The sequence below is a fragment of the bacterium genome, assembly GCA_035527515.1.
GTDB lineage: Bacteria > B130-G9 > B130-G9 > B130-G9 > B130-G9 > B130-G9.
On the sequence record DATLAJ010000081.1, the window covers coordinates 1 to 42,605 of the forward strand.

Sequence of the window (42,605 nt, forward strand, 5' to 3'; positions counted from 1 at the left end):
AAACAAGAGGACACTGGCCGGTGTTTTCGATCCGGTGCCTCACGTTGCGGCCTATATCGAGTGAGGCGCCGGGGCTGATGGCTGTTTCCTGATTACCCACGGTGGCCAAACCCTCGCCCAAAACTACGAACCAGTGCTCCGATCTATGGCGGTGCAGTTGAAGGCTTATGCGTTCGCCGGGGGTAACCTCAATGCGCTTGACCTTGAATCCGGCCTCCCCATGCAGCACCTCGAACCCCCCCCACGGGCGGACTTCTTTCTCGGCCTTACCCATCGTTATAGCCACTTAGTTAATATCCGTAGCCTCACTTTGACCGGCGGAAACTGCCACCAGTTGAGCGCCTTGTCAACCCAGCCCATCAAATCCCCAAAGACCTCATCGAGCTGGTAATGGGTCTGGTCTCGAACGTGAACTAAGTAGATAACGCCAGCCAAGGCGGTGTCGTGCCACACTGATGCTCATCAATCCACCGCTTCTTGAGAGTGTGAACCAAATTGCATCCAGGGCAATGGCCGTGCTATGTATGCAGGAGTTTTCGTATTCTTTGATTAAGGAGTGTTGTGTTGTTGGCTCCGGGGGTTGGTTTTGGTCAAGAACAAAAGTGGAATTAGGATTGACGTGATGCTGTGTTTCGGTTCCCCGAAGGGGGGCCACAATAGTAGCCGTGGGTGCAACCCACGGAACGCGTTCACGTCGGTATCCTCGCGATCTTAAAAGGGGGTCGAACAGCCCGTCCACAAATACCCAAACACATCTATCCCTACACTACTCCATACCCATTGACCATAGCCCCTTCTCACGTTCATCCCCTCGCGGGGATGCAGGAAGAACGCCGTCAGTTGAGCAGGCCCGGGCACGATTACGAAGACTCCTCGTGCTATAATGTTGTCAGGCTGGTTTGTTTCACTTATAGTATTCTGCTTAATTGACGTTTTGGATAAATAAAACTCGCTCTGAAAGAGGTGTTTAGACGTGACGAACCGCCCGCAAAAGATAGTCCTTGTTGAGCCAGCGGCGGAGTTCAATGCTTATCAGTTTGTTCGTATCCCTTTGATCGGTCTGCTTTACGTTGCGACGACGCTAAAGCGAGCAGGCCACGACGTAACAGTCCTATCGGAGGCCACAAAGCCCGTTCTCTCTCGTAAAAATGGGAGACTGGCGCCCGAGCTCATATCAGCCGATGTGGTCGGGGTGTCAACCATGACTCCTACAGCTGACCGTGCTTATGAGATAGCTCGCGCTGTAAAGAAGGCAAGCCCAAATACAAAGATTATACTCGGCGGCATTCATTCCTCACTACTGCCTGACGAGGCGGCTGAGCACGCGGATGTGGTCCTGACGGGAGAGGGGGAGAACGCTGTCCTTGATGCTGTGCGCCCTGACTTCGATGGGCACATAGTCAGAGGGGGATTGATTGAAGACCTCGATACACTGCCGTTTCCCGATTACGAGCTAGAGCCGGACCTACGAAAATCGCTCAAGTATGCGACGATATCCGCGTCGCGAGGGTGTCCTTATGACTGTAGTTTCTGCTGCGTAACCAAGGTGTATGGTAGAAAAGTTAGGTTTAGGTCAGTTGAATCAGTCACGGAAGAGATAGAGCTGAGATACAAACAGGGCTACAGGAACCTCTTCTTCGGCGACGATAATTTCGCTGCCAACAGACAATGGACCAAAAGGCTTCTGACGGAAATATCCCGCAGGCAACTAAATGTGTCCTGGGTGGCACAGTCGCGCGCGGAGATCGCAACGGACCCAGAACTGCTTGACCTCATCTCAGCGACCAATTGCAGGGAGCTGTTCATCGGGTTTGAGGCGGTAACGCAGGACTCGCTGGACAGATACAACAAGCAATTGAGGGTGGAGGAGGTCATCGAATCGGTGAGGCGGCTCAACGAGCACAAGATAAGCATCTGCGGGATGTTCATAATCGGCGCGGACAGCGACAACATCAAGACAACAAAGGAGACATTGCGGTTCTGTAAAACAATGCGCCTGCGCTACGCACAGTTCTCGATTCTGGCGCCGTTCCCGGGGACGCGGGTAGCCAGCGACCTCACGAGCGAGGGCCGGATATTCGATCACGACTTCAGACACTACGACGGCGCACACGTTGTGTTCCGACCGGCCAACTTCTCTCCGCTCAAGTTGCAGCGGGACGTGCTAAAGCTCTGGCGCGACTTCTATTCTCTTGCCAACGGAATTAAGGGGCTTGCCGCAAGGTATTTCCTGAACAGATGGAGAAAGGCTAACAAAGGGTATCTTGCCCAGCTGAGGTCATATACTGCCTCGCTTAAAGGACGCGGTGTCGATACGGAACTCAGGGCGCCCTGAGCGCAGAGACCGCGTAAGGCAATAGCGCAGGTCAACGCGCTAGGTCTCAAAACGGGTGCGCCTCAAGCGCGTCAATTCCCGAACTGCCCGATTGTTGAGGGTTATTTTCCCTCTTGACTTAAGAAAGTCGCCGACTAAAATGCTTGCGCTAGCTAGTGCATTAAAGGTAATAGACCATTTAACATAAAGTGAACTTGTAGAGGTGAGAACCAACACATGAGCCTATTGGGCACCAAGCAAAGAAGAACACTAACAAAACTTATGAAGGGAGAAGGGCAGTCAAGATGAGGAATAGCTTACTAATTAGCCTCACAGTGCTGTTTGTCCTGAGCGGGCTTGCGTTCGCCCAGGAATACAATGAAGTGTTCACTACTGGCTGGATGGCCGCCGACGAGAACGAGGACGGCACTCCAGAGTGGGAGAACATGTTTATGTCTTTTCTGAGGGACATCAATGGGGATGGGCATCCCGACTTTCTCATCGTCAGGAGCAGCGACACCTACTATACAGACCTAACAACAACCGATGTGGCGTTCTATGGGGCTGATTTCAACCCATTCTGGACACTTTCTGGCATCGATGTTGCTCCTCTGTATCTGTCTCATGCCGACATGGATGGCGATGGCAAGACAGAGATAGTCTTTACCGGTCGGAGCGACGAGGATAGCGAGCTGACCCAAGAGTCCATCACATCCTTGGTCGAGGTCTATGAGACTGGGTCCTCGGTAAGCGAGTTCGACTTTGAGACCGCACTAGGCATGGAAATAGTCGGCCTGACGAGTCCGTATCTGAAGTTTGACAACGATGCGAACCCCGATCTTCTGCTTCTCGGCGACTGGTTTAGGTCCTACGACTCGTATCTATACAGGGCGACCGCTGTCAATAACTACGAGCTTCTGTGGAAGTCCGAAGGCAGCAATCAGACCAGAGCCATGCAGCAGGTCGATTACGATTTTGACGGCGACTACGAGGTCCTACTGAGCGAGATCGATGACCCCTATCAGACTTCAGGTGAGCTGAAGCTTTATGACTATGATGCCGGCACAGACCGCATGATCAAGGCCAAGAGCTGGTATTTTGACCAGGTCCTTATCCTGCCAGACCAGGTCTGCGACCTAAACGGAGATGGCTCGCCAGAGATGCTCATAAGAACCCATGACAGCTTGCGGAGCGCCTATAACACCAAGGTCATCAACGGCGACACTCAGGCGGAGCTCTTCAGCTACGGCGAGGACCTGCTTGACGACTCGTCAACCTACGGTGCTATATTCTGGGAAGATGGTCTTGGCGGCCACGACCTAGACATGGACGGCAACCCCGATCTCCTCTATTACAGCATCAAATGGGAAGAGAGAGCGGACGGAGGATTCCAGCCGGCCGAGCGCAGCTGCTACATCGCGGAGTATCAGGGCGGAACGTTTGTGAATCGCTTCACTCATGACCCTGATGAGGAGCTCATGTCTGTCCAGGTCTTCGACCTTGACGGCGATGGCGTTCGGGAACTGTGTCTCTACTACTTCACGTCAGGCACGACCACCTACAGCAATAGGCTGATCGTCCTCGACCCCACGAGCAACTATACGGAGAAGTTCAGAGTAGAGTACACCGACGAGCAGCCTGTTGGCTACACGGCCCCGATCCGCGGCAACGGCGTTGACCTTGACGGCGACGGCGTGGGCGAGTTCATCCTTCAAGTTTACAAGGCTATCGGTACGACTGACCTCCAGTATCGAGTAGAGATCCGCAACGGCGCGACCGGCGCCCTTGAGTGGCAGAAGCAGTTCGGCCGCGGCACATACCTTGCTATCGATTGGGCCCAGGCTGAGACCGCTTACGCAGGTCTTCTCGTTCCTGCAAGCGACTTCAACGGCAACGGCAAGATCGACTTCGGCATTAGCGAGCTCCAGGAAGAGAAGCTCCCGGATAATAAGCTGAAGCTGATCGCCGCCAAACTCGGCATCTACGAGTGCAGCGGTGGGGCGGGTCCCAGCATCTCGGTTGAAACTGACAAAACTGACTACCATGCTGGCGATACAATTCAGCTGAAGATCGGCGGCAGCAACCCTGGCCTGGCCGTAGCAGTTGATATCTATATCGCTATCATCGAGCCTAATGGCTCGATCGACTGCGCACCCAGCTGGCTCCCAGGTATTACAGCTTGGATACCGAGCTTTGTGTTCCCAGGTGACCTGTCCGTAGCACCGTTTACGATAGCGGCGTTCGGCCTGCCGTGCAGTCCGCCTCCTATCAACAGCACCGGAACCTACTGGTTTGCGGGAGCTCTCACCCCGCCGGGCGAGTTCACGCCGTTCATCTCACTGGACATAGCTGAGTTCCATTACACCAACTAGATAACCTCCCAGTGGCAGCGAAAAGCCACCGGGAACTAAACAGAACACCAGAGGCGCCTCCCACACGGGTTGGCGCCTCTTCTTTTTTTCTGTCCGGATGCGATAATCCAGCTGATATGAATACTCTTTTCTGGGCCGATGGCAGCGCACAGATGGGGCTGGGACACCTCTTTAGAACCGCGCTCATCGCGGGCGCCTTGAAGGAGCTGTGCGAGGGAGACTCGACGCTACTCACTAGCTCCCAAGATGATGTGTTAGCGCCGTTCAAGAAAAAGTTCGACTCAATTCAAAAACTCCCAGACAACCCCAGCTACGAGATAATCGTCCCGCTCCTGAGCACATTGATAGAAGATGCAAATATCTCGCTTGTCGTCATCGACAGGCCTCACTATCCACCTGACCTCTGCCATCACCTTAAGCAGTTCAAGGCAAGGCACATCAAGCCCGCAATCGTGGCGTTCGGCGCTGCTGATATGGCGCCTAACTGCGTCGATATGATCATCGACGCCAACCAGAATGAAAGCGAAATGAGCAGGTTCAAAGGCTCGAGCACGACCGCACTACTCGGCCCTCGATTCGCAGCTCTTGCGCCGGTATTTGCTGACGCGAGGGACCGGTTCGTCGTGAGGGATTCACTCGAGCGTCTCGTTATATCTATGGGTGGCAGTGACCCCAATTTCGCAACGTTCACTGCATATAGCGCTGCCCTGAGCTTGAAGAGGCTTACAATCGATGTCGCGCTCGGCCCAGCGTTCCCGGAAGAGAACAGACGCCGCCTTGAGGCGATAGTTGACGCCAATAGGACAACCCTGCACTACGGCGAGAGCCAAGAAAACATCGCAGAGCTCTTCGCCAGGGCCGACGCTTGTATTGTCTCTGGAGGAATAACGATGTTCGAGGCCGCAGCAGTGGGGCTGCCAGTCCTGGTCATCTCCCAGAACGAATCGCAGCTCCGGAATGCCGAGCACCTCGCATTCAGAGGCGCTGTTGTCAATGCGGGCCTGTTTTTGAAAACATCCGCCCAGAATCTTGCCTCAACTCTATCCGCATGGCAGACATCCCGGGATACTCGCCTCGAGCTGTCTAGACGTGCTCGCGAAGCTGTTGACGGCAAGGGCATCCAGCTCATCTGCGCCAGGATTCTTCAGTTGCTGGCCGATAACACCTCGTAACAACGGGATTAGGTGCTCCAAAGCGCCGGCCGGTCTCTGGTCAGTATCTCTAGAGACCGCTGACAAGCAATCACAAGAAGACTCCAAGCGCAATCCGCCCCGAGAGTACAGAGGCTGTCCCAGAAGTCACTTCTCGCCCTGCTCTTCTTATTGCAGATGAGAGTGATGCCGTGAATGTGCAACCCTTTTGAGATTGATGTGCCGTGAGGGTTTGGCGGACAGCCGTTGCTTTTGGCTTCAGAAGGACATAGCAGTCGTGTAGGCTGCCGCTTGCCGCACCCTCCTTATGATTTGCCAACCGGAGACAGGGAGGTGGACCTCGGAGGCTGGGCCATAATTCACCGCCCCTACGACTCCACACCGACTTTTTGGACAGCCTCTACAATCCAGGGGTCAAGCCCTGCGAAAGCGTAGATTGACTTCGCTTGCGCCGCCGGTTAGTGTCTTTTCGCTAATTGGACCTAAACCAAAGAGGTGTCTTTGTCTGAGGAATCACGTGCTCACGGCAGCTTGAGAGTTTTTTTTGCGAATTGCCTGTCGTCGTGGCTGTTTCTAGCGACAGTTGGCATTGTTGTTGTCCTTGACCAGGCGACCAAGCTCTGGATTCGAGCACATCTCATGCTTGGACAACAGGTGTCGATTGTAGATAGTTTTTTGAACTTAATCTATACGATGAACCAGGGGATAGCGTTTGGTTTTTTCTCTAGCAACAGGCACCCTTACAAGAAAGTCTTGCTAACTTTCGGGGCGATCGTTGCTGTTTTTGTGTTCTCCTGGTTCGCAGCCCATTATGGCGGGAAACGACGCTCGATTATGTTTGCGGTCTCGCTGCTCATTGGAGGAACCGTGGGTAACCTCATTGACCGCATGTCCTATGGGGCCGTCATCGACTTCGTGGACTTGCATTACAAGCATCTATATCATTGGCCGGCCTTCAACGTTGCGGACACGGCAGTTACTCTGGCTACTCTGATCCTTCTCGCGAGGATAGTCAGAATGAGTTCCGGCAAGAAGTGCACAGTCGCGCCTACAAAGAGCCCCTCAGACTAAGTTCTTCAGCCACCGGCGGAGCAGGAACTTCCCGAGCGATAGCATGATCGCCCCGACGACCACGGTTACAGCAACCTCGGCTGAGAAATCTGCGATGGCCGTGCCCACAGCCGTCCCGGCGGCCGGAGGATGCTCTGTGTCCGTTACGACCATTATGAAGATCGCACACCCAACGGCGAGGCTGCAAGCAATTATGGTCTCAACCGCGGCGCTCGTCTGTGTATGTTTGAAGAGCCAACCGTGCGTCAGCAGCCTCAGGACCGTGCCAGTGAGAAGGCAGAAGACGTGCCCTCCAACAACGTAGCGAGCCCTGGAGCGCTCCCTGTCGGGCATGGCAAAAACGATGAAGGCTGATGAGCCGAGCGCCGCCACAATCGCTAGCTGGCCCAGCTCGTGCAGTAGAAGGAACATGAAGAAGACAAATATCGTCGCAAGCGCTGTCTGCGAGACATAATGGCAAAGCGTGTTGAGATTGAACTTGGGATCAAACATGTGCGGAACGCGAGGGGGCCGGTCCCGGCTTTGTTCATCTGCCATAGGACTGTATCTCCTTTGGGCCAATCAAATGAGCTGGCGCTGCCGACATATCGGCACAACCAGCCAACGCAGCTACAAGGGCTAAGGTCTCATCGTTTCTTGCTCGAGTAGAACGACTTGTCATTATGGACGTATTCGATGATCTTACCGGCCTGTTGAAGCTCGCGGAGCTTCCCTATAATCACCGGCCTCTTCTCGCTTACGGCGCTCTCTATATCCTCGATCGTGCAAGGACGACGCAAGACAAGCGCCAAGACATCTGCGGTAATATCCCTTCCAGTTGAGACGCCGAAATCTCTATTTGGTTGACCGATTACCGCCGCCCTCGGCCCCAATCCGGCCACGAAATCCTCCAGTTTCTTGTTGGACACCGGCCGCGCCCAGTCCTCTGCCCCGGGCCGCTCCACTGTCCCAACCTGAATCTGTGCTGGGTCGATGCGCATCACGGCGTCCGACAGCGCGGCCAAGTCTTCTTGTGAGTCGTTGAGGCCTTCTACGAGCAGAACCTCGAGCCAGACCTCGCCCGCAAAAGCTCTGACGAACTCCGCGGTCGCCTCGGCAATGTCCTTGACCAACATTCCTTTCACTGGCCGGTTGACTCTCTCAAAAGTGCTCTGCCTGGCTGCGTCGAGCGACGGCACCACCAAGTCCGCGGCTAAGAGCTCGTTGAAGACGTTGCCTTGCGTCAGAATAGAGCCGTTCGTGAGGACCGCGACCCTTGTCTCGGTCTTCTTCTTGACCTCGCGGATGAACTCTCCGCACTGGACGTTCAAAGTCGGCTCGCCACTGCCGCTCAGTGTGATGTAGTCGATACGCCGGCCGCTCTTTATGATTCTCAACACCTCATCGAGGACTGGGGAGAGCGAATCGAAATGTCTGCGCCGGACTGCCTCGTGAACCGTAGTCCGGCCGCACTCGCAGTAGATACAGTCGAAGGTGCAGGTCTTGTATGGCACCATATCGATTCCAAGCGACATTCCTAAGCGCCTCGATGGAACCGGTCCGAATACATACTTCATGATTTCTCCATATCAAGCACGAGAATACTTGTAGATGAGACAATAGCAGATTGTTCTGGCGTCTGTAATTGGCAATCACAGCTTGGCGAGTGCCCGTTCTCCGTAGTAGCACTACGAAGGGTGAATCAGCCCATTTTTCGGACAGGGAACACGAACGGGGTGCCGGTCGATTGGTTTCTGACCACAGTAACCTCCGTCTCGAAAACGCGCTTGATGTTCTGAACCGAGAGAACATCTGAAGGTCTGCCGAGCGCCTCGGCCTTGCCGGACGCCATCATTAGAAGCCGGTCGCAATACCCTGAGGCCAGGTTGAGATCGTGGAGCACAGCTGCGACTGCGAGACCGTGGTCCTTGGCCAGAGACATGAGAACATCGAAGACGCTCGCGACATGTTTGATGTCAAGGTGGCTGGTTGGCTCGTCAAGCAGCAGGACCCTCGGCTGCTGAGCCAATGCCATTGCTATCATAACCCGCTGTCTCTCGCCCCCAGAAAGCTCGCCGAAATACCTATCAGCGAGATGTGCGGTGTCTGTGTCCATCATCGCGCGCCTTGCGACTTGTTCATCGCTTGCCTTTTCGGAGCGAAGAGGTGCGAGGTGCGGCAAGCGTCCCATCAAGACGATCTCGAGTGCTCGATAGGGGAACGTCGTTGGGGCCTGATGCGGCACAAACGCAATAGAGCGAGCGATCGTCCGTGCTTTGAGCGCAGTCAGGCGCTCTCCGTTCAGCGCGATGAGGCCAGAATGAGGTCGCAAAAAGCCGTTCAGTAGCCGCAAGAGAGTAGTCTTGCCTGCCCCATTCGGCCCCACAATCCCAAGTATCTCACCGGCCGCCAGCGAGACATCCAGTGGCCCCAGCGCAAATCCTGACGCTTGGTATAAGAAGCCTAGTCCGGCCGCTGCAATGACCGCCTGTCGCACGGGCCGTTCTGACTCCCCGTGTTCGTTTCCTGACCTTTGACCTGTCCCTGCTGGCCCTTGACTCATTTCACTCTGACCAGACGATCTTCGAGCGTCTTCTAAGAACATAAATGAAGAACGGGGCGCCTATTAGAGCGGTTACAGCGCCGACTGGGACCTCCGCTGGGGACAGAACCCATCTGCCAAAGGAGTCCGCGAAGACGACGAGCGTCCCCCCAACAAGCGCTGAGGCAGGCAGCACGAACCTGTGGTCGGCCGTAACAAGAGTTCGGCACAAATGAGGCGCTACCAGGCCTACAAATCCTATCATTCCGCTTGTCGAGACGGCCGAGCCAACGACGATTGCACAGATCAAGAATATCGCCTGTTTGGCACGTGAAACCTCCACACCTAGCGCAAATGCGGCCTCGTCGCCCAGCGACATCGCGTTCATTTTCTTTGCAAACGTTGAGACCCAGAGGCCGCCCGCCACCATGATAATAAGTGGGACGGCTCGCCATTCACCAGTGCTTTCGAGGTCGCCCATCAGCCACAGCAGCAGTGAGTGGACCCTGTAGGGACTTGCGGCCGAGTAGATCATCATCATGACTGCGGATAGGAACGAGTTTAGGATGACGCCGCAGAGGATCAGCGTGTGTGGGTTTATCGTGCCGTGAACGATTGCTATTCGGTAGATGAAGACCGTCGCAAGCATAGCCCCGAAAAAAGCAATCAACGGCAGGCTCGCGCCTGGCAGGAAAGGAATAGTAATCCCCAGAACAATGGCGATTGAGGCGCCCAGTGCCGCGCCGCTTGAGACGCCCAAGATGAACGGGTCTGCCAGCGGATTGCGGAGGATGCACTGAAAGGCCGTGCCGACAACGCCAAGCGAGGCGCCAACGACAAAACCAGTCATAACGCGTGGGACGCGGATTCTCAGGACTATTGTCTGCTGCACGGCAGACCAATCGGGTGCCCATTGGCCAAACCCAAGGTGGGAAAGGATGATCTTGGCGACTTTCAGAGGAGATATTGGCACAGGTCCGATAGCGCAGCCGACTGCGACCGCAATCGCGGCCAGCAGTGTGTAACCGACCCACCAGGCTGTCCAGGTGAGCCTCCTCCTTCGCAAGAAGGTCTGGCCCTGCGTCGCAGGAAGTTTATTCTCTGGGCTCTTCTGAAACAACATTCCTCACGTGCTTAAGGGGGAGAAGCGACGTGCCCTCCCGCTTCGAGATACATTCATTTGGTAACTACGTTACCGAATCGGTGTTGGTGATACAACCCGTGTAGCCCGCCTCTTGCGGCGAGTGAAGCACCGGCCCGATGACTGCCTCACTGGCGGTCAACGAGGGACGGTAGGGCTATGGGCACCGCGGGTTCTGTTTCTGCGATCTTTGTTAGTGTATGTGTGCAGCTGTGACAGGTGAAGCTTTTAGGACGCCCCTTTTTTCTGCGCAGTTTCTCCTGCGAATTAGAGGCTGTCCAATAAGTCGGTTTCAACGGGGATGACGCAGCGGGGTATGCCGCATGTAGGGGCAGGCCTTGTGTCTGCCCGAATATATAGATGGGCGGAGACAAGCCCCGCCCCTACACAACCTCGGACCCGACTTATTGGACAGCGACTCACACTGAGGCAGCATGCAATTGTTTTGAATTGTCGCGTTGATATGAGAAAGTGTTTGAACGGTAAGAGATATGAGGTCTTTTCTTCAGAGCAGCGTTTGGATAACTTTGTAATAGCCGCAAAGCGACAGATGAGGCCGACCCACACAGTTGAAGTCATGATGGCCTGCGCAGTCTTTTTTTTGGCGCTTGCCGTCGCTCAGCCGTTGCGTGCAGACGTCCTGGCCGAAGGGCGCGCCTCGGGCAGGACCCCCGAGCGCTGCGGTTTGGGGATGACCTATGGGAACACCTACAAGCCGGGCACCGACATTCAGGGGGTGGAGGTGTCGGGATTTATGCTAATAGACCCCAGCACGGTGTGGCCGCACATAGGCCTGGATTCCCTCCGATACAAGGTGGGCTGCAACGCGGGACTTATGGTGAGTCCGAGGGTGCGAGGCATAGTCTCGGCTGGCCTTATCCTGGTTTATTACCTCGGTGACTTTGGCGATCATCATTTCCGTCCGTTTGTCCAGGGTGGGTGCCACATCATTTATGATGACTTTCAGGTCCCCGGGCAGGGCTTGAGGGTGAATTTCAATCCTCAAGGCGGTGTTGGCGCTCAGTTCGACGTCTTTTCAGGCCGAACTTTCTACACGGTTTTCTCGGTCAAACATATCTCCAATGGCAGCATCCGGCCCGAAAACGCTGGCATCAACGCGGTTGCTTTTACGATTGGGCGTCTCTTCTAGGATGCAAGCGCTCCGCGCCCGTCTGTCGATGCCCAATCAGATGAGCGATGGTGTAGCTTTGCAGAACCGCCAAAGCAGCGTTACATCTGCACTGGAGCGACTTCGGGCGAATCTGGACTCGTGCAAGCTCTGTCCGCGGGCGTGCGGTGTGGACCGAGCTTCGGGCGAGCGCGGCTATTGCCGGGCGGGCGCTCGCGCAAAAATCTTCCGGTTCGGGCCACACGTCGGCGAGGAACCTCCGGTCAGCGGCACGAGAGGCTCTGGCACGGTCTTTTTTGCGCATTGCACGATGAGGTGCATCTTTTGCCAGAACTACCGCTTTAGCCAGCAGGACCGGGGCAAGGAGGTGAGCGCCGACGAGCTTCGCGGGATGTTCTTGTCTCTTCAGACGGCTGGATGCCACAATCTGAACCTTGTTACGCCGACCCATTTCCTTCCGCAGATACTCGAAGGGCTGAGTATGGCGCAAGCGGCCGGTTTTGACCTTCCGATCGTCTATAACACGAGCTCATACGAGAATACGGATACCATCGAGTCGCTTGATGGAATGGTTGACGTATATCTTGCCGATGCGCGATATGCCGACGAACATCTGGCTCACGACTATTCGGAGGCAGCGGACTACGTCGCCCGTTCTCGAGAGGCTTTAAGGGCGATGTGGCGTCAGTGTGGGCCTCTCGCGTTGGATGGCGAGGGCATCGCTCAAAAAGGGCTCATAATTAGACATCTGGTCTTGCCGGGTCATTTGAAAGATACGAGTCGCGTTCTGGAGTGGATTGCGAAGAGCATCTCAACTGACGTTGCGGTCAGCCTGATGGGCCAGTATCGCCCAATGCACAGGGCAGTCGGCCACCGGACGCTTGGCCGCCGGCTCTCTCTGGAAGAGTATGACGAGGCGCTCAAGGTCGCGAGTTCGCTCGATTTCGCGACGCTCTTTGTGCAGAGGCCTGATTCAGACTTCCCAGAGAAGTTGCTCGGGGACAAGATGGGCAGCAGCTGGTAGGCATCGCAAGCCGCCAGGTCTGCGCCTATCATCGCGCGTGTTCTCTCTTCTTATCTAGCCGCCCCCGGCCTTTCCCTGCGCTCAATCCCTGAAGCAGAGAACGATGATCATGAATTGGGGATTCATGCGACGAGAAGAAAATCACGACAGAGATGAGCAGCATTGGCTCAACGGCAAGCTCTACATCGTGGCCACCGGTCGCACCGGGACAACAATCGCTAGGAAAACTGGCTTAGCCAACGATAAGTATTGCTGCGGCGTGGAGGGTTTTGTGGTTTGACCTTCCATATATTATTCTTGGAGTGAGATGTACGGGAAGGAGTTATTCGGGGAGCGCGTTTGCCTAGTGCTCGTGCTCATTATTGCCGTTGCTATATCGGCAGCGGGAAGCGACCTCTCAAGCCAGCTGCGAAGTAACAAGGCACAGCTTGATTCGCTCGTGTTGGCCGCGAAGCTCTTGGAGCAACAGCTCGCCCAGGTGGTTACCCGGCTTGAACTGGTCTCGGAGCAATACGTGCTGCCAGAGAACCAGCATCCGGCGGAAGGGTCAATCGACTGGCTAGGCGCGGACCTGTTGACCTCCGAGTTCGTTCAGCTTGTCCTTTGGGTGAACGACAAGGGCGGCGTGTTCCAGGCCTATCCCGAGTCCGCCTTGTCCAGCGAGACGAGGTTCGTCGGTCCCGCAGTTTTTAGGCTGATAAAGCGGTCTGTGCGCAATAAAGCGGCTGTCGCCTCCTCAATCGTCAACATCGGCGATAGCACGGAGGGCTTTTGGGTAACGTTTCCTGTCTTCAAGGATGGCTCGCTCATATACTCCGTAGTTGCGTCGATCAACCTTGACGCCATTCAGCGAATGGTTCCTCTCTCGTTGAGGCAGAAGATATTCGTCCTCGATGACGGTGGGCATACATCCCTGGCGTTGGAACGGCTGCGAGGTGTTCTCGGGTGGGATGCGAGCCTGGTGCTTGGCGGCGACACCGTCTCAGTTGCACCCTCACCGACAGACCTAGTGGCCGCCGGGATGCCGGGCGTGTTGAGGCTCACCCAACCGCCACTCGCAGCTGCGAACGAGCAGAGAGCAGTCCAGCTGATCGTCGCCCCGTTCAAGTTCCTCGACCGCAAGTGCGCCCTGTGTTCATTGAGGCCCTTTGCCGGTTCGCCCGAGCAGTCCTCGGCGAAAGAGTATCCAGCATCCCTGCCGGTAGTTCTCTCTGTCGCGGCGGCCGGGATTGTGCTGCTGTTGCTGCTGCTGGGGTTGGGTGCCTGGCGTTCCCGGATGCGGGCTGCGCCTCGACAAGAGCTGTCGGAGGCCGCCCCAGCTTCTGATTCAGGGATTTGGGCAAAGACGTTTGATGCTGTCCCGTCTGCTATGTTCGTTGCGGATAGTAATGCCCATGTTGTGGCGGCAAATCGCGCCATGTATTCGCTGCTTGGAAAGACGGCGCCTGCCTCGTTATCCGGGGAAAGTGCGGACGCGATTTTCGGGGACGAGTCCACGGGCAAAATGCGTGCTTTTTTCGAGGCAGTTCAGGCTGTGGGCAGCGCGAGGACAAATGTGTTGCCAACGAGTTCTCAAGACGAGATTATTGAGCTTGAGTTGGATGGGCATTTGCTGACGTCTGACGGCGTGAAGAACATCTTGGTGATCTGTAGGAGTAAGGGCACGAGCGTTCAGACAGGCTCAGAGGTGGCAACTCCATCGGCCCTTGAGTTGGAATCCTATCTTGAGACGATCCTCAACGGGCTGAACGAGGCAGTCATGGTTGTTGACGCCAACTATCGCATCAAAAGAGCCAACAAGCAGTTCTTGAAGTTGGTGGAAGAGGACAGCCAGGAGAGCGTTTTGGGTCGGCCGTGCCACGAGGTTCTTTACGGACGAGAAGAGCCGTGCAGCACCGAGGAAATGAGCTGTCCGGTGAGAGATGTCCTAGAGAAAAGCCGGTCGGTTGGCATTGTGCATCATCGGGAATTGGCCGACGGGGCGGACCAGTTCTTGGAGATATTCGCATGTCCCATTGAGGCGCGTGGCGCTGAGCCTGAGATCATGGTCTCTCTCAGGGATATAACCGAGAAGACTCACCTTTCGATGCAGCTTGCTAGGGCGGACAAGCTCAAGGCGTTGGGTGAGATGGCCTCGGGCGTCGCTCATGATTTCAATAATCTTCTGGGCGTCATACTGGGGCGCACGCAGATGTTGATCAGGATGATCGGGGGTCAGGACGCCGGGACAAGGCGCAATCTCGAGATAATCGAGAGGACGGCGCTTGATGGTGCGGAGACAGTTCGCCGCATCCAGGGATTCGCGAAGATAGGCGACACTTCGGCGTTCGTTCCGGTCGATCTCGGCGAGATGATCGAGGACTCACTCGGCATAACGAGGCCTCGGTGGAGGGAGCAGATGCAGGTTAAGGGGGTGGTGATCGAGACCAAGTTCGTGAAATCCAGGGTCCCTCGGGTGGCTGGCAAGCCGTCCGAACTGCGCGAGGTCTTTGTGAACCTGATCAACAATGCGATAGACGCGATGCCTGAGGGTGGGCGCATCACGATCGAGACGGGCACGGACGAGGACAACGTGTATGCGCTCGTGAGCGATAACGGCGAGGGCATACCGGTCAAGATAATGGACAAGGTATTCGACCCATTCTTCACGACGCGAGAACCGACGAACAGTGGGCTTGGGTTGTCAATAGTCTTCGGGATAGTCGAGCGCCACGGGGGCTCGATAACGGTCAACAGCAAGTTGGGCGAGTGGACGGAGTTCAGGATTGAGATTCCTGCCCTGTTGGGCGACTTCAGGGAGGCGGAGCAGCCTCAGAAGGAGGCCCCTCGGCCCAGGCCGGCGCAGAAGAAAGCCCGCGTTCTGGTGATCGATGACGAGGAGGACATAAGGAATCTCCTTGTCGATATGCTGGCTGGGGAGGGGCACGAAGTTGAGATCGCCTCGTCCGGCGAGGAGGGCATCAAAAAATGCGAGAGGGGCAAATACGACTACGTGATAACGGATTTGGGTATGCCTCGGATGAGCGGCTGGGATGTGGCCAAACGCGTCAAGGCCCTCAGGCCTGATGCGAGAGTGATTCTGGCGACTGGCTGGGGGGTGCATTTCGATGAGGAGAAGCTCAAGTCCGCTGGCGTGGAGCGCATCATCACTAAGCCGTTTGAGGTTGACGAGGTCCTTAACTGCATCAATGGCCACCACTGAGACTACCCTTCTGCCCGTGGATTCCGCCTGCCATGGCTGGCTACGACCTGTTCGTTAAGTATCTCATCGAGAGATTGCTTTGCAATATCTTGGCGCAAAGCAACAAAAACAGCGGAGGGTTGCGAGGGGGCGCCTCGCACGTGCGGAGCTTCGGCTTAGACTAGAGATGATTGGGGGAGTGAATCCTTCATGACTGTGACATGCGAGGAAGAAATAGAGGTTGTGTGCCTCTTTGGTGTCAGGGGCGAGGCCTACGGGATGTTCCCGCTGAAGGCGAGACTCTTGTCCAGCGGTTCCTCGAGTGGCGGCCTCGTTTTCAACATCAAGGAGGTAACAGGTCGCTGGGTGAGCAAGGAGGGCGTTTATCACCGCTATCATTACGCCGTAGTTGATGATGCTGAAAATCACGCCGAGATATTCCTCGATACGAGGCACATGAAATGGTTCATAAAGCTTAAAGGAGATTGATGATCCACTAAGGACACTAAGACACACTAAGAAGGATACCTTCGTGTTCCTTCGTGAACTTCGTGGACCCCTCATAACATATTAGTCCACAAAGGAGTGGGGTTAGAACATGGTCGAGTTGGTCTTGAAAGATGAGGTTTTTGCCGTGGTAGGGGCAGCCATTGAGGTTCATCGGGAACTCGGCCACGGCTTTTTGGAGGCCGTTTGCCAGGAGGCGATGGAGATTGAACTGCAAAGCCAAGGGATTCCGTTTGAGGGACAGAAACCGTTGCAGATTCATTACAAAGGGAAACTGCTTGCCAAAGAGTACTTTGCGGATATCGTCTGCTATGGTCAGATAATCTTGGAGCTGAAGGCTGCCGATCGGCTGTCGGACAAAGATAGGGCGCAGATATTGAACTACCTGAAGGTCACCGGGCTTCGCGTTGGTCTTCTCGTCAATTTCGGGAGCCACGGCAAACTGGAGTGGGAGAGATTGGTGAGATGATTTATGGTAGATGAGGTTGTCCACGAAGGACACTAAGACACACTAAGAAAAATACCTTCGTGTACCTTCGTGAACTTCGTGGACCCCTCTCTTATGAATTATGGTTTATGCTATGAAAGATTGCTTTCGGACTATTATACACGTTGACATGGATTGTTTCTTTGCGGCGGTTGAGCAGCGGGACAATCCGAAGCTGCGCGGCAAGCCGGTTATCATCTGCGGCAGCCCCGACAGGCGGAGCGTGGTCGCAACAGCGTCGTATGAGGCTCGGAAGTTCGGGATACAATCGGGCAGCTCCGCGTTTTCGGCGAGGCTCAAATGCCCGAACGCAGCATTTGTCGAGGGCAACCCGGACAAATACCTCTACGCCTCGAGCAGGCTGATTGGGATACTGAAGGACTACACCTCGGAGGTGGAGGTCTTCAGCATCGATGAGGCGTTTTTGGATATATCGGGTTGTGAGCCGCTGTTTGGACCGCCGGAGAGCGTTGCGTGGTCGATGAAGGAGCGGGTCAAGAAGGAGCTCGGCCTGACCTGTTCGGTGGGAATCGCACCGAATAAGCTTGTGGCCAAGATCGCCTCGGGTCTGCACAAGCCGGATGGGCTGACGGTGGTTCTGCCTGGGGAGGAGCAGAGCTTTTTGGGCAAGCTGCCGGTCGGGAAGCTCTGGGGTGTCGGCGAGAAGACCCAGCGGGTTTTGAATCGGCTTGGCGTCAGGACTGTGTTCGATCTCACGCTTGTGCCTAAAGAGATTCTGACAAGTCATTTTGGCGTTATTGGGGAGTGCCTCTACTTTGCCTCGCGCGGGATCGACAATAGCCCAATCATCCCCTACTACAACTCCCATGACGCCAAATCGATGGGCCACGAGCACACTTTCGACCGCGACGTCAACAACCCCAGAGCGATATTCGGCACGCTGCTGTGGCTGTGCGAGAAGTTGGGAAGAAGGCTCCGCAAGGGTAGATACTTCGCTACCAACGTCACCGTCAAGCTGCGTTTTGCCGATTTTACGACGATAACCCGCGCTTTGATGCTCCGCACGCCGACCAATCTGGAGGGAGTGATATTTTCGAATGCCAAACGGCTGCTGCTCGCCTCCTGGAAGGAACGAAGAATGTTGCGGCTGATAGGGGTAACCGGCGGGGGTCTCGTCCGCGCCCCGTGCGTGCAGCTTGAGCTGTTTGGTATAGCCGATAACCAACGTTATAGAAGGATGGTGGAGGCGGCAGATAGGATACGCGATCGGTTCGGCGAAAGGGCTATCCGACATGGGGGCTCGCTTTCCGCTTACGCGGAGTAGGCTATGCGGGCACAGCCGCGTCAAATTCATGAGAGGTTTTAAGCCGTATTATTCAGAGAGTCGGTGCCGATACCCCTGATGCCGCAAGCCGCTTGAGGCGCCGGTCGAACTGGGTCTCGCCGGGGGAACGCACCGCAAAGGAGTGCGCTGGCGCGGCGGGGGCGGACCCTCTTTGGTCAGTGCTTCATTCTTATGAGCATAATCCCGGCCGAGACCGCCTTGCGAATATCCTGCCAGGACCTCATTTTTGTCAGCCTTTCTGCAATAAAGGATGGCCGAAGGTAGAACGCTTTGTATGCCTTCTTGGCCCAGCGGTCCGCATCTTCCACGAAGAATGGGAGCTTCTGGTCGGTGTTTCCGAGCGTGAACTCCCTCCAATAATCGCCCTTTACTAAACCGTGCTGCAAGGCCAGCTCGTAAAGGTGGGTGTGAGGATGGGCGACCGTTGCGGTGAACATCGCCATGTCCGGTTTGAGCGAGATGGCAAAACGGATCGTTTCCTTTATCGTCTGCACCGACTCGGTAGGATAGCCGATCATGAAATAGGCGAAAGCCTCGATGCCGGCCTCTTGGGTCCAACGGAAGGCCGTCCGAATCTGCTCAATCGAGATGCCTTTGCGCATTAGTTTCAACACCGAGGGGACGCCGGACTCGACCCCAAAGCGGAGGCGCGCACATCCTGACTTGGCCATCTTGCTGAGCAGCTCGGGGTCCACCAGATCAACCCTTGTCGGCGTCTCCCACTTTATCTTGATAGCACGACGAATTATCTCGTCGCATATCTCGGTCATCCGCTGCTTGTCCAGCGTCATTACCGTGTCGTAGAACATAACCTCGCGGACGCCGTATTGCTTAACTACGTGCTCTATCTCGTCCACAACGAGCTTGGCCGAACGGAATCTGACCTTATCGTCCCAAGGGAACTTCGCACAGAACCCGCAGTGGAAAGGGCAGCCCCGAGAGCTGATCATTGTTGTCATGGGGTCAAGTGCTACGGCTGAGGAGTACATGTTCTGGTTTATGAGGTCCCTTGCGGGGAATGGGAGAGCATCTATGTCATCTTCCATCGCCGCGGGGTTGAGTAGCACTTTCCCGTTTGACTTGTATGCGAGCCCGCGAACGCCGGAAGGGTCCCTTCCCGAGTCTAGAGCGTCCACAAGCTCCACGATGGCATGCTCGCCCTCGCCAATTATCCCGAAATCGATGCAGTCGTGAGACAGGGTCTCCTGAGGATAGATCGACAGCTGCGGGCCGCCCATTACTACTGGCGCCCCAGATTCTTTCGCTACTTTGGCGGCGAGCAAAGCGCTCTTGAATGTCGGCGTCATCGTTGATATCCCAACGAGATCGGGCTGTTTTGCCTTGATGACCTCCCTTAAGACGCCAGCGCTGAGATTCTCCACGTAGTTATCAAGAATCTCGACGTCATCGTTTCTTTCCTGCCTGAGCATTGAGGCGAGATACATCAGACCTAGCGGAGGGAACTCACCACGGACCTTCTCCATCTCGGTGGCCAGGGCAGTGTTGACCATCTGAGCTTCACGATTATGATTCTGCATGAGAAGTATTCTCAATACGTATCTCCCCTCAATGGGCACGTTAAGGTGTTACTTTGATGCCATTTTTATCCTTGATTATTATGAACAAAGATGGGGAGTTGTCAAATGTGCGTAGGGGAGGAGTTTCCCCAATACTTGGGTAGGGTAGGTTGCGTTATTGGCTATGTAGCGGCGATTTGGACGTTGAGGAAGTGGAATTGGCAAGCTCGGCCGATGTGGCCCTGAAAGTGACCTGACGTGCATAGCCCCGTGTGCAACGCGGGGTCACGGGCTAGCACATTCTATGGGGACAAGGGCAAGCCCCAAACATTACTGACAATCTAAGGTCAAACCCTCCCAACCCCCACCTTGACGCTGAGCATGGCCTTGAGTAAGGTTTAGTAAGTAATTGCTTCTAGGGAAAAGACAAGGGGATGGAACGGGTTTCAGGGAGGGAGGGCGCTGCCTATGCTTACTCATCTTCGCATAAAGAACTTCAAGGCGTGGCAGGACACCGGCGATATCCGCTTGGCGCCGCTGACAGTCTTTTTTGGCACAAATAGCTCTGGCAAGAGCAGCATCAGTCAATTCCTATTGATGCTGAAGCAAACCGCTCAATCGGCAGACCGAAAGAGGGTGCTCGTGCCGAGCGACCGGGACATGCCTATAGACCTCGGAACATACCTTGACATGGTGCACGGTCATGATAAGCCCGAGCATATTTCCTTCGAGCTCGGATGGAATCTCGCCAAAGAGATGCAGCTCAAGGATGTGGTGCATTCGGGGGATGTCTTTTCGGGAAGAACGATGAGATTTGAGGCCGCGCTCGCTCTGGCCGGTGGGAAACGCCAAGATGTTGTCGTTCATCGAATGTGTTATCAACTCGGCAGTTTGCCTGAGAAGGGCCTTGAACTCGGCATGAAGTTGAAGACTCTGAAAAGCCCTGGAAAAGACAAATATGAGCTGGTGAATTCCGGCTATAATCCGGTTCGGAAGGAAGGTAGAGTTTGGCCGTTGCCATCTCCCGTTCACTTCTACGGGTTCCCAGCGGAAGTAATGGCCTATTATCAGAATGCAGGATTCGTGGGGGACCTGGCGTTTGCGCTCGAGCAGCGTTTGCAGCTCATGTCCTATCTAGGGCCCCTTAGAGATTATCCACGACGCCAATACACTTATATGGGCGAGACACCGGAGGATGTCGGCTGGCAAGGAAAACAGTCCATTCCAGCGATTCTGGCGGCGCGCGAGCGATTCATCAGGCCAGGCAAGTATAAGCCCCGGAAGTCTTTTCAGGTTCTCATTGCCAGCTGGCTGGAGAAGATGGGTTTAATTGAGAGCTTTGATGTCAAACCAATTGTGCCTGACGGACGACTGTATGAAGTCGTCGTCAAGACGCCAATGACCGAAGCGCACGTGAACCTTACCGATGTTGGTTTCGGTGTGTCCCAGGTTTTGCCAGTGCTGGTCCAATGTTTCTATGCGCCTCCTGGCTCGATAATCATAATGGAGCAACCAGAGCTTCATCTCCACCCGTCGGTGCAGGCCTCGCTCGCCGACCTGTTCATTGAGGCGATTCAAGCGCGGGAGAACGGCAAGGACCGCAACATTCAGCTTTTGATCGAGAGCCACTCCGAGCATTTCCTGATCCGGCTACAGCGTCGAATTGCTGAGGAAAAGATCTCTCGTGAGAAGGTGGCGATTCACTTCTGCAAACCCACTAGTTCAGGGGCAAAGATGGAAAGCTTGGAGTTGGATCTCTTCGGCAACATTACTAACTGGCCAGAGGATTTCTTTGGGGATCGGTTTGTGGATCTCGCAGAAATGACGAGGGCCGCTGCGACTCGTCGCATGGGTGAAGAGCGATGAGCTTCCCTTTTTCGCTCTGTGTGGTTGATACGAACGTCCTCTACACGGCGAATGGAATGTCAGATTCAACCGACGCTTGCCTGATGCATTGTGTAGATGCCTTGCAGAAAATCAAGGAAAATGGCCGTATTCTCTTGGACTACACATGGCTAATCTTGGGTGAATACGAGGGCAAACTGACGCCTTCCGGTCAACCGGGACCGGGCAAAGAGTTTTTGCAGTGGATATACCAGAACCAAGGCACAGGTCGTTGCGTCTTCGTGTCAATCACCCCCAAAGGGACACCTGCTGATGGGGCCGATTTCGAGGAGTTTCCTCACCATCCAGACCTACAGGACTTCGACGATGACGATCGGAAGTTCGTCGCGGTGTCTGCGGCTCATCCTGAGCGCCCCCCGATTCTACAGGCGACCGACAGCAAGTGGTGTGGTTGGGAGGATGCGCTCAGAGAACGCGGAATCCAAGTGGAGTTCTTGTGCCGAAAGGAGATTGCCCGGAAACACAAGGAAAAGATGGGCAGTGCGTGATGGCCGAGTTTTTCAAATTCCCACACACTCCGCACTTGCTCTGGCTGGGCGATGAGCTGCCCCGTTCGGATAAGGTCCTGGCGCCCGAGGAAGCTGCCGAATTCCTGTCCGGAGAGATACTTGTGGAAGAGAAGGTGGATGGCGGCAGTATCGGCTTATCTTTGGACCCACAAGGTAACATTCGTGCCCAGAATCGCGGGACTTACTTGGGCCATAGGAGTCATCATCAGTTCGATCCCTTATGGCCCTGGATTGATACACACCGGATTGCACTGAGAAATGGACTCGCCCCCGACCTGATCCTCTTTGGTGAATGGTGCTACGCCCAGCATTCGATCCACTACGATCGGCTGCCCGACTGGTTTCTTGCGTTCGACGTTTACGACAGGAACGTGGGCGAGTTCTGGTGTGTTAGCCGCAGGAACGAGCTAGTCGATTCGTTGGGCTTAGAGCGTGTCCCCGCACTGACCGAAGGTGCATTTGCATTGCCCCAACTCGTCGGACTACTGGGTGAATCCAAGCTAACTAGTGGCCCAATGGAAGGGATCTATTTGCGGAGAGAAGAGGGCGGACGCCTCATCGCCCGCGCAAAAATCGTCCGTGCCGAGTTCACTCAGAACATCTGCGAGCATTGGTCTAAAAACACATTCCGGAGGAATGCTCTTCGCCAAGCCACCGCCATGGTCTCTGGATGATTCGGCTGTGTTTGGCGCAAGGTATCGCCGAAACCTTGCCTTTATCCGTTCTACCGGAACTGCGGCCTCTGGCCCAGCAGTTCCTATCCTGGTTGACACAGCGGGCATGTTCATTTAGATTGCACGAGCATTTTTCTAACACTATGTGGGATGCGGTTTGAGATTTCTGAAATATACCTTTGTGTTCGCGATTCTTCTCTGGGCGCTCTCGCCCCTCATGTCCGCTGCACAAGACGAGTCGCAGTCGTGGCGGAGATGTCCGCCGGGCATGGTTGCAGCCGACAGGTTCTGCATAGACGAGTATGAATACCCGAACAAGTTAGGTGTGCGGCCGCGGAACCTTGTTTTATATGTAGAGGCGGTTCAGATATGCCTTTCTCAGGGCAAGCGGCTTTGCACGACTGACGAGTGGTCTCGGGCATGTTCAGGCCCTCAGAAGTTCAAGCATCCATACGGGAATGAGTTCAGGGAAGGGGCGTGTAACCTGGGCAGGACTCGCGCTACGGAGACCTGGACGTGGTATGGGCTCCGCAGGAGAGACAAGGAGATTGTGCTGTCCCAACCGGCGCTTACTGGCCGATACAAGGCTTGTGTCAGCGGATACGGCGCTTACGATATGCTCGGCAACTACTGGGAATGGACGGATGCAGGCAACACCAAACATACGATTCTGATGGGAGGGTCTTGGTCAACGCCTGCCGAGAAAGTCTCGTGTCTGAATAAGACGGAGACCGCCACCAAGTTCTACAGGATTCGGAACGTTAGCTTTCGTTGCTGCTGCGATTTGTTGCCCAGTTCTAAAACTGGTCCCGATGTTCAAAAACCGTCTGAATGACCTCTCCGCAAAGGAGTGGATCAAGTTCCAGAAAAGTTGGTTCGAGCTGAATCCACCTCGCCGGCCTAAGGAGGTCTTGGTTCATCCGGCGAAGTTCCCTGAGGAGCTCGTGTCGGGGTTCATCCGTTTCTTCACCAAATCAGGCCAGACGGTTCTTGACCCGATGGTTGGAACGGGCTCCACGCTTCTTGCCTGTATCTCGACAGGCAGAAAGGGCATAGGCGTTGAGCTCAATCCCAAATACGTAGCCATCGCAAGGGAACGGATCGCCGACGCGCTCAACACGGAGCGAAAGGGCCAGGATGGCATGACCCCTCCGACAGGTCGGACAAGTCTGACAAGTCCGATGATTATCGAAGGCGACGCGAGGCGCCTGGACGAGCTTGACCTGCCGGAGATTGACTACTGCATAACAAGTCCGCCTTATTGGGATATGTTGAGAGCTAAAGGGGCTGGGACGCAGAAGAGAAGGCAGGAGGCTGGGCTTGACGTGTTCTATTCGTCGGACAAGAGAGACCTGGGGAATATAGCGGAATACGACAGATTCGTTGATGAACTGGTCGTAGTATTCTCCAAGGTTCACGCAGTCATGCGTGTCGGCGCATATTTGACGGTTGTCGTTAAAAATGTTAAGAAGAAGGGCAGAGTTTATCCTCTCGCATGGGATATTGGGAAACGTTTAGGTGAGGTGTTTGCTCTAAAGGATGAGAGGATATGGTGCCAGGGCGACCAGAGATTGGCGCCTTATGGCATTGGCAATGCGTGGGTGAGCAATACGTTTCACCATTACTGTCTCAATTTCAGGAAGGAATAGCTAGCTAAGGTGCCGATCTGGGGTTTGAATGTGGTTTGGGTTGGTGCGGCCGTGGCAGATTGCTACCAGCGCTGCGACGGGGAAGATAGCTGAGATGGAAAGAACACTGACGATAGTGAAGCCGGACTCGGTCGCCGGTAACGTCGCTGGCGAGGTTTTTACACACTTTGAGCGGGCGGGGTTCAGGATCGTGGCCGCCAAGATGGTCTGGTTGACCAAGCGAGATGCGGAGGCGTTCTACTACGTTCATAAGGGCAAGCCGTTCTATGATAGCTTGTGCGATTTCATGTCGAGCGGGCCGTGCGTTGTGGCGGTCTTAGCGGGCCAGAATGCGATCGCCAAAGTTCGGGAGATCATGGGAGCGACTGACCCGGCGAAAGCGGAGAAGGGCACGATTCGGAGCGAGCTGGGGACGTCGATTCAGGAGAATGCCGTGCATGGCTCGGATTCAGATGCTTCGGCCGAGTTTGAGATTGGGTTCTTTTTTTCTAGGTTAGAGATTATGCAAACAGAAAGGAAAGGTTAGCGTGGCGGTACCAAAACGTAGGACATCACATAGAAGAAGGCGGATGAGGTCTTCCCAAAAGGCTCTTCGTTCGCCATCCATTGTGAGCTGCCCGAACTGTAAAACTCCTAAGCTTCCTCACATAGTCTGTCCCAAGTGTGGTTATTTTGGCGGGGAGCAGGTGCTTGAGATCGCCGAGAAGTAGCCTATGACAGGAGCCCCTATCGCCCTGGACGCTATGGGGGGTGATTATGCCCCACAGGAGGCGGTTAAGGGCGCCATTCGCGCCTCGCGGGACTTCGGGATTGACGTGGTCTTGGTGGGCGACGGACCGAGGCTCAAGGCGCAGTTGGCCGATCTGGGTGAGAAGGAGAGCGAGAGGATGAGGGTCTGTCACGCTCCCGAGGTTGTGTCGATGACGGATGCGCCCTCGGTTGTCATTCGCGGCAAGAGGCGCTCTTCAATCCGCGTGGCCTCGAATCTTGTGAAGAGGGGGGAGGCGGCCGCGGTGGTGAGCGCGGGCAATACCGGTGCGACGATGGCGGCTGCCCGTTGCGAGTTTGGTCTTGCCAAGGGTGTGGAAAGGCCGGCGATTGCGCAGGTTTTCCCTAACCGGAAGCATGGGACAGTGGTTCTGGACCTGGGCGCGAACGTCGATTGCAAGATTGGCTACCTTGTGCAGTTCGGAGTGATGGGGAGCATCTATGCGAGCATAGTGTTCCAGAAGAGGAGTCCGAAGGTTGGGCTTTTGAGCATTGGGTCGGAGGACACCAAGGGGAACGAGTTCAGCCGGAGTGTGCTTCTGGCGATGCGGGAGGAGCCCGCAATCAATTTTGTTGGGAACATCGAGGGTCGGGACGTTTTCAAGGGCGATGTTGACGTTGTGGTCTGCGATGGGTTCGTTGGGAACATCGTGCTGAAGATAACGGAGGGCGTGGCCGCGATGGTCGTGGGCATGATGCAGGACTCGCTCTCGTCCAACGTGTTGAGCAAAGCGGGCGCTGTGTTGGTGAGGCCCTCGTTCAGGCGGCTCAAGAAGCGGATGGACTATGCTGAATATGGAGGTGCGATTCTCTTGGGCGTCAACGGTGTTTGTGTGATATGCCACGGTGGCTCGAAGGCCAGGGCGATCCGGAATGCCTTGAAAAGGGCTTACGATTTCGCTGTCTCCGATATAGTTGAGCAGATAACCGAGAAGATGGAAGCTCGCAGGATGGTGAGCTAAGGAGAGAGGATGGTCCAGGCAAGGATAACGAGCATCGGAAGCTACGTTCCAGAGCGCGTTGTGACAAACGAAGACATGATGAGAATTGTCGATACGACCGACGAGTGGATAACCACGAGAACGGGAATCAAGGAGCGGCGCTACTGCGCGGATGATGAGGCCTCGTCCGATCTTGCCTATCGCGCATCGGTAATTGCGCTAGAGAGAGCTTCGGTGGCACCGGAAGACGTGGACTGCATCATCGTGGGAACCGCCACGGGCGACATGGCATTTCCCTCGACCGCGTGCCTGACGCAGGAAAAGCTCGGGGCCAAGAACGCAATGGGATTCGACGTAACCGCCGGCTGCGCGGGCTTCATCTGTGGTCTCTCGGTGGCCTCAAACTTCATAAAGGCCGGGCAATACAAGACAGTACTCGTTGTCGGCAGCGAGGTGCTATCGAGGTTTGCCAATTTCGAGGACAGAACGACATGCGTGCTATTCGGCGATGGCGCCGGCGCTATCGTAGTCCAGGCGTCGGACGATTCCGAAAAGTCCCGGATTCTCTGCACTCATCTTAAGTCCGACGGCTCTTACGGTGATGCGTTGAAGCTGCCAGCGGGCGGCTCTAGGCATCCCGCAAGCGCGGAAACAATCAAGAAGCGGATGCACTATATCTGGATGGATGGACAGACTACCTTCAAGATGGCGATTAGGTGCATGGCCAAGATATCGACCCACGCTCTTGAAGAGCAGAACATGACGGTCGATCAGATGAAGATGATCTTCCCGCATCAGGCGAACTGGCGGATCATTGAGGGACTGGTCAAGCGGCTTGGCACGACCATTGACAAGATCGTCCCCTCCATACAGAAATACGGAAACACCTCCTCGGCATCCATACCGCTTTCGTTGGACGAGGCCCAAGCCACGGGGATGATACAAAAGGGGGACCTGATCCTCCTGACGGCGTTTGGGGCTGGCTATGCGTGGGGCGCCTCGATCGTCAGGTGGTAGTCCGCTGACATAGGGATTTCGCGCGATGCAGGGCAAGGACTTTCTGTATTACGGCGACAACTTGGACATTCTCCGCGAGTTTCGGACCTCACTCATTACGTAGGACGGATTTTCCAGTCTGTCCGATAGCGATGAAGGATGAAATTGGTACGTAGAGGAGTGAGACAATGGAGAGACATCATTTTACGGTCATTGTGGAGCGGGAGGAGGAAGGCGGCTACCACGCGTTCTGCCCCGCTCTGAAAGGCTGCCACACCCAGGGCGACACGCTGGACGAGGCCCTCGCCAATGTCAGGGAGGCGATAGCGGCGTATCTGGAGAGCCTTCGCGCGCATGGGGAGCCCCTCCCGCTGGAGGACATCTTCATCAAGCCGGTAGAGGTTGCTCTTTGAGCCCTAAGCTGCCCATTGTAACGGCCAGGGAAGTGGTCAGGGCAGCCTGAAGGCCGGATTCGTCTTTGACCGTCAGAGAGGAAGCCACGCCATTTACTACCGGGAGAGAGACGCGGCGAGGATAGTAGTGCCCATGCATGCGGGAAAGACCATCAAGCGCAAGACCTTGGCGGGCATCTTGGAGGATATGGGGCTCACTGTGGAAGAGTTCCGCGAGCTCCTGTGAGACACTCTCTGACCAATTGGCCGAGAGGCGGCTGCGGAAGGCGAGGAGCGTCTGAGGGGATGAACGATGAGTGATTGTGGACTGGCAAGTGACGCTTGAGCAAGTATCAGCCTATCTGACCAGCAATTGGCGCGATTTGCTGCTTGGACTAATCGTTAGCGCGCCCTTGACCGCACTCGCGATACTAATCACTTGGTTTCTTACACGCAGGTCAGAGAAGCGCTCCCAAGCGGACAACAAGCGCCTCCATGAAGAGACGATCAGAACCATGCTGCAGGCCACCAATGAATGGATGAAGGAAGAACGTGCCTTCCGAGTGGTGCTGATGGCAGAGGTCAGGAAAGTCAGTCCAGGGCGTGCCGATGAACTCCAAGGAGAGGCCGACCGGATTCAGCGTATAGAGAACGTCTTCGACAACATGCCGGGTTGGGAGGGAGAGAAATGCCCGGTGTGTGGCAAGGGCACGCTCCGCTGGAAGGAATGGGCAGGGGGGCCGTTCGGTCCTTTCACCGCCTGGTTGAAATGCGACAAATGTGGCGCGACCATGCCTTCGCCCGAGACCTCCTAAGATTGAGAATAGGGCGCTGACAAGGGCGAAGGCATGTGGATGATAGTGGATTGCGGATTGTGGCGCTGATTTATCATTCATCCTTTTGCCTTCATGCTTGAGGCACGCGGTTGACGCTATCGCGCAAAACCCTGTATTGTTCTACGGGTATTGCTGCTGAGCGTCAAGTCAGTGGCTTAAAGACAGGAGCTTGACTTGACATCGGTTAGCACAACACGTAACGTTATTACGTGTATCGGTTAATAGTGTCAACTTGGTGATCACGATGAAAGCTCAGAAGTTCTTCGCACGGCATCCGGTTTTCACCAGCCGAGAGTTTGCCGCGTTCCATGAGTCTGAGGGGACGAGCAACGTCAGAACGCAAGAGAGTCTCCTGGCTCACCATACCAGGACAGGCCGCATCCTGCGGGTGCGCCGCGGGCTATACGTCGTCGTGCCGAATGGGACAGATCCCGAGAACTGCCCCGTGGACCCCTACCTGGTGGCAGCAAAGATGACTAACGATTCGGTGCTCGGCTATCATACCGCTCTGGAGTTTCACGGGAGAGCCTATTCGCTGTTCGAGCAATCCCTATACCTTACGAGCCAAGCATCGCGTCCACTCACATTCCGCTCGCACACCTTCCGCCGAGTATTGTTCCCCACCGCCCTTCGGGCCAAGGGTCAGCAGAACTTCGGCGTCAAAGTGGCTGAACGGCGAGGCGTTGACGTTCATGTGACCAGCTTGGAACGGACCCTGGTCGATGTGCTCGATCGACCAGACCTGTCGGGTAGCTGGGAGGAGATATGGCGGTCGCTAGAATCGATCGAGTTCTTTGATTTGGACGAGGTTGTTGAATATGCCCTTCTCCTTGACAACGCCACGACGACGGCGAAGGTCGGTTTCTTTCTGGAGCAGCACCGAGAGCCATTGATGGTAGAAGAAGCCCATCTGAACCGATTGAGAGAGTTTCGGCCTCGTGGGCCGCGTTACCTTGTCCGGAGCAAGCGCACTCGGGGGCGCCTCGTGTCGGGGTGGAACCTCGTTGTGCCTGAGGCGCTCTTGGCGCGGACTTGGGCCGAGGTGACATGAGAATCTCAGGAGAGAGGCTGTTTTCTGAGGCCGAAGCTACCGGATTCCGTCCCGAGGTTCTGGAGAAGGTCATCCATCTGCTCAATCTTCTGGAGATGTTTCGCAGTCATCCTTTCCTCAACGGGCGCTTGGCTCTTAAGGGCGGGACGGCTCTGAACGTGTTCGTCTTCGACCTGCCGCGCCTTTCCGTTGATATCGACCTCAACTACATTGGGGCTGTGGAACGCGACGCGATGCTTTCGGAGCGGCCCAAGATTGAGGAGGCGATCCCGGCAGTGTGCAAACGTGAGGGCTTCTCCGTTCGCCGTGTTCCCCATGAACATGCGGGAGGCAAATGGTCGCTTCGTTACGAGAGCGCTCTCGGACAGGGCGGCAACCTGGGGATTGACATCAATTTCATGTTTCGGGTCCCACTATGGCCTGTGAAGGCAGTGGACTCGCGTGTGGTGGGTTCCTACAAGGCCACGAAGATTCCCATGCTCGATATTCACGAGCTGGCGGCTGGCAAGCTCACGGCACTTCTGGCACGGCGCACAAGCCGCGATCTTTTCGACGTCCATATACTGCTCACCAAAGGAGAGCTTGAGCGCGAGCGCTTGAGGCTGGCATTTGTCGTCTATGGAGCGATGAGCCGCAAGGACTGGCGAACGGTTGCTGTCGAAGACGTACGTTTCGATCAAAGCGACGTCGTTAACCAACTCATCCCGTTGCTCCGCGCTGATGCGATGCGGAAAACCAGTCGGGATGAGGCTTGGGGAAGGCGCCTCGTAGATGATTGTCGTGAGGCGCTAAGTGTAGTGTTGCCTTTCACAGAAGCGGAGATGGAGTTTCTTGACCGCCTCCTTGAACACGGAGAGATCAAGCCTTCATTGATTACTTCTGATGGAGCGTTGGCGGAACGGATTGCCCAGCATCCGCTGTTGGAATGGAAGGCGCTCAATGTGCAGCGACACAAGGCGGGATCGGTGAAGGTGGAGGGATAAGGAATGAGCCACGACGTAGTTGACAATCAGTCGGTCAAGCTGCGGGGCGTTCAAGTTGCGCCATTGGAAGCCGGTTTGCGCGCTTGTAGTATATGGAGATAGTTCAGCACAGCTGATTTGGAATTGTGGGCTAAACAGTAAAGGGAGCAAAGAATGGACTACTTCTTCACCGAGGAGCAGCAGGAGACGAGGAAACTCGCGAGGCGCATAGCCGAGGAGCAGATGAGGCCGATTCGAGCGGAGCTTGATGAGACAGGGGAATTTCCGTGGGGCATTGTCAAAACGCTTGGTCAGGCGGGCCTGTTTGCGCTGCTAATTCCCGAGGAATACGACGGGCTCGGCGGCGGCGTTACGGACTTCTGCCTCGTTACGGAGGAGCTCAGCCGCGTTTGCAGCGGGATCGCTCTTGCGTATGCTGCAACTGGTCTCGGTGCGTATCCGTTGATTATGTTCGGCAGCGATGAGCAGAAGATGCGGCTGTTGCCTGATGTAGCCGAGGGCAAGCGTCTGACAGCGTTTGCTCTGACCGAGGCCGACGCCGGAAGCGACGCTGCGGCGGTTCGGACAAGGGCGGTTCGGGACGGCGATTACTACGTCATCAACGGGACGAAGCAGTGGATAACGAACGGCGGCGAGGCGGAGATATACACAGTGATAGCGAGCACGGACCCGGAGCGGGGAGCGAGGGGCCTTACCGCGTTCATCGTCGAGAAGGGCCAGGAGGGCTTCGATTTTGGCAAGAAGGAGAACAAGATGGGCATCCGGGCCTCGACCACACGGGAGCTTATATTTACGGATTGCCGCATTCACAAGGATAACATCCTGAAGCGGGAGGGTTACGGCTTCATTATTACAATGAAGACATTTGACAAGACCCGTCCGGGGATCGGCGCCCAGGCGGTCGGCGTGGCCCAGGGCGCCTTCGAGGAGGCGGCCAAATACGCGATAGAGAGGGAGCAGTTTGGCAAAAAGATAGCGTCGTTTCAGGCGATACGGCATATCTTGGCCGACATGGCGACCAAGATCGAGGCGGCGCGGGCGCTCGTTTATGCCACGGCTCGAATGATCGACTCTGGAGCGAAGGACACCTCGAAGGAGTCGGCGATGGCCAAGGTCTTCGCGTCGGATGTTGCGATGGAGGTAACTACGAACGCGGTTCAGGTGTTCGGGGGCTACGGTTACATGAAGGAGTATCCGGTCGAGAAAATGATGCGCGATGCGAAGATAACGCAGATATACGAGGGGACGAACCAGATCCAGCGAGAGGTGATCGGCCTGAAACTTGTCAAAGAGGCCGGGAAGCTGTGAAAGGATGAAGGCTAAGGGATGAAGGCGGAAGGATGAAGGGGAAGGAGTGAATGGTGGATGGGTGAGAGAACGCTGGCATTTGTATTCCCAGGCCAGGCCGCCCAGTCCGTAGGGATGGGGAAGGCGATCTCGGAGAAGTTCGAGTCCGCCCGCAAGGTGTTTCAGCTCTCAGACCGGGTGCTCGGGTTCGAGCTTTCAAAACTCTGCTTCGAGGGGTCTAAGGAGCAGCTCGACCTGACCGAAATCACGCAGCCGGCGGTCCTGGCGACATCCTTCGCTATTCTGTCGGCGATTAGGGATGAGACGGGCGTCGAGCCGCGACTGGTCGCGGGGCACAGCCTGGGCGAGTACACAGCCGCGGTCTGCGCAGGTTGCCTGAAGTTTGAAGATGCTCTCAGACTCGTCAGAAGACGAGCGCAGCTGATGCAGGAGGCTGTCCCGGTCGGCGAGGGCGGCATGGTCGCCGTAATTGGCTCGGACGGAAAGACCATCGAGGGGGTCTGCGAGGAGCTTAGGGCCAAGGGCGAGATTCGCGCCGCAAACGTCAACTGCCCAGGCCAGACAGTCATTTCCGGCGAAATGGCGCTTCTAGACAAGGCAATTATTATGCTCAGGGAAAGAGGCGCAAGGAGGCTCGTGAAGCTGCCGCTGTCCGCACCATTTCACTCCAAGCTGATGGCTCCGGCGGCGGAGAAGTTCGGGCGTGAGCTGGAGAAGGTGTCGTTTTGCGACGCCAGAGTGCCAATAATCCCGAACGCGAGCGCCTCGCCTATTGAGGCGAAGGAGGAGGTTGTCGAGGCGCTGAAGAGGCAGATGACCTCGCCGGTTCTTTGGGAGGACTGTGTCAGGAAGATGATCGAGATGGGCACGACGGATTTCGTAGAGGTTGGCCCGCAGAGGCTCATCTCGTCGTTCATCAAGCGAATATCGCGAGATGTTGCTGTGTCGAACGTGGATTCGCCCGACAGTTTAGCGCTTTTCAGGGAAAGGTATGCGTCCTGAGGCGGAAGGATGAAGGCGGAAGGATGAAGGGTGAGAGGTTGATTATGACTCGGCGTTTCTCTTGCTCTCTAGCAGGCAATCGCTGACTATGCCGGTGATCTCGGCGAGAGTTGAGGGTTTTTTGATGGTCTGTCGGTAGGCCCCTTCGTGAACTGCTTGGACGACGTTCTCCTCCACGTCGGAATAACCGGTCATCATGATGACCGGGATGGACCCGTGCAGTTCTCTGATCTTGCGAAATGCATCCAACCCATCGTAAGGCCCGGTCTTGAAGACTTCGTCCAGAAGCACCAGGTCGAAATGCTCTCGCGCTAACATCAGAAAAGCGTATTCAGGGCTCTCAGCGGTTTCGACGTCATAGCCCTCCTCCGCTAGCGCTTCCTGCCAGACATCTCGGAGCAACTCCTCATCGTCAATGAGCAGTATCCGCGCCCGCGTGTGCTTTTGCTTACGCACCGGGTCGAGTTCTTCTGAGACAGTTTTCTCGGGCATGCTCATCTTCTGATGTTGTTGGTCCCATCACACGGCCTTCTGCACGAAATGGCGGCCGCATCGAACGGCTTGAAGCCGGAAGCCTGCGCAATAGTGGAGCTCATATCTAGCCCAGAGCACCACACAAGAGGCCGACAAGCTTGACGCAGAGAATACGCCGACAACTGTTGAAATGAAGCCTCAGCCATCCACATGTAAGAAAGAATGACTTTATCAGTTTGCGATGCGTTCGGGCTGGGACAGCGGCCAGTGTTTCGCATCAGCTCTCTGCCGCTGGGAACCACTAAAGACATGGCATTCGGCGCCTCACGACTTTCGTGCGCACCATATAGTATTTGGTGGCGGCCGAGCAGATGCGCCACTTCTGGCATATCTGGTTGGCTTGCCCACAAATGAGCAACATTATTCATCATTTTCAATACTAGCATTCATTGTGCCATATATGCAACATGCTTTTTCACAGTTCGATTGCGCTGTCGCTAGTCCACCCTGGAAGGCCGATCTCAATCTGCACAGAATTGGCTTTCAGCCCCCGGTGCGGCCTACACACGGTAAGAGGGAGCGTTTCAGGCGGCGGTTCTGTAACATTGTGTGACTTCACAGTGCCCTTGAACTCAGAGCTCGAGACAGAATGAGAACATGATCAGCTGCCCTCAGACGACCTGAACTCGTCCAGCGATAGGTTATGCTTCTTGGTGAGTCGATAAAAGTTCTGTCTCGACAGGCCGGCTATCCTGGCCGCCTGGGCCACATTGCCGCCGGATGCCTTGAGAGCCACCTTGAGCCGCGATACCTCTACGCTATTCTTCACCTCCTTGAGTCGGGTTATCTGCCCCCCTCCTCCTTCTTCCAAACCGAGGTCACCCTCAGTTATGATTCTGCCAGTGGATATTAGAACTGCCTTCTCCACCCTGTTTTGAAGCTCTCGAACGTTGCCCGGCCACCGGTAATGCATCATCCGCTCGATGGCCTTGACCGAGAATATCTTATTCATCTTCCCGTATTTGACCCTACACAAGCCAAGAAAATGATTCGCCAGTCGCAACACGTCATCATCACGGTCTCGAATCGGCGGTAGTTTAATGTCGATTGTGCTGAGCCGATAATACAGGTCCTCCCTGAATGTGCCCTTTTTCACCGCAGCGTCAACGTCGCAATTTGTTGCCGCGATGATTCGGCAGTCAATTGCGGTCTGCCCCTCGCCCCCGACTCTCTCGACCGTTTTGGTCTCAAGGAACCTGAGGAATCTCACCTGCATGTCGAGAGAAAGCTCGGCTATCTCATCGAGGAAGAGCGTCCCCTTGTCGCCATACTCGAGCCTTCCACGCTTCTGCTTATGGGCGCCGGTGAAGGCGCCTTTTTCAAAACCAAACAGCTCCGCCTCGACCAGGTCTCGAGGGATTGCGCCACAATTGATGACTACGAACGGCGCATTTTTACGAGGGCTTCTATTGTGGATAGCCTGAGCCAGGAGCTCCTTCCCAGTGCCCGTCTCACCCGTAATAAACACTGTTACATCTGTTTTGGCGACCTTGGAGGCGTCACGCATGACGTCGGCCAACTGTTGGCTAGCCCCAACGATCTCCGGGAACGGAGACTTCCTTGCTAAGCTGCCCGATTTCGGAACCAACATCGGTGGCATGGTGTGCTCGACAGCCAGCACCCTTGTCCGATCGATCAGATCCTTGATATAACTGCTCTGTCGCCTTCTGAGCACTGCGTCATCGATCATTCTTGCGGCCAGCCTCGCAACCGACTGAACATCGCGGAATAGCCGATCGCCAGACACTTCCAAAAGATCGGGAGAGTCAAGGTACAGGGTTCCTAATTTCTCTCCCCCGATGGACAGAGGCACGCAGATGATAGACCCTTTAATGCTGAGGTCGTTCAGCCATCCAGGTTTCTCTGACCCTCGTCTCGTGAAGACCGCTTTCCCTGTGGCATTGACGCGCCTGCTCACATAGCTTGGCCCATCAAGTCGTTTGGGGTCCAGGACCTGGCCGGTCTTGTCGATCGCCCGTGTCAGCTGGAGCCTGCCGCTATCTGCTCGAACTGCTATGCACCCTCTTTGAAAGGGAGTGGAATTGAGCAGATGAGATATTATTACATCGGACGCCTCGATCAGTTCTGGGTTCTCGCCGGTCCGGGGCCCGACAGATGTGCCTGAATCCCAAAATGTTGCAGCCTGTGGGGAAATATCCTTGGGATGCTCCTGTTGTCCCTCTTTGGGGCCAGGTAGCTGTTTGACGACATCCCAAGACTCTCTGAATCGCTTTAGGTCTTTGTTCTTGCTCAGCCACATCTGTTGCGATTTGGGAACAGTTGCCGCGATAGACTCGGCTATCGTGACGGCGAGCGAAAAGGATGTGAGGCTCTCAGTGATGTTGCCCTTCTTGACATGATAATCCCCTAGAGCCCAATACAGATAAAACCGCAGATTCGGCGTGTTTATCTTCTCAGCAATTGAGCTCGCCTGTTGCAGGCAATTGGCCGCATCGTCAAGCCGATCGAGCTGCAAATAAGACCGCGACAACGTGATCAGACACAGAGCCTTGTCAACCGGCCTTTTCACCTTGTCAAGCAAGGCCAAAACCTCATTGCACAGCGAACAAGCCTCCTGCCATTCCGCCAACCCCAAATGAAATTTCGCAAGGCCTAACATGGCTAGCACCGTGGTCGCTAACTTCACATCTTGCTTACGACTCAGCACCTGCTCAAGCGCGAACTTGGCGGTTGCAGAGGTGCCTGCATCCAAGTGGTCAAGCCCGATTTCAAGCAATACCGTGTCTGAGATGAGAGGCTCGTTTTCAAACGCAACAAAGCTGTACGCCTCGTAGTGCGATCGCAAAGCACCGTCATAGTTGCCTATCGCCCTGAGTATCTCTCCCTTTGTGATCAAGGCAGCAGCAAGCCCACGGGTATCACCGATGAGGCTCTTCATCGACGCCACCTCCTCGATCTTCTCGAGCGCAAACCCTATGTTGCCTTGCGAGAAGCTACAGATCGCGACATTCTGAAGCGTGGTGGATATGTTGCGGCGGTCGCCTAAACGCCTGAATACGGCCAATGCCTCTGAGAAGAACTCCAGCGCTGGCTCCATCTCCGACTGCTCCAAATACGCAGAACCAATGCTGTTGATAGCGATCGCCCGCATGCGGTCCTCGCCAGCCTTCTCGCATATTTCCCTGGCCTGCACAAAATAATTCATCGCCCGGCCATAATCGCCCTTTGCCCAAAAGATAGCGCCGGTGTTGTGCAAAAGCGCCGCTCGTTCGGCCTCGTCCTCCATCCTCTCGGCATGTTTCAGGGCAGTCCTAAAGCTCCGGAGGGCATCATCGAGCCGGCCCTGGTGCCAGCATGCCTTTCCTATCGCGTGTGCAGCTCTGGCCTCAAAACGAGCATCCTTGTTTGACACAGCCATTGATTGGGCCATGTTAAGCAACTCCAGCGCTTTATTGAGCTCGCCTTTCAACTGATGAACCTCGGCCGTCCTCATTAGGCACACGCACTGATCGGACCTGCGATTGCCATGCTCTGCAAACGATAGCGCCTCGGCATAATCGCGAAGGGCGCTGCCGTAATCTGCAAGGAGAACGTTGAGGTCCCCGCGCTTGCAGTAGAGCTCTGTCCCGTGTTTGCACCTCGCCGGAGCTGAGAGGCTTTCAGCGTTGGCGTTGAACATCGCGGTCGCCTCCTTAAGCAACTCCATCGCCCGGAAGTAGCATCCGGCCGCCTGGAAAGCCTCTGAAAAGGATTTGATGTATTGAAAGGATTCTGGCCCACCCCTTGATTTTGCGAGATAGAAGTCCAAGCACACACAGTATCTGGAGCCATCGTCCGAAGAAAGCCTCTTCCAATGCTCGATGGCGACCTTGTGTATCTCGACGGCTTCTCCCTCTGATAACCTGCCAAGGCAAGCCTTTCTCAGAGTCTCGTGCGTGAAATCCACGAAAACGGATGAGTCGCTGCGCCTCCATACCAGAAGCCCCCTACGGCACAGCTCGTCGATGTGCCCAATTGGCCGTCTGTTGTCTCCACCGAAAGCGGAGCTTATGAGTTCGAATATCCCACCGCCTGGAAATGCTGCTATCGTGTCAAGCAACTGCTCGGAGGGCTGGTTTAGGTCAGCGACCAGAGCCTTCGCAACCTCGCTGGGCGTTGCGAGGTCCCCGCGCGCGGCCATGCTCTCCAGCTGCTCAACAGCGGTCTGGTCCACCGGGGTTGAAAGACCCCCTCTTGAGCACATAAGCCTCGCCGCCGCCGCCAGCCATCCCGGGCTCCCTCCCAGACAATCATAAAGGAGCGATGCAACCCCGTGAAGCGGCGCGCTCGAGCCGACAACCGACTGCACAATTTGTCTCGCTGCCTTCTCATCAAGGGCATCCACCCGGACGGTCTCAGTGAATGTGTGTGCGGACAGTTCATCAAAAGCTGCCAAGACACATGGATGTCTAGCCATCCTCTGCTTCTCAGTCAAATCAGCGTCATTCTCCGTATCGCCAACGGACATAAGCACGAATAGACCGCCCTTCTGCCCCTTGTTCGAGCCTCTCTGCTCAAGCCCCTCCTTAAGGTCAGTCAAGAGGGAAACAACTGGAGCCACCACATTCTGCACATCGTCCAGAACGAATACCCAAAACTCATCCTTGACCAGGTCAAGTATTTTCTGAACCACACTCTTGCGTAGCTTCCTGAGCGCAGGAGAAGGAACAATCCTGCCAAGGTGGTCCTTGGGGGTGCTCGTCTTTTTCAGCGATCTCGCAAGCTGCGACCGGACCGCGGCCGCGGTTGCGAGCAAGGACTTGCTCCTACGCTTGTCAACTTGTCTGGCGGCAGACTCCAAGAGCTGAGTGACGCTGGAATAGGGATTGAGTGTGAACTCCGAGCAGAAAGAGCGCGCAACGAGCTGGCCACTCTTATGGCACTGGGCCGCAAACTCGTCCAAGATTCTGGACTTGCCCGAACCTGGCGGGCCCACTAGTTTCACAACTCCGACCCCTCGCTTGCGCGTCTCATCCTTGAGAGCGTGGAGCCGTTTGATCATCTCGTCGCGGCCGGAGAACTCCGCACAGAGTGCAAAGGAAGTTTTTTGCGTGGTTGAGAGCGAGCCGGAGTCTTTTTCATCTAGAATTGGCCGCAATGTCTGCAACAGCCTGTCGCACGACTGTGGCCTTCTCGAAACCTGCGGACTCGTCGCCTCAATGATCATCTCAACAGCGCTGGGATGAAGTCCGGTCGTTTGGGTTTCAAGCCACTCTTTGGCCGCAGCGCGGTCGCTTGCCGTCAACAGGTTCAGAGACGTACTGTCAACCTCAAGTCCAGTCAGGAGAGCGAACGCCAAAAGGCCAAAACCGTAGAAATCCGACCGCACATCAGCAAGACGCGTTGCACTCACCTCGGGAGGCATGAAGAGACTGTTCTGGCCAGCGAGATCGTCCCGGAGCACCTTGTAGCCCCAAAAGCCCAAGTCCAACAGCGTGAGCCTCGCCTGGCCAGCGTCGAACAGCACATTATTGGGCTTGAGGTTGCCGTGGAACTCGCCAATAGAGTGCAGCTTTTGTAGCGCTAAGAACAGCTCGGACAGAAGCCTTATCCGACCATTATGGCCTTTGACTGCACCCTGGCCAAATGGAAGCCCAGGGCAGAGCTCGCTCTCGAAAAAGAGTACATTGCCCTCTTTTTTAATTGGACTGACCCTGGGCACGAACGGGAGATCGACGGACCTCATCAACTCGTGGCTTCTCTGGAACGCGAGCATAAGCACCGGGGCGCATGCCTTCTCGTCGATCGCCTTCAGGACGACCTGCCTGCCGGAGCTCCTCGACAACGCTGCAAACGTCCCGAGCTCCTCCCTACAAAAAAGCTTGAGCAACAGCCTATACTCAGCCGGAAGCCAAGAAGCATTCATTTATTTTGTGAACCCCACTTTATCTAAAAAGACAGGTCGCGTGGTTCGTGGGCGCAACTGTATCGAACTGGACTTCCTGCATCTTTAGCTGCCGGCGAGGCAGTGTCATAAAAAGTTACAAGCAACAGGCCACCAATGCAAGCGCATTCTTCAGCTAGGAATCCCGATAATCGGATTGACAGATTCGGCACTCAGCATTATATTGTTTATGGACTCTGTGCATCGTTGTTGGGGAACTTTAGTCTTCTTTTCTTGGTTGATAGTTTGAAACTGGGTATGTTATAGTCCGCCAAGCTTTTCCCGGAGAAGGGTCATGATAGGATTTGGAAATGATTAATTCGTCAGAGATTGAGAGTGAGAAGGCCGCGGCGCCGATCAAGGTTAGGGACCTAAACAGAACCTACTCGGCAAGGCCGCGGGACATCCAGCAGCGTTGGTATCTTGTGGATGCCAAGGATCAGCCTTTGGGTCGATTGGCTGCACGGATTACTAGGGTGCTTTTGGGCAAGAACAAGGAGTGTTATACCCCGCATATCGACACAGGGGACTTCGTGGTGGTGATCAACTCTGCCTCGGTGGAGCTGACGGGTGACAAGTGGGATAGCAAGATGTATTACCATCATACGGGCTATCCTGGTGGGATAAAGTCATTCACGGCTCGTCAGAAGTTGAGTCGGGACCCCACGTTCTTGGTGCGAAAGGCGGTTGTTGGGATGCTTCCGAAGAACAAGCTGAGCCGACAGATTGTCAAGAAGCTCAAAGTTTATGCTGGTCCCGAGCATCCTCATGCGGCCCAGAAGCCGGTTCCGCTGGCATTAGTTGAGTAACGCGGAGGTTTGGCTTGCGGTTGCGAGATGGTTTGTCTTGAGCACACCAGCTCGCTGATGTTGTGGGATACTGTGCCTAAGACTGTGGTCTGATTGGGAGGATTTGAGAAGGTTGGTTCTTGAACAGGTATACGGAACTGGGAAGCGGAAGCGGGCGGTAGCGAGGGTATTCCTTCGGCCTGGCGAGGGTAAGATAACCGTCAATAAGCGTGATTTCGAGGGTTACTTCCCCAATGTTAGGCTTCGGAAGCTTGCGCTTGCTCCACTCATGGATACTGAGATGCTGGACAAGTTCGACATTTACGCGACAGTCCAGTCCGGCGGGATTGCAGGTCAGTCGGGAGCGCTGAGGCACGGCATCGCGAGAGCCCTTGTCGTGCATGATGCGAGTCTGCGACTTGTCTTGAAGCAGAAGGGCTATCTGACACGTGATTCCCGCGTGAAGGAGCGCAAGAAATATGGCCAGCGCGGAGCGAGGGCGAGGTACCAGTTCTCCAAGAGATAAGCCTTAGTTGCGCCTCAAGAGTCCGTGGTCGATTGGGAGCGTGACTTTTGGTCTATGCCGTGGAATGTGAATAACAACTTGCTGCATCGTGGCATCCTGAGTAGGGCGTGTGTCGTTCTATTAGTATGCAGCGGGAATAGATCGGGATTGACATAGTAATAGGAGGATTGCAGTTGACACTGACAACCATGAAAGAGCTTCTCGAGGCGGGAATGCATTTTGGGCACCAGACGAAGCGCTGGAACCCCAAGATGTGGCGGTATATTTTCGCCGAACGCAATGGGATATACATTATAGACCTTCAGAAGACCGTCAGGCTGTTACGGCGTGCCCATGATTTCGTGGTCAGCCTGGGTCAGCAGAACAAGCCGATGCTCATGGTGGGGACGAAACGTCAGGCGTCGTTGTCTGTTGAGGAACAGGCCCGGCGGGCCGGGGCGTTTTACGTAACCCACCGCTGGTTGGGTGGGATGCTGACGAACTTCGAGACAGTGAAGAAGTCGATAGAGAAGATGCGCAAGATGCGTGAGACGGCCAATAGCGACCAGATCGATCTTATGCCAAAGAAGGAGGCGATAAGGCTTAGAAAGGACCTTTTCAAGCTTGAGCGCAACCTTGGTGGGATAGAGAACATGACGGGCCCGCCCGGCGCTATGTTCATAGTTGACCCTAGAAAGGAAAAGATCGCAGTAGCGGAGGCTCGACGCTGTCGCGTGCCCACAATTGCGATTGTTGACACGAACTGCGATCCGGACCTGATCGACTACGTTATTCCGGGCAATGATGACGCCATAAGGTCGATCAAGCTTGTGTCCTCAAAAATCGCTGATGCTTACGTTGAGGGTCAGATGGGACGCAAGGACCTTGAGGAGGAGTGTGAGGAGGCCGTTGCTGTCGATGATTTCGCAGGAGAGGGGTCGGTTGGCGAGGGTGCGGGGCAGGCAAGCCAAGAAAGTTCAGTTTAGGAGTTTTGGATGCCAGAAGTAACAGTTGACATGATCAAGGCTCTGCGGCAGAAGACCAACTGCGGGATAATGGACTGCAAACGTGCGTTGGTCGAGGTAGATGGTGATGAGGCGAAGGCGATAGGGTTACTTCGCAAGCAGGGCTTGGCAAAGGCAGTCGAGCGGAGGGATAGGTTAGCTTCAGAGGGGGCCATATTCTCTTATGTGCATCACGATGGTAGGCTCGGCGTTCTTCTTCAGATGAACTGCGAGACGGATTTCGTGGCCAGAACAGACGAGTTTAGGCAGTTAGGGTCTGAGCTTTGCTTGCAGGTAGCTGCGAGCGATCCACATTATGTATCTCAGGAGGATATTCCGGAGGATGTGCTTGAATCTGAGAGGAACATATACCGTGAGCAGGCCGGCAAGATGGGCAAGCCCAAGAACGTCATCGACCGGATAGTTGATGGCAAGTTGAAGAGCTTTTACGAACAGGTTTGCCTCCTGGACCAGACTTTTGTCAAGGAGCCGAACGACAGGATCGGGCACATGATCGATGAGCTATCCTCGAAGCTGGGCGAGAAGATCGAAGTCGGCCGGTTCTCGCGGTTCGAGATAAGTAAGGGCTGAGATTTGGCTCTGATGTATCAGCGTGTTCTTTTGAAGCTCTCTGGCGAGGCGCTTTTGGGTGGTCAGGAGTCCGGGATTGACCCCGAGCGGCTTGAGTGGATAGCTGATGAGATCGTTGATGCTCACAGTCTGGGTGTTGGTCTTGCGATTGTGGTTGGCGGTGGGAACATCTATCGTGGTCGGGATGCGGAGGCTTGCGGGATCGATCGCAGCAGTGGAGACTACATGGGGATGATGGCGACTGTGATCAACAGCCTTGCTTTACAGGCGAGGTGTGAGCAGAAGGGTCTTCAGACGCGGGTGATGACGGCGATAGAGATGGCAAAGGTTGCCGAGCCATATATTCGCAGGCGGGCGCTCAGGCATCTCGAGAAGGGCAGGGCGGTGGTCCTTGCCTGTGGAACAGGCAGCCCTTATTTTACGACGGACACGGCTGGCGCTCTTCGCGCGCTTGAGCTGAAGGCCAACGTATTCCTCAAGGCGACCAATGTGGATGGCGTATATACGGCTGACCCGGCGGTCGATGGGAACGCCAAGCGCTACGAGAAGCTTGGCTACAAGGAT

Annotated in this window: 41 protein-coding genes; 32 read left to right on the forward strand and 9 right to left on the reverse strand. The window is 55.4% G+C overall.

Annotated elements, in window-relative coordinates; all coding sequences use genetic code 11:
• Positions 1 to 274 (reverse strand): phosphomannose isomerase type II C-terminal cupin domain (locus VM163_05950; GenBank protein ID HUT03416.1); only part of this gene is annotated, 274 nt, incomplete at its 3' end.
• Positions 275 to 276: 2 nt separating this feature from the next.
• Positions 277 to 453: a hypothetical protein gene (locus tag VM163_05955; protein HUT03417.1), complete on the reverse strand. Its 177-nt coding sequence runs from the start codon at positions 451 to 453 to the stop codon at positions 277 to 279.
• A 520-nt stretch (positions 454 to 973) separates the two neighbouring features.
• Between VM163_05955 and VM163_05960 the strand changes: the two genes are divergently transcribed.
• The 4 genes from VM163_05960 (at position 974) to lspA (ending at position 6,908) form a co-directional block, all read left to right on the forward strand.
• Positions 974 to 2,335: a radical SAM protein gene (locus tag VM163_05960; protein ID HUT03418.1), complete on the forward strand. Its 1,362-nt coding sequence runs from the start codon at positions 974 to 976 to the stop codon at positions 2,333 to 2,335.
• A 284-nt stretch (positions 2,336 to 2,619) separates the two neighbouring features.
• On the forward strand, positions 2,620 to 4,686 hold the full coding sequence (locus VM163_05965; GenBank protein ID HUT03419.1) for a hypothetical protein: 2,067 nt from the start codon (positions 2,620 to 2,622) through the stop codon (positions 4,684 to 4,686).
• Between the two features lie 11 nt (positions 4,687 to 4,697).
• Positions 4,698 to 5,858, forward strand: a complete 1,161-nt coding sequence (locus tag VM163_05970) for a hypothetical protein (protein ID HUT03420.1) — start codon at positions 4,698 to 4,700, stop codon at positions 5,856 to 5,858.
• Between the two features lie 480 nt (positions 5,859 to 6,338).
• On the forward strand, positions 6,339 to 6,908 hold the full coding sequence (gene lspA, locus VM163_05975; protein ID HUT03421.1) for a signal peptidase II: 570 nt from the start codon (positions 6,339 to 6,341) through the stop codon (positions 6,906 to 6,908).
• Here lspA and VM163_05980 read toward each other — a convergent pair.
• The 4 genes from VM163_05980 to VM163_05995 form a co-directional block, all read right to left on the reverse strand.
• Positions 6,900 to 7,445, reverse strand: a complete 546-nt coding sequence (locus VM163_05980; protein HUT03422.1) for an HPP family protein — start codon at positions 7,443 to 7,445, stop codon at positions 6,900 to 6,902. The two genes, lspA and VM163_05980, sit on opposite strands and share 9 nt — an antisense overlap.
• An 89-nt stretch (positions 7,446 to 7,534) precedes the next feature.
• Entirely contained in the window at positions 7,535 to 8,464 is a 930-nt protein-coding gene (locus VM163_05985) for a radical SAM protein (protein ID HUT03423.1), read from the reverse strand.
• Positions 8,465 to 8,589: 125 nt separating this feature from the next.
• Positions 8,590 to 9,384, reverse strand: a complete 795-nt coding sequence (locus VM163_05990) for an ABC transporter ATP-binding protein (protein ID HUT03424.1) — start codon at positions 9,382 to 9,384, stop codon at positions 8,590 to 8,592.
• A 67-nt stretch (positions 9,385 to 9,451) separates the two neighbouring features.
• Positions 9,452 to 10,552 carry an iron ABC transporter permease gene (locus tag VM163_05995; GenBank protein HUT03425.1) on the reverse strand — a complete coding sequence of 367 codons (1,101 nt, stop codon included), beginning with the start codon at positions 10,550 to 10,552 and terminating at the stop codon, positions 9,452 to 9,454.
• Between the two features lie 493 nt (positions 10,553 to 11,045).
• Here VM163_05995 and VM163_06000 point away from each other — a divergent pair, with 493 nt between their 5' ends.
• From VM163_06000 to dinB, 7 genes are all read left to right on the forward strand, one after another.
• Complete coding sequence (locus tag VM163_06000; protein HUT03426.1) at positions 11,046 to 11,720, forward strand: acyloxyacyl hydrolase; 675 nt, start codon at positions 11,046 to 11,048, stop codon at positions 11,718 to 11,720.
• A gap of 40 nt (positions 11,721 to 11,760) precedes the next feature.
• On the forward strand, positions 11,761 to 12,723 hold the full coding sequence (locus tag VM163_06005) for a radical SAM protein (protein HUT03427.1): 963 nt from the start codon (positions 11,761 to 11,763) through the stop codon (positions 12,721 to 12,723).
• 124 nt (positions 12,724 to 12,847) lie between these two features.
• Complete coding sequence (locus VM163_06010; protein HUT03428.1) at positions 12,848 to 13,003, forward strand: hypothetical protein; 156 nt, start codon at positions 12,848 to 12,850, stop codon at positions 13,001 to 13,003.
• Between the two features lie 27 nt (positions 13,004 to 13,030).
• Positions 13,031 to 15,925 (forward strand): ATP-binding protein, encoded by a 2,895-nt coding sequence (locus tag VM163_06015; protein ID HUT03429.1) that lies wholly within the window; start codon positions 13,031 to 13,033, stop codon positions 15,923 to 15,925.
• A gap of 189 nt (positions 15,926 to 16,114) precedes the next feature.
• Positions 16,115 to 16,393 carry a hypothetical protein gene (locus VM163_06020; GenBank protein ID HUT03430.1) on the forward strand — a complete coding sequence of 93 codons (279 nt, stop codon included), beginning with the start codon at positions 16,115 to 16,117 and terminating at the stop codon, positions 16,391 to 16,393.
• Positions 16,394 to 16,502: 109 nt separating this feature from the next.
• The gene (locus VM163_06025; protein ID HUT03431.1) at positions 16,503 to 16,880 is read left to right on the forward strand and encodes a GxxExxY protein; all 378 of its coding nucleotides are present in this window, start codon (positions 16,503 to 16,505) and stop codon (positions 16,878 to 16,880) included.
• A 112-nt stretch (positions 16,881 to 16,992) separates the two neighbouring features.
• Positions 16,993 to 18,183 carry a DNA polymerase IV gene (gene dinB / locus VM163_06030; GenBank protein HUT03432.1) on the forward strand — a complete coding sequence of 397 codons (1,191 nt, stop codon included), beginning with the start codon at positions 16,993 to 16,995 and terminating at the stop codon, positions 18,181 to 18,183.
• Positions 18,184 to 18,359: 176 nt separating this feature from the next.
• On the opposite strand, the gene VM163_06035 is transcribed toward dinB, so the two are convergent.
• A complete protein-coding gene (locus tag VM163_06035) occupies positions 18,360 to 19,757 on the reverse strand; it encodes a radical SAM protein (protein ID HUT03433.1) in 1,398 nt (465 codons plus the stop codon).
• Positions 19,758 to 20,189: 432 nt separating this feature from the next.
• Between VM163_06035 and VM163_06040 the strand changes: the two genes are divergently transcribed.
• From VM163_06040 to fabD, 16 genes are all read left to right on the forward strand, one after another.
• Complete coding sequence (locus VM163_06040) at positions 20,190 to 21,587, forward strand: DUF3696 domain-containing protein (protein HUT03434.1); 1,398 nt, start codon at positions 20,190 to 20,192, stop codon at positions 21,585 to 21,587.
• The gene (locus VM163_06045; GenBank protein HUT03435.1) at positions 21,584 to 22,114 is read left to right on the forward strand and encodes a hypothetical protein; all 531 of its coding nucleotides are present in this window, start codon (positions 21,584 to 21,586) and stop codon (positions 22,112 to 22,114) included. The genes VM163_06040 and VM163_06045 overlap by 4 nt, the downstream gene beginning before the upstream one ends.
• The gene (locus tag VM163_06050; GenBank protein HUT03436.1) at positions 22,114 to 22,809 is read left to right on the forward strand and encodes an RNA ligase family protein; all 696 of its coding nucleotides are present in this window, start codon (positions 22,114 to 22,116) and stop codon (positions 22,807 to 22,809) included. Before VM163_06045 ends, VM163_06050 begins: the two co-directional genes overlap by 1 nt.
• A 157-nt stretch (positions 22,810 to 22,966) precedes the next feature.
• On the forward strand, positions 22,967 to 23,644 hold the full coding sequence (locus VM163_06055; GenBank protein HUT03437.1) for an SUMF1/EgtB/PvdO family nonheme iron enzyme: 678 nt from the start codon (positions 22,967 to 22,969) through the stop codon (positions 23,642 to 23,644).
• Positions 23,622 to 24,458: a site-specific DNA-methyltransferase gene (locus tag VM163_06060; GenBank protein HUT03438.1), complete on the forward strand. Its 837-nt coding sequence runs from the start codon at positions 23,622 to 23,624 to the stop codon at positions 24,456 to 24,458. Before VM163_06055 ends, VM163_06060 begins: the two co-directional genes overlap by 23 nt.
• Before the next feature lie 94 nt (positions 24,459 to 24,552).
• The gene (ndk, locus tag VM163_06065) at positions 24,553 to 24,984 is read left to right on the forward strand and encodes a nucleoside-diphosphate kinase (protein HUT03439.1); all 432 of its coding nucleotides are present in this window, start codon (positions 24,553 to 24,555) and stop codon (positions 24,982 to 24,984) included.
• 1 nt (position 24,985) lies between these two features.
• Positions 24,986 to 25,168: a 50S ribosomal protein L32 gene (gene rpmF / locus VM163_06070; GenBank protein HUT03440.1), complete on the forward strand. Its 183-nt coding sequence runs from the start codon at positions 24,986 to 24,988 to the stop codon at positions 25,166 to 25,168.
• Positions 25,169 to 25,171: 3 nt separating this feature from the next.
• The gene (plsX, locus tag VM163_06075; GenBank protein ID HUT03441.1) at positions 25,172 to 26,188 is read left to right on the forward strand and encodes a phosphate acyltransferase PlsX; all 1,017 of its coding nucleotides are present in this window, start codon (positions 25,172 to 25,174) and stop codon (positions 26,186 to 26,188) included.
• Between the two features lie 9 nt (positions 26,189 to 26,197).
• Complete coding sequence (locus tag VM163_06080) at positions 26,198 to 27,184, forward strand: beta-ketoacyl-ACP synthase III (protein ID HUT03442.1); 987 nt, start codon at positions 26,198 to 26,200, stop codon at positions 27,182 to 27,184.
• 167 nt (positions 27,185 to 27,351) lie between these two features.
• Positions 27,352 to 27,576: a type II toxin-antitoxin system HicB family antitoxin gene (locus tag VM163_06085; protein ID HUT03443.1), complete on the forward strand. Its 225-nt coding sequence runs from the start codon at positions 27,352 to 27,354 to the stop codon at positions 27,574 to 27,576.
• Positions 27,577 to 27,622: 46 nt separating this feature from the next.
• The gene (locus tag VM163_06090; GenBank protein ID HUT03444.1) at positions 27,623 to 27,802 is read left to right on the forward strand and encodes a type II toxin-antitoxin system HicA family toxin; all 180 of its coding nucleotides are present in this window, start codon (positions 27,623 to 27,625) and stop codon (positions 27,800 to 27,802) included.
• A 76-nt stretch (positions 27,803 to 27,878) separates the two neighbouring features.
• A complete protein-coding gene (locus tag VM163_06095) occupies positions 27,879 to 28,370 on the forward strand; it encodes a hypothetical protein (GenBank protein ID HUT03445.1) in 492 nt (163 codons plus the stop codon).
• A 265-nt stretch (positions 28,371 to 28,635) separates the two neighbouring features.
• Positions 28,636 to 29,442 carry a type IV toxin-antitoxin system AbiEi family antitoxin domain-containing protein gene (locus VM163_06100; protein HUT03446.1) on the forward strand — a complete coding sequence of 269 codons (807 nt, stop codon included), beginning with the start codon at positions 28,636 to 28,638 and terminating at the stop codon, positions 29,440 to 29,442.
• The gene (locus tag VM163_06105; GenBank protein HUT03447.1) at positions 29,439 to 30,425 is read left to right on the forward strand and encodes a nucleotidyl transferase AbiEii/AbiGii toxin family protein; all 987 of its coding nucleotides are present in this window, start codon (positions 29,439 to 29,441) and stop codon (positions 30,423 to 30,425) included. Before VM163_06100 ends, VM163_06105 begins: the two co-directional genes overlap by 4 nt.
• Positions 30,426 to 30,578: 153 nt before the next feature.
• On the forward strand, positions 30,579 to 31,733 hold the full coding sequence (locus VM163_06110) for an acyl-CoA dehydrogenase family protein (protein HUT03448.1): 1,155 nt from the start codon (positions 30,579 to 30,581) through the stop codon (positions 31,731 to 31,733).
• 57 nt (positions 31,734 to 31,790) lie between these two features.
• The gene (gene fabD, locus VM163_06115; GenBank protein ID HUT03449.1) at positions 31,791 to 32,735 is read left to right on the forward strand and encodes an ACP S-malonyltransferase; all 945 of its coding nucleotides are present in this window, start codon (positions 31,791 to 31,793) and stop codon (positions 32,733 to 32,735) included.
• 42 nt (positions 32,736 to 32,777) lie between these two features.
• On the opposite strand, the gene VM163_06120 is transcribed toward fabD, so the two are convergent.
• Both VM163_06120 and VM163_06125 read right to left on the reverse strand, forming a co-directional pair.
• On the reverse strand, positions 32,778 to 33,227 hold the full coding sequence (locus VM163_06120; protein ID HUT03450.1) for a response regulator: 450 nt from the start codon (positions 33,225 to 33,227) through the stop codon (positions 32,778 to 32,780).
• 643 nt (positions 33,228 to 33,870) lie between these two features.
• A complete protein-coding gene (locus VM163_06125) occupies positions 33,871 to 39,099 on the reverse strand; it encodes a sigma 54-interacting transcriptional regulator (protein HUT03451.1) in 5,229 nt (1,742 codons plus the stop codon).
• A gap of 365 nt (positions 39,100 to 39,464) precedes the next feature.
• Here VM163_06125 and rplM point away from each other — a divergent pair, with 365 nt between their 5' ends.
• The 5 genes from rplM to VM163_06150 all read left to right on the forward strand — a co-directional run.
• A complete protein-coding gene (rplM, locus tag VM163_06130) occupies positions 39,465 to 39,962 on the forward strand; it encodes a 50S ribosomal protein L13 (protein ID HUT03452.1) in 498 nt (165 codons plus the stop codon).
• Positions 39,963 to 40,074: 112 nt separating this feature from the next.
• On the forward strand, positions 40,075 to 40,467 hold the full coding sequence (rpsI, locus tag VM163_06135; GenBank protein ID HUT03453.1) for a 30S ribosomal protein S9: 393 nt from the start codon (positions 40,075 to 40,077) through the stop codon (positions 40,465 to 40,467).
• A gap of 173 nt (positions 40,468 to 40,640) precedes the next feature.
• Positions 40,641 to 41,432 (forward strand): 30S ribosomal protein S2, encoded by a 792-nt coding sequence (rpsB, locus tag VM163_06140; GenBank protein ID HUT03454.1) that lies wholly within the window; start codon positions 40,641 to 40,643, stop codon positions 41,430 to 41,432.
• Between the two features lie 9 nt (positions 41,433 to 41,441).
• Positions 41,442 to 42,041: a translation elongation factor Ts gene (gene tsf / locus VM163_06145; GenBank protein ID HUT03455.1), complete on the forward strand. Its 600-nt coding sequence runs from the start codon at positions 41,442 to 41,444 to the stop codon at positions 42,039 to 42,041.
• Positions 42,042 to 42,053: 12 nt separating this feature from the next.
• Positions 42,054 to 42,605: uridine monophosphate kinase (locus VM163_06150; protein ID HUT03456.1), on the forward strand; the 552-nt coding region annotated here is incomplete at its 3' end.

What these genes read in the sequence shown, in the direction of transcription:
- VM163_06105 (HUT03447.1), top strand. Translation starts at nt 29,439, where the DNA reads ATGAGAATCTCAGGAGAGAGGCTGTTTTCTGAGGCCGAAGCTACCGGA.
- VM163_06005 (HUT03427.1), top strand. Translation starts at nt 11,761, where the DNA reads ATGAGCGATGGTGTAGCTTTGCAGAACCGCCAAAGCAGCGTTACATCT.
- VM163_05985 (HUT03423.1), bottom strand. Translation starts at nt 8,464, where the DNA reads ATGAAGTATGTATTCGGACCGGTTCCATCGAGGCGCTTAGGAATGTCG.
- plsX (HUT03441.1), top strand. Translation starts at nt 25,172, where the DNA reads ATGACAGGAGCCCCTATCGCCCTGGACGCTATGGGGGGTGATTATGCC.
- VM163_06040 (HUT03434.1), top strand. Translation starts at nt 20,190, where the DNA reads ATGCTTACTCATCTTCGCATAAAGAACTTCAAGGCGTGGCAGGACACC.
- VM163_06015 (HUT03429.1), top strand. Translation starts at nt 13,031, where the DNA reads ATGTACGGGAAGGAGTTATTCGGGGAGCGCGTTTGCCTAGTGCTCGTG.
- VM163_06080 (HUT03442.1), top strand. Translation starts at nt 26,198, where the DNA reads ATGGTCCAGGCAAGGATAACGAGCATCGGAAGCTACGTTCCAGAGCGC.
- VM163_06100 (HUT03446.1), top strand. Translation starts at nt 28,636, where the DNA reads ATGAAAGCTCAGAAGTTCTTCGCACGGCATCCGGTTTTCACCAGCCGA.
- ndk (HUT03439.1), top strand. Translation starts at nt 24,553, where the DNA reads ATGGAAAGAACACTGACGATAGTGAAGCCGGACTCGGTCGCCGGTAAC.
- VM163_06045 (HUT03435.1), top strand. Translation starts at nt 21,584, where the DNA reads ATGAGCTTCCCTTTTTCGCTCTGTGTGGTTGATACGAACGTCCTCTAC.
- VM163_05995 (HUT03425.1), bottom strand. Translation starts at nt 10,552, where the DNA reads ATGTTGTTTCAGAAGAGCCCAGAGAATAAACTTCCTGCGACGCAGGGC.
- fabD (HUT03449.1), top strand. Translation starts at nt 31,791, where the DNA reads ATGGGTGAGAGAACGCTGGCATTTGTATTCCCAGGCCAGGCCGCCCAG.
- dinB (HUT03432.1), top strand. Translation starts at nt 16,993, where the DNA reads ATGAAAGATTGCTTTCGGACTATTATACACGTTGACATGGATTGTTTC.
- VM163_06085 (HUT03443.1), top strand. Translation starts at nt 27,352, where the DNA reads ATGGAGAGACATCATTTTACGGTCATTGTGGAGCGGGAGGAGGAAGGC.
- rplM (HUT03452.1), top strand. Translation starts at nt 39,465, where the DNA reads ATGATTAATTCGTCAGAGATTGAGAGTGAGAAGGCCGCGGCGCCGATC.
- VM163_05965 (HUT03419.1), top strand. Translation starts at nt 2,620, where the DNA reads ATGAGGAATAGCTTACTAATTAGCCTCACAGTGCTGTTTGTCCTGAGC.
- VM163_06025 (HUT03431.1), top strand. Translation starts at nt 16,503, where the DNA reads ATGGTCGAGTTGGTCTTGAAAGATGAGGTTTTTGCCGTGGTAGGGGCA.
- VM163_06020 (HUT03430.1), top strand. Translation starts at nt 16,115, where the DNA reads ATGACTGTGACATGCGAGGAAGAAATAGAGGTTGTGTGCCTCTTTGGT.
- VM163_05980 (HUT03422.1), bottom strand. Translation starts at nt 7,445, where the DNA reads ATGGCAGATGAACAAAGCCGGGACCGGCCCCCTCGCGTTCCGCACATG.
- VM163_06110 (HUT03448.1), top strand. Translation starts at nt 30,579, where the DNA reads ATGGACTACTTCTTCACCGAGGAGCAGCAGGAGACGAGGAAACTCGCG.
- VM163_06050 (HUT03436.1), top strand. Translation starts at nt 22,114, where the DNA reads ATGGCCGAGTTTTTCAAATTCCCACACACTCCGCACTTGCTCTGGCTG.
- VM163_06120 (HUT03450.1), bottom strand. Translation starts at nt 33,227, where the DNA reads ATGCCCGAGAAAACTGTCTCAGAAGAACTCGACCCGGTGCGTAAGCAA.
- tsf (HUT03455.1), top strand. Translation starts at nt 41,442, where the DNA reads ATGCCAGAAGTAACAGTTGACATGATCAAGGCTCTGCGGCAGAAGACC.
- VM163_06010 (HUT03428.1), top strand. Translation starts at nt 12,848, where the DNA reads ATGCGACGAGAAGAAAATCACGACAGAGATGAGCAGCATTGGCTCAAC.
- VM163_06060 (HUT03438.1), top strand. Translation starts at nt 23,622, where the DNA reads ATGTTCAAAAACCGTCTGAATGACCTCTCCGCAAAGGAGTGGATCAAG.